Source organism: Paraburkholderia sp. BR10923 (assembly GCF_040948765.1).
GTDB classification, from domain to species: Bacteria; Pseudomonadota; Gammaproteobacteria; order Burkholderiales; family Burkholderiaceae; genus Paraburkholderia; species Paraburkholderia youngii.
Genome location: NZ_JBFPKO010000020.1, coordinates 1 through 57,671, shown reverse-complemented (window position 1 = coordinate 57,671; position 57,671 = coordinate 1). Strand labels below are relative to the sequence as shown.

Sequence of the window (57,671 nt, the reverse complement as noted above, 5' to 3'; positions counted from 1 at the left end):
GACGGCATCGAAACTGCGGTCACGGGCGAAGTGCTGCGTAAGGATGGTTCGCAGATCGAAGGTCTGTACGCAGTGGGCAACGACCGCAAGTCAATGATGGGCGGTGCTTATCCGGGCGCTGGTATTACCCACGGTCCGAACATGACGTTTGGCTACGTCACGGGCAACACGATTGCAGACAAGGTGAATGGGAAGGGCGCATGGTAAATCTCGCAAAGCCGCTAGTCGATCACCGTACGTACACGATCGCACTTCGCAAGATGCCGGAGTTTCTGGAGGTGTTCAATCGATTGGCCATGCCGATTCTGCTCGAAACGCTGGGCCATCCTTTGGGTTTCTGGACCTCGATGGTTGGGCCACAGAATCAGTTCACCCATTTGTGGGGCTATGAGGATCTGGCCGACTACGAGCGCCGTTGTCGAGCCCGTGACACACACCCGGACTTCCCCAGGTATCTGGCGGCGTCGGGCCATCTGATTACCGCGCAAACGACCCAGCTTATTCGCGCTGCATCGATGTCCGGCGTCGCAAAATAACAGCATTGCAGCTGGGGCCTAGTGAAGCGATAAGGTATATGACTTATTAATGGACGAGTCCAGGCTGGGTCCCGGTATAACTTTGGTGAAGTGCAGGTTCCACTGACCGTTATTGACAAAAAACGCTGCCTTATCCGAGCGCCATAAAACCCCGGAGAAAACTCGTCGGTAAGCAGTTGACCTCCGAAGTGTTCGGCGGTGCCAACAGGTGCGAAGCGCGTGGTGTGCACGTTCGATCTGCGGTCGCATAGCGGTGAACATCCTTATAGGTTGGGTGACCGTACACGGAGACGGCAAGGAAAAACGGTGGCGCGTCGCGTTCGTCCCTCGGTGACTTCAATTGCGTTGCGGTTTCCGTTCGGCGTGAATCGATGGACAAACGGTATTCGCAGCCGTTGATGCTCGGGTGCATGAGCGACGCACGCGTGTAATTCCACGTGCATCGGCGAGACACCGGATAGTTTCGATATTGACTTCAATAGCATAAGTGATAATAATATCACTTAGTCAGGTTGGTTTGCGTTGGAAGTGCCCCACCGGCACTCCAGGTGCACGATACAACGGCATCAGTCGAGTGGTCGTTCGAAGCGAATCACGCAACGTCCAGAGCGTGAATCCAGTAGGGTTCGATCAGGCGTCCTATCGTCTTGCCCTCTCATTGCTCCCGACCATTGATCGCATGGTTCACACCGCCGTGTGCCGTGCACCATGATGCGCGGACACCGGTCCCTGAGGCCGCTGCGTGCGATCGTAACAACCATGTGATTGAAGAGCCGAAGGGTGCACCCATGACCAACTACCATCGCCAATCGCTCATTTGGGGAGCCGTCGCCTTGTCGGCCGGCATTCTTCTCTGGAGCCTGCGCGCCGTGCTGACGCCGTTTCTTCTCGGGGCAATGATCGCGTACATCCTGCAGCCAGGCGTCGAATGGCTTGCACGTCATCGCACGCCAAGAGGACTTGCTGCGCTTCTGATGATTTCTCTATTCGCGTTGGTGATCGCGTCGGTCGCTTTGCTTGCATTCCTGGTCATCCAGGAGGAAGTGCCTGAATTCGCAAGACAGGTTCCATCGCTTGCGGCGAAGCTCGAGGTCATTCTCAAACCGCGGCTCGCATGGCTGGGAATCACCTACTCGCTTGATCTGGCGAGTGTCCGTGATTGGGTCGCGGCACATCTGATCGAAAGCGAGCAGGGCGCTGCTCTCACCGTTTGGCGGTACCTTGGCACAAGCGGCAATGTAATGATCACCGTCGTGGGAAATGTAGTGCTGGTGCCACTCGTGCTCTTTTATCTGCTCTACGACAGGCATGAGGCTTTCGCGCGCCTGGAAAGCTTCGTGCCGCGGCGCTGGCTAGGAAGGACGCGCGACTTCGTCGCAGAGATCGATCACATGATGTCACAGTATCTGCGGGGGCAACTGCTTGTCGTCGCGATACTCGCAGCGTTTTACCCGGTTGCACTGTCGCTCGCTGGACTGGCCATCGCGCTGCCCATCGGTCTTTTGACGGCGTTTGCCGTTTTCATCCCCTATGTCGGATTCGCGACGGCGCTGACGATGGCGCTGCTGGCTGCATTGCTGCAATTTCACGACTGGTATGGCCTCGGTGCGGTGATTACCGTGTATGGAGTCGGGCAGATTCTCGAAAGCGCTATTCTTACGCCGCGGCTCGTCGGCGAGCGGATCGGTTTGCATCCGCTGGCGGTCATTTTCTCTTTATTGGCTTTTGGGAAGCTTTTCGGTTTCTTCGGTGTTCTGCTTGCGCTGCCTGCGAGCGCCGTCTTTGCTTCCGCTTTGCGAGAACTGCGTCGCCGTTATCTGACAAGTGCGCATTACCAGGCGTGACCAAGCAGTGGCCACGCGCCCCCTGGACGGCGCGTTTCGGCAAGGCAACCGGAGTGTGGGTGCGCGAGCAGCCTCCCTTATGGACGCGTCCCGACAGAATCGACACATCTAATACGCGCTGCAGGCAGGCGGAACGCCTCGCGGTCGACGCCCGTACTCAATCGGTCCGCTCGTGGCCGGGCACAGCACTATTCCACTTCAGCTGGTTACATCCTCTGCCGCTGCGGGCAGCGGACGCCGGGCGATCTTTTCTGCCTCCAGCCGTTTGAGACCAAACCCCTGCAGGACGATGGCCGCTGTACGTTCGGCAAACCTGTCAACTTTGGACCGTAACACCTTCCGCGGGCGAACCGTCCGCTTCGATGATGCTGACATATCAAGCTCAGCAGCGACTCCTGCGATCACAGTGCCAATTGCGGAAACGACGCAAATCAACTCATCCGCGATCATGAAGCGCTTTTTTGAAATTCCCATCGCCGCATCCCGCAGCAGCCGCTGACCAAGACCCGTGCTTAACGCGCGTGTAGATAGCCCCTCGCGTATCAAGAATTGTCCCCAGACCGGCTCGCGGCAGGCGCGCAGGAGCGTATGGCGCACTGACACGGCTATCACTTCCGCCGGGTCGGCCAATCCGGTGGTGAGTCCGTCAAGCCTGTTCGCGAAGTCTTCGAAGAGCCAGTCCACGAGCGCTGCGAGGATGCCTTCCTTTGATTCGAAGTAGTTGTAGAAAGACCCGAAACCCACGTCGGCGGCATCTGTGATCTCGCCGATCGTGATGCTGTCCATTCCTTTTTCCGTCACTAGTCGGAAGGTGGCGTTCAGCAACCGGACTCGAGTCTCGTGCTTGCGCCGGGCTAAACGGGGCGATTGCCCAAGCACCGGCTCACGACTTGCCATCTGCGCATGGACCGCCGCCGACCGACGGCTTGCATGCTTGTTACGGACATCTGGCACGTTGCCTCCCGATTCTCTGTTCCATCAGATTTTAGATTTACATGTCATAATTGACAATAGTATCAAACATGGGTTTAATGTCACCTGATGCGGCTAACGTCGCAGCAGCGGGACGCAGCGCAATCGTCTTTGATGCGCTTCAGGGCACTGCGATCGCGATTCGTAGGGTCCGGTGCACATAGGGCGCGTGGGCATGAGCCGACGCGACTATCCGGTGCTGCTGTCCCGCTGCCAGGTGCAGCCTGGCGGTCGCGATGACGCGCCACAACGCTTCGGAACGACGTTCAGTAGCGTTGTAAGCGGATCAGTAACGCATCGGATGGCTTTCCGACTTTTGCGCTGGTGACAAGGCGTGCTTCTCACGGACACCCCGGCTCCTGTCAGCGCGGATCGCTTTTTCTTCCTGGATTCATCATCTGCCTTGGAAACATCGTGAAACACTCCGGTCCTGTCGCGCTGAAACGGGCGCGCTCCTCGTTTCCCTCCCTGTTCCGGCCAACGCACCGGATACCCGTTGTCATCATGGTTAGCAGCGCACTTCTCCTTAGCGCATGCCATCAGCGCGAAGCGCTCGTGCCGCAGCCAAAGCCCGTCGTGGCGCGCGTGGTTCATCCCGATGGACGAATGGCCGACGCATCGTTGCCGGCACAGGTGCAGGCGCGGTATTCCACGCCTCTGTCGTTCCGGGTCGGCGGCAAAGTGATCGAACGGCGCGTGCGTATCGGCGACACCGTGAAGGCGGGACAAATCGTTGCGCTCCTCGACCCGACCGATCTGCAAAACAATCTCGTCAACGCGCGCGCGCAACTCGACGCTGCCGAGCATCGTCTCGTGTTCGCGAAGCAGCAGCTTGATCGTGACGAGGCGCAGGCCCGTGCGAACCTGATCGCAACAGCGCAGTTGGAGCAGACCCAGGACGCCTACGCTTCCGCGCTCGCACAGCGCAATTCCGCTCTCGCACAGATGGCACTTGCGACGGATCATCTCCGCTATGCAACGCTCACGGCCGAGCACGACGGGGTCGTCACGTCGGAAGATGCCGATACCGGCCAGAACGTGCAGGCCACCCAAGCCGTGTACCACCTCGCCTGGACGGGCGACGTCGACATCGTCTGCGACGCGTCGGAAAACACGGTGAACGCGCTGAGAGTCGGCAGCAAGGCGCGCGTCTCGTTGTCGGCGCTGCCTGGCAAGTCATTCGATGCGACCGTGCGCGAGGTGTCCGCCGCCGCAGATCCGGAAAGCCGCACGTGGCAGGTCAAGCTGACATTGACCGCACCCACTGCCGAAGTACGTCTCGGCATGACGGCCAACGTTGCGTTCCAGGACGCACGCGAGAGCGCCACTGGTGGGGCCTTTACGCTGCCGGTGACAGCGCTTTTTCACCAGGGTGAAAAGCCTGCCGTGTGGGTGGTCCGTAACGGTAGCGACGCGCTCGAACTGCGCCCGGTCACGATCGCGCAATACGGCGAACGCACGGTGTCGATCGCTGCCGGTCTGCACGATGGCGACCGCGTCGTACTGCAAGGCGTGCATGCGGTGAGTTCGGGCCAACACGTGCAGATGGTGCCTCCGCTACATCCAGAGGACTTTCCGTCATGAACGCGCGTGACCAGCAAAATGCGCGCGATAGCGCGCCCGCAAGCGCCTCGAACGAGACTGACACCAGCGGAACCGGTTTCAATCTTTCAGCATGGGCGTTGCGACACCAGCAGCTCGTGATCTTTCTGATTGGCCTTGCCACGCTGTTTGGCGTGATCGGCTATACGCACCTCGCGCAGTCGGAAGATCCGCCATTCACGTTCCGCACCATGGTCATCAAGACCTACTGGCCCGGCGCGACCGCGCGCGAAGTGCAGGATGAGATCACTGACCGGATCGGCCGTCAATTGCAGGCTGCGCCCTATGTCGACAACATCAAGAGCTACTCGCGGCCCGGCGAGTCGATGATCTTCTTCGCAATGAAAGATTCGGCGCCCGTCAAGGATGTGCCCGAGACGTGGTATCAGGTCCGTAAAAAAATCGGCGACATCGCGGCGACGCTTCCGAAAGGAACAATTGGCCCGTTCTTCAACGACGAGTTCGGCGACGTCTACACGAACATCTACGCGCTCGAAGGCGATGGCTTTTCTCCCGCGCAACTGCACGACTATGCGGACAAACTGCGCACAGTGCTGCTGCGGGTACCCGGTGTGGCGAAGGTCGACTACTTTGGCGACCCCGATCAGCACATCTTTGTCGAGATCTCGAACGCGCAACTGACGCGGCTGTCGATTTCGCCGCAGCAATTGGCTCAGGCCATCGACGCTCAGAATGCCGTTGCCCCCGTCGGTACCGTCACGACGGAGGATGACCGCGTGTTCGTGCGCCCGAGCGGCGCGTTCAAGGACGAACAGGCGCTCGCGGACATGCTGCTAACGGTTAACAAGCGCACATTCCGCCTCGGCGACATCGCGGCCATCAAGCGTGGCTACGATGATCCGCCTGTCACGCAAATGCGTGCCGGCGGCCAGGCGGTGCTCGGCATCGGCGTGACGATGCAAAAGGGCGGTGACGTCATCGACCTCGGCAAGGCGCTCGACGCAAAGACCGCCGAACTGCAGGCGACGCTTCCGGCGGGTCTCAAGCTGGCGCCGGTCTCGAGCATGCCTCACGCGGTCAAGCACTCGGTCAACGAGTTCGTGCGCTCGGTCGGCGAAGCGGTGGCGATCGTGCTGGTCGTCAGCCTCGTTTCGCTGGGACTGAGAACCGGCATGGTCGTCGTGATCACGATTCCGATCGTACTGGCGATGACAGCGTTGTGCATGCATCTGTTCGGCATTGGTCTGGACAAGGTGTCGCTCGGCACGCTCGTGCTGGCGCTCGGGCTGCTCGTCGACGATGCGATCATCGCCGTCGAAATGATGGCGGTGAAGCTCGAACAGGGCTGGAGCCGCATGCGCGCTGCCGCCTTCGCCTATACGAGCACGGCCTTTCCGATGTTGACGGGAACGCTCGTGACGGTCGCCGGCTTTCTGCCGATCGCGCTCGCCAAATCGAGCACGGGCGAGTACACGCGCTCGATCTTCGAGGTGTCGGCGATTGCACTGATCGTCTCGTGGTTCGCGGCGGTCGTGCTCGTGCCGCTGCTCGGCTTCCATATGCTGCCCGAACACAAAGGTCAGGAGGGCGCGGCTCACGGGCACGAGCACGATGTCTACAACACGGGTTTCTACCGGCGCCTGTCGGGCTGGGTCTCGTGGTGTATCGACCGGCGCTGGGTGGTGCTCGGCGTCACCGCCGTGCTGTTTGCAATCGCAATGACGGTGTTCACACGCGTGCCGCAGCAGTTCTTTCCGAACTCGGAGCGCCCCGAACTGCTGGTCGACCTGAGGTTGCCGGAAGGCGCTTCGTTCGAGGCGACGCTACGTGAAGCGAAGCGGCTCGAAAAAGTTCTGGACGGTAAGTCGGAGATCGAGCATTACGTCGATTTCGTGGGGACAGGGGCGCCGCGCTTCTATCTGCCGCTCGATCAACAGCTGCAGCAGCCCAACTTCGCGCAGTTCGTCATCACCGCGAAGGACGTCGAGACGCGTGAGGAGTTGATGCACTGGCTCGACGCGAAACTCGAGAAGGACTTCTCCGGCGTTCGAACGCGTGTCGCACGACTCGAAAACGGTCCGCCCGTGGGCTTCCCGATCAAGTTCCGCGTCAGCGGCGACGACATCGCGACGGTGCGCTCGATCGCGGATACGGTGGCGGAGCAGGTCCGTGCCGACCCGCGCACGCGCAACGTCCAGTTCGACTGGGACGAGCCGGCCGAGCGTTCCATGTCATTCGAGATCGATCAGAACCGGGCGCGCCAGCTTGGCGTCACGTCGCAGGACGTCTCCAGCTTCCTCGCGATGACGCTTTCCGGCTATACGGTCACCCAGTACCGCGAACGCGACAAGCTGATCAACGTCGACCTGCGTGCGCCGAAGAGCGAGCGCGTCGATCCCGCAAAGCTCACGAGCCTTGCGATCCCCACGCCGAATGGCCCGGTGCCGCTCGGCTCGCTCGGACACGTGCGCGACACCTTGGAATACGGGGTGATCTGGGAGCGCGACCGCCAGCCGACCATCACCGTGCAGGCCGACGTGCGCGGCGACGCGCAGGGCATCGACGTGACGCGCGACATCGAGCATGCACTCACCGCGACACGCGCCAGATTACCCGTCGGTTACCGGATCGAGGTAGGCGGCGCGGTGGAAGAGAGCGTCAAGGGCCAGACATCGATCAACGCGGAAATGCCGTTGATGATCATCGCGGTGCTGACGCTGCTGATGATCCAGCTGAAAAACTTCGCACGAACGTTCATCGTCGTGCTGACCGCGCCGCTGGGCTTGATCGGTGTGGTGGCCGCGCTGCTGCTGTTCGGCAAGCCGTTCGGCTTCGTCGCGTTACTGGGCGTGATCGCGATGTTCGGCATCATCATGCGCAACTCCGTGATCCTGGTGGACCAGATCGACCAGGACATCGCAGCAGGGCAGGCGCGCTTCGACGCGATCATCGGCGCAACCGTGCGGCGGTTCCGGCCAATCATGCTGACGGCCGCCGCCGCGGTGCTCGCGCTGATTCCACTGCTTCGCTCGGGCTTCTTCGGCCCCATGGCAACCGCGCTGATGGGCGGCATCACCATCGCCACACTTCTGACGGTGTTCTTCCTGCCGGCGCTCTACGCGACCTGCTTCAGGGTCCGGCGTGACGAGCGCGACGCGCAACCGGTCGTCGTCGAGCATACGGAGGTTTAATCATGAGGTTTACCTGCAAGACATCCGTGGCGGCCGCGGCACTCGCCCTGTCCGCGTGCTCGTTCGGGCCGAGCGGCGAGCCGCCAGCCATGCCGTCGCCCGGGCACTATGGCGCAGAGGCGCAGCCATCGAAAACGGTGGCTGCGGGTGGGATTGCGCAGACATTCGATGTCGGCGCGGCTCCCCTGCCGCAATGGTGGCGGCTTTACCGCTCAGATGCGCTCGACGCCTTCGTGGACGAAGGCTTGCGCAACAGTCCGACACTCGCCGCGACACAGCGCACGCTCGCGTCAGCGCGGGAGGAACTGCGCGCACAGATCGGCGCCTCGACGCTGCCGTCGATCGACGGCGCCGCGCAGGTCGAGCGCGCGCGTACGCCTATCGTTCCGGGGCTTGGACCCGAGCAGGTGCAATACAACTTTTTTGCTGGGCAGATCTTCACCCATTACACGTTCGACCTGTTCGGCCAGACGCGCTACATGAATTCAGCGAGCGCGGCGCGTGTGAACGTGCAGGCGTTCGAACTGGAGGCGTCGCGTCGGGCGCTCGCCGCGAACATCGTCGGTACGGCGATCAATGTGGCGGCGCTCGATCGGCAGATCGCGCTAACCGAGCGGCTGATTGCGGTGTCGAACGATGCTGCAAATGAGGATCAGCAGCGCTACACGCTCGGCTCGGCCTCACGCGCGCAAGCGCTTGAGTCGAAACAGAGCGCGGCTGCGATCGCGGCGACGTTGCCGTCGCTGCGTCAGCAACGCGCATGCGCTATCCACGCGCTGGCCGTGCTGATGGGGCGCACGCCGGATAACGCGCCGAGCGTGCCGGACCTCGATAGCCTGTCGCTGCCGGAGCACGTCCCCGTGGCCGTGCCGTCGGATCTGCTGCGCTCGCGCCCGGACATCGAGGCAGCCGACGCCGCCGTGAAGGCCGCCGCCGCGGATGTCGGCGCCGCGACCGCGCAAATGTTCCCGAGCCTGTCGCTGACGGGCTCGATGGGACGAGGCGGCTTCAGCTGGCCGGCGGTGACCTCGGGCGCGGGGGCACTGTGGGCGATCGGCGCCGGCCTGTCGCAGCCAATCTTCCATGGCGGCGCGCTGTTCGCTCAGCGTCGCGCGTCGATCGACGCCTACGACGCCGCCGTACTGCACTATAAGGCGACGGTGCTGTCCGCTTTCCAGGATGTGGCGAATTCGCTGGCCGCGCTGGATAACGACGCGCAGATGCTCGCTTCGTCGGACGAAGCCGCGGACGCCGCTCGCGCGACATTCGAGGATACGGCGTCGCGCCACCGCATGGGTTCGCTGCCTTCGACGGCACGACAGGCGAGCGAGTCGCGTTACCTGAACGCACAGATCGCCGCCGTGCGCGCAGCCGGTCAGCGCATGAGCGATACGGCGGCGCTGTTCCAGTCGATGGGCGAGTTGCCCGCCACCCCGCAGAGCGCAGCGTCGGCGCAATGACCGGGTGTTCGTGACAGTGGCGAGGACAGTCGGGCCGGACCGGTGCCGAGCAATCGGTTCAAATCTGAGGATGCCTTGCGCGGAGCGGGCAGGACAGCACTGTCCTGTCCGCAATTGCACACTGCGCGAAAAGGGCGGTTACCTGCTTTGAGGAAAACGGCCGGGACACTATCAACTCAGCCCTGATCGACGGCTTCCTCGACGGTGGGCAATGGACGGGTAGCGATCTTTTCCGCCTCCGCGCGCTTCAGTCCAAGCGTTTGCAGCAACATCGCTGCCGTGCGCTCGGGAAAATGCTCGCCGCTAAAGCCCAGTTCTGTCAGCACGCCTGCCGCGCTTGCACCCGGCACGACAAAGTTCAGCTCGGCGGCGATGGCACACAACACCGTGCCGCCCACTGCGAGAAATCCGATAAAGGGGTCCGCCACGACGAACCGTTTCGCAGTAATGCCGCTGCCGATGTCGCGCAGCAGTCGCTGACCGAGCCCGCGGCTCATCGCGCGGGCGGAAAATCCTTCGCGTATCAGGAAACGTCCCCAGACGGGGTCATGCCGTGCGCGGAGGACCGTATGGCGCACAGAGACGGCGACCACTTCGGCGGGGTCGGAAAGGCCTCCCGCAAGCCGATCGAGCATGTTCGCGAACTCTTCAAACACGTTGTCGACGAGCGTCGCATAGATCGCTTCTTTTGATTCGAAGTGGTTGTAGAACGAGCCAAAGCCCACGTCGGCGGCCTCGGTGATCTCGTTGATCGCAACGCCCTCCATGCCTTTTTCCGCCATCAGCCTCAGGGCAGCATCGAGCAGGCGGGCTCGCGTCTCACGCTTGCGGCGCGCACCCCGCGGCTCTCGTTCTTCGGCAACGGGTACGGGGGCGACGGACGTGGTAACGGTGGAACGCTTGCCTGCCCGGCGATTTGTCGTGTTGGTCATCGTGATCCCTGATCTGGACATATAGCGCAGTATAGATTCGAATCTCTATATTGACAAAATCATCATCGATGAGTTTAATGTCATCAAAGGCCTCGACGAGCCGATTCGACCAGAACCGATGGAGTGATCATGGAGACAGCAGCCAGAAGCGGTGCCGCCCCGCGGCGTTGGCGTTGCGCCGCCCGCGCGCCGAAGCGGGCATCCGGACCCGCTTTCGATAGCGCGTCGGCGAAGCATCTATTGCCGTTCGATCCTGCCGCCAATGCGGCAGCTTCCAAAGTCGAATCGGCCATTGCGACGGAGTGAGATTCCGACATGAAACTGACTACTGCACAGCCCGCTCGTCATCCCCATCCGACGGCAAAAGCGACCGCATTGGCCTATCTGGTATTCGAGCGACCGGACCTCGAACAAGCGGAGCATTTTCTCAACGACTTTGGGCTTCAAACGGTATCGCGGGACGAGGCGCTGCTTCTTCTGCGTGGCACGGACGCTTCGCATTTTTGCCATGTGGTGCGTAGGGCGTCGAAAGCGCGGTTTGTGGGGTTCGGCCTGCAAGTCGGCAGCCGCGAGGAGCTTGATGCGCTGGCGAAGCTGCCGGGCGCGTCCGATGTAGAAAACTCCGCGCTACCGGCCGGCGGCTACGTGGTGCGGCTGACAGACCCTTCCGGTTTCGCTATCGATGCGATATGGGGCCAGGCACCCGCGTCAGCGTTGCCGCACCGCCTGCCGTTGCCATTCAATTCAGTCGATGCCACCGTTCGCGTCAACGATACGCAGCGACCGCCCGAGCGCGCTCCAGAGGTCATCCGGCTAGGGCATGTCGTACTCGAGCTCGCCGACTTTCAGGAAACCTGCGGGTGGTACACGCGGCACTTCGGGTTCATCCCTAGCGACGTACAGGTGCTTCCCGACGGCTCGCCGGCGGTCGCATTCATGCGTCTCGATCTTGGCAACAACCCGGCCGATCATCACACGCTAGCGCTTGCTCAGGGATTCGCCGCGACTTACAGCCATAGCGCTTACGAGCTCATCGACGCGGACGCGGTCGGTATGGGCCAGCGCGTTCTGCGCGACGGTGGCTGGACGCACGCGTGGGGGATCGGCCGACATATCCTGGGCAGCCAGATTTTCGACTACTGGCAAGACCCGTGGGGCGACAAGCACGAACACTACTGCGACGGCGACCTGTTCACATCCGATGAGCCGACGGGAATCCATGCCGTGAGTCGCGAGGCAATGGCTCAGTGGGGGCCGACCATGCCGCGCAGCTTCACGAAGCCCAGATTCACGCCCACGAGCGTTGTGGTGCTGTTCAGAAACCTGCGTCGCTGCCCTGACCTGACTCTGAGCAAGCTGCGAACGCTGGCAAAGATTTTCGCCTGACCCCAGGCATCCCTACTGATCCGGAGAATTGAACAATGGCACTTCACGTCCTGCATTATCTTCATCATGGCCGTGCCCAGTGGGGCGTGGTCGCGGAGGGCGCCATCACGCCGATTCCAGGCGAGTACGAGTCGACCGCCGCGTTCATCGAGGCCAATCCGGTGGAGCGGCTCATGATACTCAGCGGTCCATCGATTCCCGAATCGGAAGTGCAGTGGCTGTCACCCGTGACCACCAACCAGCAGTTCATCTGCCAGGGCGCGAATTACCGCCAGCATATGATCGAGTCCGGCATGGACCCGGACGTCAAGAAGTTCAACATGATTTTCACGAAGGCACCGAGCTGCATCGTTGCGGCCGACTCGGCCATCGTGAAACCACGCGCGGTGCGGTTCCTCGACTATGAGATCGAACTCGGTCTCGTGCTCAAACGCGATATCACCTCGGCTGAAACTGTCACCGAGGAAAACCTGCACGAGTACATCGCGGGCGTAGTGATCGTCAACGATTATTCAGCGCGTGATATCCAGATCCCGCAGATGCAGTTTTACAAGGGCAAGAGCTTTCGGACATTTGGCCCTGTCGGCCCTTATCTTTGCCTGCTCGAGAAGCATGACATTCCGAAGCTCAAAGAGCTCGTGCTGACGCTGACGGTCAACGGAACCGTCCGCCAGAACGACACTGCTGCTGGCCTTGTCTATGGCCCGGCAGAGACTCTGACTGAGCTTTCCCGCGTGCACGACCTGCGCACGGGTGACCTCCTTGCAACCGGCACACCATCTGGATGTGCGCTAAGCATTCCTTCACCGGAGAAGCAGCGCGCTGCGGCGCAGTTGTCCGAAGAGGATAAATGGCGGCTTTTCCTGAAGATGCAGGAGGACAGGCCTCAGTATCTTCAGGTGGGAGACGTTGTCGAGGCATGGATTGTCAGCCTCGACCGCTCAATCAACCTGGGCGTGCAGCAAAACGTCGTCGTTGAAGAGGCAGTATGAAAGACGCCGCAAAAGGACAGGATGTTCTCGCTATCGAAGCATCGGGAAAACTGCCGGAGCTTCCGTCGAGCACCTACGAAATGATCTGCAGGGGCGCTGCCATCAATCCATCGGCGCCCGCGCTTTCCTTCTTTCGAACAGCCGATGACTATGCCAGCCCGGAGTGCTGGACGTACAGCGACCTGTTGCGTGATATCACGCGCACCGCAAACATGTTTTCGCGGCTGGGCGTGGAAAGGGACACGGTCATCGCCTATGTGCTGCCGAACCTGCCAGAGACACACTTCGTGATCTGGGGAGGCGAAGCGGTCGGAATTGTCTGCGCGATCAATCCATTGCTTGAAAGCGAAGCCATCGGCGAATTGCTGAAGGCATCGGGTGCCAGCGTACTCGTAACGCTCGCGCCGTTCCCCGGGACTGAACTATGGAAAAAAACGCAAGCGGTGTTGCATCATGTTCCCGCCATAAAAGATCTGGTGCTCATTAATCTGGCCGATCGGATACCGGGAGAAAAAGGATTAGAAGCCCGGATCCTGCAACGCGGCGAAACTGCAAGCCTGCATGGCAAAGGCGGCGTGCGCAGCGCGGTTCCAGCGCAGATCCGGGTCCATGATTTTGGCACCGCAATGGCGAACGAGTCCGGAATATCGCTCGACGACTCGTCCCCGGCGCGGATCGACGATATCTCATCCTGCTTCTGCACGGGCGGCACCACGGGACTGCCGAAGATCGCGATGCGCCGGCACCGTAATGAGGTTGCCAATGCGTGGAACGCCGGTCGGTTTCTCGGCGAAAGCATCGGTCCGGGCAAAACGATATTTTGCGGACTGCCGCTATTTCATGTGAATGCCGTGATGGTGACAGGGCTACTAGCGTTCTCACGCGGCGCTCATGTCGTTCTCGGCACACCGCAAGGTTATCGCGGCGACGGTGTTGTAAAGCGTTTCTGGGAAATCGTTGAACATTACCGCATCAATTTCTTCAGCGGTGTGCCAACGCTCTATGGGTCACTGCTCGAGGTTCCAATTGGCGAGCACGATATCAGCTCGCTTGAGTATGGGCTGTGCGGTGCCGCGCCGATGCCAGTCGAGTTGCTTCGCAATTTCGAGCATCGCACGGGGATCAAAATCCTCGAAGGCTACGGACTCACTGAAGGCGCCTGCGTGAGCAGCGTTAATCCGCCGCGTGGTGAACGCAGGGCGGGCTCGATTGGCCTTTGCCTTCCCGGTCAGGCTATGAAGGTCGTGGTGGCCGATGAGGCCGGCCGGTATATGCGCGATTGCGCGGCAGAGGAAGTCGGCCAGTTGGTGATCTCCGGACCGAATGTGTTCGTCGGGTATTCCAGGCCAGAGCAGAACAGTGGGATCTGGATGGACCTCGGCGACGGCGAACGTTGGCTTAATACTGGCGATCTCGGGCGCCGCGATGCCGACGGGTACTTCTGGCTAACGGGCCGGAAAAAGGAGTTAATCATCCGGGGCGGCCACAACATCGACCCTGCGGCTATCGAAGAAGCCTTGCATCGTCATCAGGCGGTACAGATCGCCGCCGCGGTGGGCCGGCCCGACGCGCATGCGGGCGAGTTGCCGGTTGCCTATGTCCAGCTCAAACCAGGCGTCACGACAACCGAAGCGGAACTAGCCGCATTCCTGCGCGCCAGCATCAGCGAGCGGGCTGCGCTTCCTAAGGCAATCCGTGTCATCGATACGATGCCGCTGACAGGCGTCGGCAAGATCTACAAGCCGGCGCTGAAATGGCGAGAAATGGCGGACGCATTGCGATCCGCACTCGTTGAGGCCGGCGTCAACGATGCAGCGGTGAGTATCGTCGAAGACACCGCTCGCGGGCTGACGGCTCATGTCGAGCTCAACAGCGTCGAGCTCGAAGAACTGGCGCGCGCGACGCTGGCGCGCTTTCCATTCGGCTTTTCGCTGTCCGTCGCGGCGAGCCCGGGCGGTAACGCGGGTCGCGCCTGAACGACAGTGGCATTGGTTGTCGAGCAAGAGCAGTGGCTTTTGGTTGGAGACGAAGATGGGTATTGCATCGGACGCGACGTTGCGATCGCTTGTTGAAAAATGGCTCGGCCCCGTTTCGGCAACGCCGCTGCGGATTACCCGATCGGGTCGCGCGCAGTCGAATCAAGGAGTCTACGTACACATCGAACTGGTTCTGCCGGGGGAAAGGGTTGGCCTGTTCTTCTTTCGGCATTCTGATGGTTCGTGGCGGGTGTTCCCGCCGGAGGCTGCGCGCCCGTCAATGCGCGTTCACTGACATAACCGGTTATCGAGATCGCGTCGGAGTCTCACGCCAGGCATAGACCTGTAACCGGACGCTGTTTCTGGCGGCACGAGGAAGAAGCGCGGTGGAAGGTATCAGAAGAGGCGCGCGAAATCGCGTCATTTCATTTAGTACGACTGCATAAGAAACGGGCCTGATGTCGTTCGATGCAATCGAACGAGAGCCATGCCGACACCAGGCGGTCACGGGCGCCCCATGCAGCGCCCTGACCGGTACGCAACAAAAAAAGTATTCAGCCAATGAGACAGGAGAAGACACTTGATGAAAGACAGGAGAACGGTTCGATCCGCTGGTTTTGCGGTGTGCCTCTGTGCGGCCGCGCTTGCTGGTAATGCGAACGCCCAGACGGCTGGGAGCTTTACCGTGGCGACCGGATGGCTCCACGTCGCGCCACAGAGTAGTGCAACGCCGCTGACCGTGGAAAGCGTGGGTGGGATGACAGTGAACCAGCAACTGCCCGGTACTGGGGCGCACGCGACGTCCACGGACACAATTGGGATCACGACCGAGTACTACGTCACCGACCACATCGGCGTTGCGACGCTCATCGGGCTCCCACTGACGGTGGATCTGGTCGGGGATGGCGCGCTCGCGAAGTATGGCACTCTGGGCTCGACGCGGCCGATTCCGCCCGCGCTTGTCTTTCGATATCACCTGCTTTCCGCCCAGTCAAAGTTCCGTCCTTTCATCGGGCTGGGCGTGAACTATACGTGGTTCACCCAGGTGCGTACGACTAACAGCCAATTTGTCACTGACAGTCTGGGACCGGGTGGCTCGGCGCACGCATCCCTCAGTTCGTCCTGGAATCCGGTATTCGAGATCGGGGCTTATTACGCGATGACGAACCACTGGTCAGTAGGAGCCAGCGTCGGTTACGTTCCCGTAAAGACTCACCTTACGCTGGACGGCACAACGGCTAATGGGACGCAAATCGTTTCGAAATCGACGATCCGTCTCAATCCGGTAAATGTTTTCCTGAATGTCGCTTATACCTTCTAGCCCGCAAGGACAGCATTTCAGACGCCGGACAAGGCGGAATACGTTCAACCAGTTTTGAGGTTCAAATGCACAACAAAACGAGGAAATGCGATCATTCGATACACGCTAATGACGCCCCGATGGACGTAACGCTGCGGCGTACGGTTCCGGTTGCGCGCGTGGGAATAATGGTTGTGCAAGCGCTTTGGCCATCTCCTGCTTCAATGTTTCATCTCGGGTGAAACCATGAAGCGACAAGTGCTCAAATCGATTCTGTTCGCGCTGCCCAAAGTACTCGACCTGACGGCACGCCGCTTTCCCGCCTATCGTCAGCGCCTCAAGGAGCGGGACATCGTCGCCCAGATCGGGCTGATGGACCGGAGCCTCGGCCGCGTCGTCGAAATCAGGAACGGTCGCATCCGATCGCGCGCTTGCACAGGTTGGCAAGCCGACGTGAGCATTCTGTTCAAAGACGTCGGCACGGCCCTGAAATTCCTTTCCCCACGGCAGGACCATGCTGAAATCATTCATGCGGCAAAGAACTTCAAGGTGGTGACGGAAGGCGACGATGAACTGCTGGTGTGGTTCATGCAAACGCTCAGTATGATGCAAACCATTGGACTGCCGATGGGCACGCCAATGCGGGACGGCACACGCCGGTACACGACCTGCACGAACGGTGGCCCATTGTTCGTGTACGTGAAGGATGGTCGCATCATTCGGGTGACGCCCATCGATCTGGACGGCAAGGACGCCGCCAGCTGGGAAATCGAGGCGCGCGGGCGCCGCTTCAGCCCACCACGGCGAGGCCTCGTTGCGCCGCACGCATTGGCGATCAAGTCGCTTGTCTATTCCGACAAACGGATTCTTCGTCCGTTGAAACGCGTTGATTTCGACCCTGAGGGCGAGCGCAATCCGCAGAACCGCGGCAAGTCGGGCTACGTGCCGATCAGCTGGGACGAGGCGCTGGACATCGTCGCGAAAGAAATCAACCGGCAGAAGCGTGTTCACGGTCCCGGCTCGATTACGTTCCCCATGTCGTCGCATCATCAGTGGGGGAACGTCGGCTACTACCTCAGCGCGCTCACCCGCTTTGCCAATCTGATTGGCTTCACTCGGGTTGCCGCGAATCCGGACAGCTGGGAAGGCTGGTACTGGGGTGCGATGCATCACTTCGGCAACTCGATGCGCGTCGGTGTGCCGTCAGGCTATGGCGGCATTGAAGACTGCCTGAAGGAGGCGGAAATGATCGTCTTCTGGTCTTCCGATCCGGAAAGCACTAACGGGGCGTATGCGGGATTCGAGGGTACGCCGCGGCGCCTGTGGGCCAAAGAACTGGGCATCGAGTTCGTCCACATCGACCCACACTGCAATCCGACCTCGCAGTTGCTGGGCGGGCGTTGGATTCCCATTCGACCGCAAACCGATGCGGCTCTCGCGACCGCGATCATGTACGTTTGGGCCGTGGAGGGCTTATACGACGAGGACTACGTTGCCAACCGCACGACCGGCTTCGACGAGTGGCGCGCCTATCTGCTGGGCGATACGGACGGCGTGCCGAAGACGCCCGAATGGCAACAGTCCGAGACCGGCGTGCCCGCCAAGGATGTACGGGCGCTCGCTCGCCTGTGGGGAAAAAAGAAGGTCTATCTCTCTGTCGGCATGACAGGCGCGGGTTTCGGTGGCGCAGGGCGCGGCGCGACCGGGGCGCAATGGGCTCGCTGCATGATCATGATGATGGCGATGCAGGGATGGGGTAAACCGGGCGTCAATTTTGGGTGTCTGCAGTTGGGTGCTCCGCACGACCTCCACTTCTATTTCCCGGGCTACGCGGACGGCGGGATGTCCGGCGACCTCGCGTGGACCGCCAATGCCGTAAACAACTATCAGCGCATGCCGCACATCCTGACCATGAATCCCGTCAAACAGATGGTCCCGCGGCAGCAGCTACCCGATGCCATCATCAACGGCCATGCGACGGGATACCTGTGGGACGGTATGTCTCAGGAAGCGCAGTTCGCGCCGTTCAGCTACCCGATGCCGGGGTATTCACCGATCCACATGATCTATCGCTATGGTGGCTCTTCTTTCAGTACCGTCACGAAGTCCGGACGCTGGGCCGATGCTTATCAGCATTCCAGCATCGAGTTCGTGGTGAACCAGTCGATCTGGATGGAAGGGGAGGCGCAGTTCGCCGACATCATTCTGCCGGCCTGCACGTCGCTCGAGCGATGGGACATCGGCGAGTGGTCGAATTCGGGCGGCTATGCGCATCATGGCTTCAACACCGTCAATCATCGCATGGTGACGATGCAGCACAAATGCATCGAGCCTTTGGGCGAATCCCGCTCGGACTACGATATCTTCGCTGCGATTCTGACCCGTCTTGGCCTGGGCGGCGTGTTCACCGAGGGCTGCGGCGAACTCGATTGGGTCAAGCGGGTATTCGAATCGTCGGATCTGCCGGATCACGTTTCTTGGCGCGAATTCTGCCGCAAGGGCTATTTCGTCGTACCGCCCGAAAAGCCGGAATTGCGCCATCCCGTGGACATGCGCTGGTTCGCGGAAGGTCGTCGCAAGGATCTGCAAGAACCGCATCCCATGCCGTCGCAGTATGCCGAAAAATTCGGCATGGGCCTGCAGACGCCGAGCGGCAAGCTCGAGTTCATACCCGAGTTGCTGAAGCGGCACACCGCCGACAACCCCGAGCGGCCCGCACTGAACCGGTATATCCCGTCGTGGGAAGGTCTGCGCTGCGAGCGGGCCGGGCGCTATCCGCTGCAATTAATCGCAACTCACAGCCGCTACAGTTTTCATACCCATTGCGACGGCAAAAATTCGTCAGTCAACAGCGTCGAGGATCATCGTGCGCTGATCGGCGGGCATCGCTTCTGGCTGCTGAGGCTCGGGTTCGCAGACGCGGCCGCGCGGGGCATTGCTCATCGTGACCTCGTCAAGGTCTACAACGACCGCGGCGCCGTAATCTGTGCGGCTGATGTATCTGCTCTATTGACCCCAGGCGTGGTCAAGTCATACGAGGCGAGCGCGGAATTCCAACTGATCGAAGTGGACGGCGAACGTGTCGAGATCGGCGGCTGCATGAACATGCTCACGCCCGACCGCTCGCAAACGGCAGGCACCAGCAGCATGAGTCCGAACTCATGCCTCGTGCAGGTCGAAAAATGGAAAGGCGCCGATGCGTTCCTGCTCGGTCGTGCAGCGTGAGGAGAAACGCCATGAGCAAGTGGAATCTGGTTATCAAGGTCGGGCGCTGCGAAAACTGCCAGAACTGCGTGATCGCCGCTCGCGACGAGCACGTTGGCAACGAGTTTCCCGGTTACTCGGCACCGGCTTCGGCCGATACCGAAAGCAGCATTCGCATCATGCGCCGCGTACAAGGCGATTCGCACATGGTCGAGACGACGTACCTGCCAGTGATGTGCAACCACTGCGACGACGCACCATGCATGCGTGTAGGCGGCGACGCCATTCGCAAGCGCGCCGATGGCATCGTCATCATTGATCCGGACAAGGCGCGGGGCAGAAAGGACATCGTCAAGGCCTGTCCATACAAGGCGATCGTATGGAATGAAGCATTGCAACTGCCGCAGACATGGATCTTCGACGCCCATCTGCTGGATCAGGGTTGGCAGCACCCGCGATGCGAACAGTCCTGCCCAACGGGCGTTTTCGAAACCGTCAGGCTCGATGACGCCGCGATGGCAGAGAAGGCAAGACGGGAAGGACTCAAGGTTCTGGAACCGAGACTAAAAACCAGTCCGCGCGTCTGGTACAGCGGCCTCGATCGTTGGGAAACCTGCTTTATCGGCGGCAGTGTCAGCGCGCAGGTGGGGCAGGTCGTCGAGTGTGTCGCTGATGCGGCCGTTGCGTTGTACTGGTGCAATCGGAAGGTGGCCGAAACCGTCACCGACGCGTTCGGCGACTTCCGGTTCTCGCGGCTCATCAAGGATAGCGGCCATTATCGGATCGAGATTCGTCATGCGCTGGGCAATGCGTCGCGCGAATGCGTGTTGGGCGAGAGCGTGTATGTCGGCGAGATCGGCCTCGTTCAGTCGACGAATGCGGTTGAGGTCGACTGATGCCGGCGCTGTGTATCCATCCATGAGACTGGTACGCCTGACACGCGCATGCAAAAAAGAGCAGACGCGAGAGCGCCTGCTCGACGCAGCGCGCCGTTCGTTCATCGAGCGGGGCCTGGCAGCGACGAGTGTGGAACACATCGCCGAGGCGGCCGGTTACACGCGTGGCGCCTTCTATTCAAACTTCAGCAGCCAGCTGGAACTGCTACTCGAATTGTTGCAACGCGATGTAGAAAAGACGTGTGCGGACTGGCAGGCGATCATCAAATCGCCTGGCGCGCCGGACCAGGAAAAGGGTCGCGCACTCGCGCGTCTGAGTTGCGCTGAATTCGACAATGATTGCTTCCCGCTGTGGGTCGAAGCGGGCCTCCTTTCATCCCGCGATAGCACGGTTCGGGAGCGGGTCACCGGGCTGCGGCAAAAGAAGCTGGCGAAGCTGGCTGCGTGTCTGTGCGCAGGCGCGCGTCCAGGCGACGGCGGCTGGCCTGCTCAACCTGAAGCGCTCGCGGCGGCCCTCCTCAGCCTCTGCGACGGCATGCGTTTCTTCCGGCTGTGCAATCCGGAAGGAATGACGGACGATTCGATTCGAGCCATTTTGGCGGCCTTGTTTTCCTGCACTTCGTCAGGTCCGGTACTGGAGAATCTTGAGTCGCTGGATGATGCCGGTGCAACGGTCCGCTTCCACGTACGCTCTTAGATCAATACGTTAGGGCGGGTCGTTTACATTGATCTATCGCAAAGCATTAGCGGGCCTGGCGAGGATACTCGTGAGAATCACAAACTCACTGAGGAGCGACTGATGGCTCAATTCATGAAAGCTGCGGTAGTCCATGCCTTCGGCGAGCCGCTGCGGATAGAAGAAGTGGCGGTTCCTGCGCCCGCTGCGGGTCAGATTCTCGTCAACGTGAAGGCGTCCGGGGTCTGCCACACCGATCTTCATGCCGCCGATGGTGACTGGCCGGTCAAGCCTCGCCTGCCGTTCATCCCTGGTCACGAGGGTGTCGGATATGTCGCGGCGATTGGCGCGGGAGTCACGCACGTGAAGGAAGGCGACCGCGTTGGCGTGCCGTGGCTCTATACCGCATGCGGTCACTGCGAATACTGTCAGACGGGCTGGGAGACGCTTTGCCACGAGCAGCAGAATACCGGCTATTCCGTGAACGGCAGCTACGCCGAATATGTGGTCGCCGATCCGGACTACGTAGGTCATCTACCGAACGGGGTCGCGTTTGACGAAATCGCGCCGATCCTCTGCGCCGGGGTCACCGTATACAAAGGCATTCGGGTCACGGACACCCGGCCCGGTCAGTGGATCGCCATCTCGGGCATCGGCGGCCTCGGTCATGTCGCGGTCCAGTACGCCGTCGCGATGGGCCTGCATGTCGTTGCCGTGGATGTCGCGCCCGACAAGCTGGAACTTGCGCGCAAACTCGGTGCGCAAATCACCATCGACGCCTCGACGTCCGATCCTGCCAGCGAGGTCCAGAAACAGATCGGTGGCGCACATGGCGTTCTCGTGACCGCTGTCTCGCGCGGTGCGTTTGCGCAAGCGCTCGGCATGGTGCGTCGCGGCGGTACCGTCGCGCTGAACGGCCTGCCGCCCGGCGACTTTCCGCTGCCGATTTTTTCCACGGTACTGAATGGCATCACGGTTCGCGGTTCCATCGTGGGCACGCGTCGCGACCTGCAGGAATCGCTCGATTTCGCGGCCGACGGAAAAGTGCGCGCACATATCCACCATGAGCGGCTAGAGAACATTAACGAAGTGTTCACCGCATTGCGCGAGGGCAACGTCGACGGCCGCATCGTACTCACTGAACTTTGAATGAGCCACTGCCTGGTGCCGATATCGCGCGCCGTGCGCGTCCAGTTGACGGTTCATCGCTGACCAAATGACCGACGGCATTGATCCACGTCAGCTGGGCTCGGTGCTGCACGAGTAGTCTTCACGAGTTGCACGTCAATCGGTGCGCGCGTGCGAGTCCTCCCGCGAGACAGCCGGGGCGACTGCGCGCGCCCTCAGCCAATGTCGCGCTGAAATGGGCCGCAGACCTTCCCAGGGGCGGAGGGCGACACCCGAAAATATATCTCCCAACCGACACGGCGCAATGCGCGGACCGACCGCCGTTCGCACGGCGTCATCCGGACGTTTGAGATCAGCTCAGCGACAGGAAGCTCGCGCGAACCTCGGGCGAGCACCCTTGTGGATGCTGCGAGGCGGCGAAGTTTCCACCCTGTGGGGAGGCGGTTACGGTGTGAAGGTGGGGCATGAGGCTCTTCTTGCGCCAAGGTGGGACTCAGCCGAACGTGAACGCGTAAGCCAGCACGCCCGGGTCGAGAAACGTGATTTCGAAGGTGCGTTCGCCGCTGCCATGGGCTTGCCGCACGAGCTGGTAGAGACGCTGCCCGGTGACCGTTCCGTTGCCATTCACATCGATGTCCGTGCCGCGGTCGGCACCTGGCGCCTTGCCGTCGATCAGCACGCGAAAGCGCACGGGCTGGCCGTCGCCGCCGGGCCCCAGCACCATATGCAAGTCACGGCCACGGAAGCGATAAACAATGCGTCCGTCAGGGCTGTCAAGCCGCGCAGTTTCGTCGCCCACCAACCAGCGCCCGTCGAGCGACCACTGGTTGACCTTCAGGGTCTGGGCCGCGTGATACGTAGCAGTCGCGTCCTGCGCCACCGGCCCACCGGCGAAGTTCTGTGCGCGTGCGTAGCCCACGTAGGTTTCCGGCGAGCGATTGGCATCGCCCGAGCTGGCGGCGGCCTGTGCGACCTGCGCGACCGGTTGCACGTAGCCGTCAGGCAGGTTCTTCTGGCCGGCCTCGGCGAGCAGCCGGCGGATCACGTCCTCGCTTTGCTTGTAGTCGCCCTCGCCAAAATGGTGGTGACGAATATGCCCCTGCGGGTCGATGAAGTAATGCGCAGGCCAGTACTCATTGCTGAAGGCCTTCCAGATGGTGTAACCGTTGTCGAGTGCGACAGGGTAGTTCACGCCCAGGTCCTTCACGGCGTGGGCGACGTTGCCCGGATCTTTCTCGAACGCGAACTCGGGCGCGTGCACGCCGAGCACCACCAGGCCGTAATCCTTGTACTTGTCAGCCCAGCCCCGCACGTACGGCAGCGAGCGGATGCAGTTGATGCAGGAGTAGGTCCAGAAGTCGACCAGCACCACCTTGCCGCGCAGCGACTGCGCCGTGAGCGGTGGGCTGTTGAGCCACTGGGTGGCGCCATCGAGCGCGGGCAAATCGCCTTCCACTGGCAGCGTATCGCCGGCCTTCACGGCGATCTGCACGAGAGGCGCAGGACGCGCCGCGTCGATCAGCTTCTGTTCGATGCCGCCCGTGCTGGCCAGCGACACGCGTGTCAGCAGCCCGGTATCCAGCCCCAGCGCGATGGTGGCCACACCCGCCAGCACGGGCACGCCAAGGGCGCGGCGCACCCATTCGCCCGCGCCCAGCGAACGCTTCATCAAGGCGAAGACGCGTCCGCCAATCAGCAGCGCCAGCGCGAGCGAGGTCGCCGCGCCCGCCGCGTAGGTGAGCAGCAACAACGTTGTCTGTACGCTGGCGCCTTTGAGGGCCGCACCCGTGAGCAGCAGGCCCAGGATCGGGCCCGCGCAGGGCGCCCACAGCAGCCCCGTGGCCACGCCCAGCCCGGCCGCCGAGAGTACCGAATCGTCCTGGCTCCCGGTGCGCTCGGTGAGCTTGTTGCCAAGCACCACGAACGGACGGGTGATCCATTCGGCGACGCGCTCCGACAGCAAGGTCAGGCCAAGCACGGCGAGCACGGCGAGGGCGACGAAGCGGCCGTACTGGTTGGCGCGCACGGCCCAGCCGCCGCCGACGGCGGCCAGCGTGGCGACCACGGCAAAGGTCAGCGCCATGCCCACTAGCATCGGCAGTCCATTGCGCGCGAACGGGCGGTCTGCTCGCGAAAATACGAAAGGTAGCACCGGCAGGATGCACGGACTCAGAATGGTCAATGCACCGCCGAGGTAGGCAAGGATCAGTAATAGCATGGTGGGGACATCCGTGAAGGGTTGTGGTCATGTGCCAAGCTGAGTGGCATGCACCTGCGATTGACGCGATTTGAGAACCACCGTGGCTATCTGCGATGGGGCGGGCCGACTGGCGACGTTGTCGGCCGTCGGCGCAAAGCCGACAGGTGCCCCATCGAGACGATCACCGGTCAGTTCGTCGACTTCGCCGCAGCCTCAATCACTCGCGCGACCGTGGCTGGCTGAGAGATAAAGACAGCGTGGCTTGCGCTCACCTCGGTCACCTTGGCACCCGAGCGCTGATACATCCAGCGCTGAAGCTGAGGGCTCACCATGTGATCCTGTGTAGTCAGGATGGCGTAGCTGGGCTTGGTTCGCCATGCCGCCACGGAGACCGGCGCGCCCAATGCTTTCTCGGCGAGTTGGTCCTGTGAGTCCGCCAGGAATTGCGCGTCCGAGGGCGAGACGTCCGCTGCGAAGTTCTCACGAAACTTCGCAGGCGGGAGGAAGAAATACTTATCCGGCGTCGCTCGCATCGCATCGTTGGGCGCGGCGAACTTTTGCAAAAGCTGGCCGCTGGCTTCGCCCGCATCGGGTTGCAGTGCGGCCACGTAGACGAGCGAGCTGACCTTCGGGTCCGCACCTGCCTCCGTGATCACGGAGCCGCCGTAGCTGTGACCGACCAGCACCACCGGGCCCTGCTGCTGATCAATGACGCGCCTGGCCGCATCGACGTCCTCGGCGAGGCCCGTGAGCGGTTCTTGCACGATCGCCACATGGTAACCATCCTTGACCAGGAGGTCGTGGACGGCCCGCCACCCGGAACCATCCACCAGTGCGCCGTGGACAATGACAACATCTTTCGAGGCCGCCTTCGCCTCGGCGTGCGCCATCGTGGTGCCCAGGGCAATCAGGGCGGCAATGGCCAGTTTGTTTCGCAGTACAGACATTTGAAGCTCCCAGGTTGTACCTACGTGCCGTCGTTTCGCGCAATCGCGCTTGACGGGCGAGGATTGATCGGTGATGGCTAACCGCGAATCACGGCAGCCTGTTCTTCATAGCCAGAACGTCGATCGGTTCGAGCGACGGAGGGCTCGCAAGCATCTCGTCGACCCGAGCCATCAGGGCACCGGCCATGCTCCCGTGCAGGTGTGCCTGGCGATCCTCTTCGCTCGCAAAGGCGTCGAAGACGCCGAACGTCGTCGGTGACAGTCTGAGGGCGAACCAGATCGGTGTGGTCGCCTCCCGATTCGTGAGTTCGAGGCCAGTGTCGAGGAAGTCTGCGACCGCCTGCTCCTTGCCCGGCTTGGCTTCAAGTCGTACGAATAGCGCTTTCGTGATCATCTTTGCTCTCCAGTTCCGCGTGATCCATTCACCCGGTGAGCCAAACTTTACAAATGGAGCGCCTGGGAGAATACTGTCTCAATCGACAATTTTGGTATCAATCCCGCCATGCGAATATATGTCCTCGCGCTCGAGGGGGTGTTCGACACCGGCCTCACCACGGTGCTCGACGCCTTGACGACGGCCAACGAACTCGCGCGCGCGACGGGGATGGCCACACCGGGCTTCGACATCACCGTTGTAGGGATGCGCCCAGAAGTGCGCACCGCGCTTGGGCTGCAGGTTCCCGTCCGCGATATGAGAGATGCGGCCGCCCCGGACTGGGTCGTCGTACCCGCGCTCAACAGGACGACGACGGACCTGCTCGTGCCTTCGCTCGGCCGGGCCGACGTGATCGAAGCGCTAGGTGCATTGCGCTCGTGGCACCATGCCGGCGCCCATATCGGCGCTGCCTGCACGGGCACCTTCGTGCTGGCCGAAAGCGGCTTGCTCGACGGGGGCGAAGCCACCACCACCTGGTGGCTCTCGCCGGTGTTTCGGCAACGTTACCCGCGCGTGCATCTGGATGTGCATCGCATCGTGGTTCCCAGCGGCGACACAGTGACGGCAGGGGCCGCCCTGAGCCATCTCGACCTGGCGCTCTGGTTGATCCGCAACAACAGCCCGGAGCTTGCGGCGTTGGTGGGCAAGTACCTCGTATTCGATTCGCGACCCTCGCAGTCGGCCTTTGCGATCTCCGATCACCTGGCCCATTCGGACCCGCTCGTCGAGCGTTTCGACCGCTGGGTGCGCGAACACCTCGACACGGCCATCGCCCTTGACGACGTCGCGAACGCATTGGCTACGTCCACGCGAACGTTGACGCGGCGTCTGAATGAAGTGCTCGGTAAAACGCCCGTCGAGTACATACAGGATCTGCGGGTCGAGCGCGCCGTTCATCTGCTGAAAACGAGCAAGGACAGCGTGGATCGCATCGCCGAGCAGGTCGGCTACGCAGACGGCGTCACATTGCGGACGCTACTTCGGCGGCGGATAGGTAAGGGGGTCCGTGAGTTGCGGGGGTCGTGAGTCTTATCGACTATTGGAGTATGCGGTGGCCGTGGGCGCGTCAGTACCAGCAGCCTTTAGGAAACGGCTGATCGGCCGCCAGCCCGCTCACAGCAGCCCCATGGTCGAGCCCTTCAATGTCGCCGCAGCACGCGTGGAGCAGCCGAGCTTGCGAAACACGCTTTCGACATGGGTGCGCACCGTGCTCGGACTCAGCGCCAGTTCGCGAGCGATCTCCTTGTTGCTCGCACCGAGGCTGATCGCACGTAGCACGTCCGTTTCACGCGCCGACAGACTCGCCGCCTGCTGCCGCGAGCGGGTGCCGCCACGTGGCGTAGGCCTGGAAACGATCAACGCATCGACGATATCGCTATCGAATCGTCCCTGGTCCGCTTCCGCGCGTAGCACCTTCTCGGCTTCGTCCGCCGGCATGGCGTCGCGCCAGGGCCGCAGGGCGCGCAGGGCGACCCACGCCACTGACGCGGCGAGAATACGCGCCTCGAGCGTCAACGCTTCGCCGCTCACGCCTCGAAAATACCCTGAGCCGTCGAGCCGTTCGTATGCGTACGATGCAAGCTCGGCGACGTGCGCGAGCGCCCCGGTCTGCTTGCCCGCGCGCGCGGTCCAATACGGGACGAGCCGTACTTTTTCCCACGCGAATACGGATAGACGTCCCGCCGATTGCCACAGCGCATTGGGCACTGCCGCGCGCCCTATGCCGTGAATCAGGCCTGCGCAGTAGAGGCGGTCCTGTGCCGCTGCGTCGAGCGCGAGCCGTGCGCAGCACGTGGCGGCCGTCGCCGCGACTGCGCGCGAGAATCCCGTCATCCACGGCAGCTTGAGATCGATGACGTCGGCGATGAGTTCGGCCGACGTCGTCTGGCGCATCTGCGGCGTCATCAGCTCCTTGTCGGCCCGAGCCACTTCGGTATGCTCCAGAGCATCCAGCCATTGCGACGCCTGCGCGATGACGATCATCGCCAAACCCCGCGGATAGCGCGCGTCGGCCTGGTGGGCGATCGATTTGAGCGCACGCTCGAGTCCGTAGACACGGCTGAATATTTCCAGGTCGCCGGCCAGCCACACCACGAATACGGCATCCGGCACCGCGGCGCCGGGCAACCGGTCTGGCATGCCGCTGCCGTCCCACTTCTCGAAGATGTGCCGCAGGGTGGCCTCGGTCTCGCGCTCAAGTCCCATGATCCGCGCGACTTCGCTGGACACCTCGCAATGGATCTGAGTCAGGGGCGTCAGAGCGACCCTCACCCCGCCGAGCGCTTCAAGCGGTCCTGCCCAGTCGGGTCGCAGCGCCAGCATGGCCTCTCGCCCCGCGACATCGTCGCCGAGCACATCGGTGAATCCCGACGCATTCGCGGTGCAACCGGACCAGCGCAACAGCGAAGCCTCCACCGCCGCGGTGCGGCTGGATTCGTCGAGACCGGACGCGCGGGCCAGCCGGGCCGCGAGCCACGCCGTGCGCGACGAGTGGTCGGTCGGCTGGCCCATGCTGAGGTCGCCGATAAAGGCAAGCGCCTTGACCGCGTCGAAAACACGAATTGCGAAACCGTCGTCGTTCATCTCTGACGATGCCCCTAGGACTCGGGCCTAAATGGCGTCCATCCAGGATGGGCACGATGCCCATCGCCGGCTTGCGGCGGGGTCGGTTATTTGACCGATACCGTCCGGACAGGCTGCTCGCGATACTGGTGGCTCACTCTACACCCTTGAGGAAACGCCCATCATGAACCATCAGTTGAAGAGATATCTCGCTTCGGCGCTATTGATCGGGAGCGCATTTTCGCTGAACGCCGCCCTTGCCGCCCCGCCGCAGGATCTGAAAGGAACGAATATCGTCCTGGTGCACGGCGCTTTCGCCGACGGATCGAGTTGGGACAAGGTGATCCCGTTGCTCGAAGCGCGCGGTCTTCACGTGGTTGCGGTTCAGAACCCGCTCAGCTCGCTTGCGGATGACACGGCAGCCACCCAGCGCGCAATCGACCAGCAAACCGGTCCGGTCGTGCTCGTCGGCCATTCGTGGGGCGGCGCCGTAATCACCCAGGCCGGCAACGACGACAAGGTCAAGGCACTCGTGTACGTCGCCGCTCTCGTCCCGGATAGCGGCGAATCGGTCAACGACTTGTTCAAAGGCAAGCCGGCGACGCCCGGGGCGGGCGAGTTCAAGAAAGACTCCGCGAATTTCCTGACGTTGTCCACCAAAGGCGTGGTGAACGATTTCGCCCAGGACCTGCCGCCGGCGCAAGCGCGCATCCTCGCCGCGACCCAGGGCCCCTGGTTCGCGGGCGCCCTGGACGACAAGGTGGGCACTGCAGCGTGGCACACGAAGCCGTCATGGTACCTGGTCGCCAACCAGGATCGGATGATCGATCCGCACGCCGAGGAAGCGATGGCCAAACAGATCGGCGCAACGACGACGCATGTCAACTCGAGTCACGTCCCGATGTTGAGTCAGCCGAAGGCGGTTGCCGACGCGATCATCGCAGCGGCAAGCAAAGTCCGCTAACAGTGGCATTGGCTCCGACTGACTGCGGGGGCGCTTCGGAAAGTCCGTGGCGCCAGGTCCTCCCGACAAACAATCCAGAGAAAAATTCGCCGGCCTGCCTGGCGTTAAGCGCCTGGGTCAATTGCGTGCATCGTGCCAGGACTGAATACACATCCGTCTAGTCCCTAACGCTTAAATCTGCCGAGTCCGGCACCCGGTGTGCATGAAATGATTTTGCTGTTCACCACAGTGTGATGCTGAAGTTTGTCGATTCAGCAAACCACTTGCCGTTGAGCATGAAGATTTGGACGTCCGTTGGACCTTGGAAGCAGCAGTTGACCTCGCGCTAGCTCGAAAAGCCATTCGCCAGGAAATCCGTATACCGTCAGATGCGCAAACGCGACCTGACGGTATTTTTTCGCTGAGATGCTTACCGGGGGGGCGTAGCACGGGTTTGGCTGACTGACGGTATACGCGAGGCAAGAGTAGCCCACACGCCCGTGCTGGCTGTTTCCGCTAGCGACAAGAGAATCGGTGCAGAAATCAGAAGCTTTTTGATCATGTGCTATCACGACCATTAACAATGGACCGATACACGAGTGGAACGGCCCAGCCGGCCAGCGGCGGGTGCTGGAAGAAGACGCGACTGAAAGCGCCAGCGAGTTACCGCATTGGCGTTAGCGTTAGTGCTTGAACGAGGCGCCCGGCGGCAGTTCGGGCGCGTTGACGGCCATCATCTTGCGGACCTTGGCGACGTCGTCGGCGATGACCGGCGCGCCGGTGTTGCCCCAGTTGAAGCGCACGAAGGTGGCCACATCGGCTACGTCCTGATCGGACAGGCGCCAGCCGAACGCCGGCATCGTGAACGGCGAGGGCGCCGATTTCGTGCCTTCGAGCGTGTTGCCGCTGAGCAGTACATGAATCAACGATGTGGGGTCTTTGCCCTGCACCACCGGATTGCCGCCGAGCGCCGGAAACACGCGCGTGTAGCCGCGCCCGTCGCTGCGGTGGCAGGCCATGCAGTTGTCGCGATAGACGGCTGCGCCGCGTGCGCTCGCGTCGCCGCTTTGCAGCGCGTTCGCGGCGATGGCGTTATAGGCGTAGGGCGTTTCCTTCGGGTCGTTCGAGGGCAGTGTCTTGAGGTACCGAGCCATCGCGAGCAGGTCCGCATCGGTCATGTGCTGCATGCTGTGCTGAACCACGTCGGTCATGCCGCCGAAAGCGGCCGTGTGCAGATTGCGGCCCGAGTTGAGGAACTGCACGATGTCGTCCTCGGACCACGCGCCGATGCCCGTGCGCGCGTTGCCGCGCAGGTTCGACGGCACCCAGCCGTCGATCGGTGCGCCGCCCGCGAGGAAGTCGTCGCCTTCGAGGTCGGTGAGCGCGAGTTCCTGCATCGTGCGCGCCCGCGGTGTGTGGCACGCGCCGCAATGGCCCAGGCCCTGCACGAGATACGCGCCGCGCGCGACGACCGTGTCGCTATAGTGCGAGCCGTCGAACACCTGCACCTTGGGCGCAAATAGCGTGCGCCAGATCGAAAGCGGCCAGCGCATCGAGAGCGGCCAAGGGATGTGCGCGGCGCGGTTCTGCGCGTGTACGGGCGCGACGCCCCGCATGAAGTACGCGTAGAGCGCCCTCGTGTCGTCGTCGGAAAGGCGCGCGTACGACGGGTAGGGCATCGCCGGGTAGAGCGTTTCGCCGTTCGGGCGCACGCCCTGGCGCACGGCTTTCGCGAAATCGTCGTAGCTCCATTTTCCGATGCCGCTCCCGGCGTCGGGCGTAATGTTCGTGGAGTAGATCGCGCCGATGGGCGTATCGAACTTCAGTCCGCCCGCGAAGGGCTTGCCGCCCTGGGCGGTATGGCAAGCGATACAGTCGCCAGCGCGAGCGAGGTACTCGCCGTGCGCGACGAGGTCGGGGTCTGCGGGCTTGGCAGTGGCGTTGGCGGCACGGGCCGTGAGCAGCGCAAACGCCATGGATAACACAGCACAGGCGGCGAGCGTGATCGCCGCCTTCGAAACGGGGTTCAGGCGGCGCAGTGCGCCGCGTGCGCTTTTACGAGCGAATCGCATGGGGACCAGGTTTTTCTTCATGATCGTCATGGGGTTCTCACACGCTCACCAAGGGGCCGGGGTTCTTCAGATACTGGCTGCGAATCGCTTTCGCGGACCAGTAGGCGAGAGCGGCGACGAGGCCGGTGGGGTTGTAGCCGATCCCCTGCGGGAACGCGGATGCGCCCATCACGAACACATTGGGCACGTCCCAGCATTGCAGATAGCGGTTGATGACACTCGTCTTCGGATCGGTGCCCATCACGGCGCCGCCCACGAGGTGAGTGGTCTGATAGCGGCGTGAGTCGAAGTGGGCGCCGAATTCGCGCGTGTAGACGTTGATGGCCTTTGGGTCCATCGCCTCGGCGATCTTCTGCATCTGGCCCGTCACGTACCGCGCCATCTTGATGTCGTTGTCCTTCCAGTCGAAGGTCATGCGCAAGAGCGGTTGACCGTAGGAGTCGCGATAGGTCGGATCGAGGTCGAGGTACACGTCGCGGTACGACATATTGGAGCCGTGCGCGTCCATCGAAATGGTGTGCGCATAGTGGTCCTTCACGGCCTTCTTCCACCCGGTGCCCCAGTTCGGCGTGCCCGCGGGTGTGGCGATGCCGCTGATCGGCTTCACGCCCGCCTGGTTCACCCAGAGCGGCGAGCCGCCGACGAAGCCAAGCGGCCCGTGGTCGAAGTTGTCGGCGTTGAAGTCGTCCACGGCCACGCCGTTGCCGCCCGCGCCGATGAACGGATTCGTCCACGTGTCCTTGTCGAAGAAAGCCGTGATGGTCGAGAGGTTCTGGTATGCGAAGTTGCGGCCCACCACGCCTTCGCCCGAAATCGGGTCATAGGGCTTGCCGATGCCCGAGAGCAGCAAGAGGTGCACGTTGTGATACTGGAACGCGGCGACGATCACGAGATCGGCGGGCTGGAACACTTCCTGGCCCGCGGGATCGACGTAAGTGACGCCCGTGGCGTGTTTTTTCGTGTCGTCGAGCTCGACGCGCAGCACGTGGCACTTTGAGCGGAGCTCGAAATGCTTCTCCTGCTTGAGCGCGGGCAGGATGTTGAGGTTCGGCGAGGCCTTTGAGTACATGTAGCACGCGTAGCCGCTGCAGTAGCCACAGAAGTTGCATGGGCCCATCTGCACGCCATAGGGGTTGGTGTACGGGCCCGAGGTGTTGGCCGAGGGTAGTCGGTAGGGATGCAGGCCGAGCGCTTTCGCTGCGTCGTAAAAGCGCTGCGCGGAATACGTGTTCAATTGCGCGGGCAACGGAAAGTTGTCGCTGCGCGCCGCCTCGAACACATTGCCGTCGCCGACCACGTTGCCCTGCACCTTGTACGCCTGGCCCGAGGTGCCGAACACCTTCTCGGCGAAGTCGAAGTGCGGTTCCAGTTCGTCGTAGCTCACGCCGTAGTCCTGGATCGTCATGCCTGCGGGGATAAACTTCTTGCCGTAGCGCTCCTCATAGTGGCTCTTCATGCGCAGCTCTTCCGGCGTGATGCGGAAATGCACGCCTGACCAGTGCAGGCCCGCGCCGCCCACGCCTTCGCCGGGCAGGAACGCCGCAAGCTGGCGGTAGGGCAGCGCCGTGTCGTTCACGCCGTGGCGGATCGAGACCGTGGTCTTTGAAAGATCCAGGAAGAGCTTCTTGCGGACGTTGTGCGTGAGCTCGTCGATTGTGTTGGGGTATGCGCCGTCCGGGTAGGTGTCGCGGTACTCGCCGCGCTCCAGCGCCACCACCTTCAGGCCCGCCTCGGTCAGTTCCTTTGCGAGGATCGCGCCGGTCCAGCCGAAGCCGACCACCACGGCATCGACATGCGGTTTCTTCTGGGTCATTTACGCACGCTCCCCGTTGATCGAAACCGGGCCGTACGGATAGGGCTTGCCGTTCTGGTTCACGAAATCCATGAAGTCGGCGCGCGCGCCGGGGAAGCCGATCATCTTCCACGCGGCCATGTCGCGGTTGCCGCCGTGGATCGGGTCGCAGAAGTAGCCTTCGCGCGTGTTCTGCAGCAACTGGCCGAAGAACACGGAGGCGGGCACGCCGTCCATGTCGACCTTGCCCGCTTCGAGCGCCGTCAGCACGCTGTCGCGCGTATTGGCGTCGAGCGCGTCGAAGTCCTTGCCGTAGGCCTTCGAGCAGTACGCGTTCACGGCCTTGATGGCGAGCCGGTAGATGTCGCGCGGCACGAGCTTCAACTGATAGCCGAGTTCGGGCACGCCTTGCTGAAACGGCCCCTGCATGTACCAGAGCGCGCCGTGCGCGTAGGGCGTGTCCATCTGCCGATCGATGAATTCGGGCACGCCGGCCGCTAGCGCGCCAGGGCCTTCGGAATCCGCGGGAATCATGCGGTCCACGGCCGCTTGCAGGAACGCCCACTCACGGGCGTCGAAAAAGCGCGGCTTGTAGTCTCCGTGGACTTGATGCGCCACACCCGCGGACTCGGAAGGCTGGCCGCCTTGCTGCGCAGTACCGGGGGAAGCTCGCGAGCCGCGTTCGCAGCCGGCAAGTGCTCCTGCAGGAACGAGTACTGCCGCCGTGCGCAGGAAGCCGCGGCGTGACGTGAGAGGAGAGTCTGACATAGTTGAAATCCGTATCAAAACTGCGCGGCCTGTTTCGACTGAGACGGCAAGCGGAGACTGGCTCATATAAACTGCGTGAAATGCTCAACGCGTGGCGCTGCATCGTGCGCGTGGATGCATGTTGCGTTCGCTGCCGCATGCGTCCTCACACCTGGAACGAGTATTAACAACAGGCGCCTGCCTTGCCTGAGACGCTCGGAAGTGTTCAATTCGTAAACTCTTCTGTTCTTTTCCTCATTCATTTAGGACGTCTTAGACAAAAGGATAATCGGAGATTTCAAGACACACCATTCTCCGATGGTGTAAACGCTCGATGTTCAAGTTCACCAATTGGTGAAGCAGACCACTGATTGCTCCGGTTCTCAGGAAGCGATAGCAACGAGGGTTAGATCGCGGTCACAATCAGCGGTGCGCCGATGAGCACGACCTCGAACCCGATCCGTAGGTCCGGAAGCAACGGAGACGATGCCCATTGCGGCACCCGGTTGCCCACGAATCTCGGTGGTATGTGCATGACGAGCTGGCCGAGGAGATCCAGGCCACCAAGCGGGGAGACACTCAACGCCGCCGCGTCAATGGCTTTAAAGAAAATTAGTCCCTCGGGTTGCGCAGGTCAGCCGCTTTCCTGAAATCCACAAGAAGGCTTTCCGCCTACGAGCCAATCTAGAGTAGGCCACGCGAAGACGCAAATACACTTTGGGTTAGCTATGACATGACGCTACTTCCCATCGACACATAGATGTAGGTAAGCCATTGTGCAGTGGACCGCCACACCGCTTGCATCCTAGAGTTGCTGTCATGTCGCGCTGTTCACTCACGGCATCGAACACATGATTCGCCGTTCAGGGTGAATTGGATGAAGTGTCTCAAACACATGGATACGCGGATGATTGAAACGGGCCGATTTCAGGAGTAGCTAATGATGACGAGAGAGTGCTCTGAAGTAGAAGTAGCGCGTGTCCAGATTGAAGTTCTTGAACAGTTTGAAGATACTCTCATTATCCGGTGGGTGGAGCCAGGGCGATGCCACTATGGCGAGCAACGCTGGCGTCGTCGTTTTGCGAGGACCCCCGGTGTGTGCGTTTTGTCGCAACTTGCAATCCGTCGCGGTGATGCGGTGTTTAGTCCCGCCGAACGCCCTGCTCGGGCGAACGCATCTGCGATGATATCTGTGGATGCGTTTGGGCTATTCAACTTGGCATCCCGAGAATATCAGTGGACGCGCGACCTCCGGCGACTGACTCACCGGCCGTAGCGAGAAGGCTATATTGGCGCTCTGATTTTGTCTGACAAGACGTTGGCTCCGCCGCTGCGGAAGTGTGAACTTGGGCTATACCATAGTGCAATTGAAACGCGTACCGGCTAACGGTTAATCTTCCTTTTGAAAATGAACGATCAGGAGAGTCAAGAGATAGCGAGCAGTGAGGCAGCGCGCAGTGTCGGCTGCAGGCGATTATCCCGCCACGTCCGAGAAGAGCCGCGTGAGCGGATCTCGCGGCGCAAATGCGATCGTGCGACGATGGGATTACTGAATAGTTGAACCGATTTTCCAAAGGTAGGTATCCGTGAAAGTCTCTCATTTCATTCGATGCGCAGCCATCGGAACAACCATCGTATCGAGGGTAATACACGCACACGAGATCGGTGCAAACTTCGATTGCCGTGCTGGTCCGCACACATTCATTGAACAGTTGGTCGAAGGAAAGGAGATCGATCCGCGACCGATGAAAGTGTCGGACAATGCGGTCAACGTGTATCGGGTGAAACCGAATCAGAACTTCACCGCTTTTGGATTCAGGGTGCGGGCCGTTTTTGGCTACGCCCATAACGACGACATGTTCATTCAGAGGCGAGGCGGAGCTGAAGTGCCCCACCAGGTCTATGGGGTCGTCGTGATGGCCGGGAAAGATACGGTCAACAATCGCATCAGTGAAGCCGGAAGCCCGGCGACAGTGAGAGAGGTCATGCCGCTTGTCATGTCGGCCGTCGTTTGTGAGAAATAGCTTGACTTCGACGGCCCGATGGCCTGAAGGAGCCACTCTAATCGTTGGTCAACGAGAAGGTGGTCAGGACCAGCCCCGACAGCCGAGCGCCTCGCGTACTGGCAGAGACGGCAAATACATTCGGCTTGTCCGTGGAGATGACATCTGCTGTAGTGGTGCAGGCAGCCATGCGCAGCCTAAATTCATTCCTGTGCACGTGGCTCCTGGCTAGGCGTCAGTGGCGGTCGATCTTGCAACCATTGGCTGCGCCCCATCTGTGCGATGATTTCGCAAAACCGCGGATAGCGATACAAGCAGGACGCCATGGGAAAGTATCTGGATAATTGCAGGTAATTGGGATCGCGGATTTCGTAGACTTCGCGGGCGTAGCGAATCGCCTCGTCCTCCCTCGCCACCGCGCAAGCCGCGATAGCGAGTACCGTCGGCGTAACATATTCACGACGCGCTCGGGCCTGCATTTCGCCGTAAACCGCGTCGGCCTCAGTGGCTTTGCCCCATTCTGCGAGGGCCACGACAAGCCAGGCCATAGGCCAAGGGTGCCGGCCGGACATCGCCAAAGTCGCTTCTCCCGCCGCGACGGATGTTTCGAACTGACCGTTCACCAGCAGTGCCGCCTGCAGCACTCCATTAGCAAGCCAGCTCTCGGGATCGAGTTGGACGGCGCGCCGGCTGACCTCCACACCTTCCCCGGTCTTGCCTGCGACAATACAAGTCAGAGCGTATATGGCGTGCGCGTAGGCCGATAGCGGGTCCGCTGTCAGTGCTAACCTCGCTTGCTCCATTCCCTCCGCCAGCCGCCCTTCCGAGTACTGGAGATAAAGAATTCCGTACCAGCAGAGTGCCGGGATGTACTTCGGATTCAGCTGTAGTGCGCAAAGAAACTCATGCTCGGCTTCCGCCGTGTTCCAGGCCCCGATCAGGGCGGCGAGAGCCAGGGCGCAGTGTGCTTCGGCAAGCGATGAATCCAGTGCCACCGCGTGTCGAGCGGCCTCTATGCCCTTTGGCATGAAAGACCGAGGATCTACAAACCCGTACCAGCAAAGGGTCGTGTAGCAATCGGCAAGACCGGCCCACGCCAATGCATAGTCTGGATCGAGATCCACTGCCCGCTGGCAACAGGCGAGGGCATGGGCAATAGCGGGCCCCCTCTTGTAGAGCAGAGCGTGACCCTTCAGGTAGGACTCGTAGGCCTCGAGATTCGGGGTTCGAGGGTACACCAGGGTTTTCGTACCCCACGGGAACGTGATCTTCAAGCGCTGCACGATCGCCTGGGCAATCTCCTCCTGAATTGCGAACACATCCTTCATCTCACGGTCATAGTGCTCCGACCAGAGATGATATCCGTCTACCGCAGACACGAGCTGTGCCGTGATACGCAGCCGATTATCTGCTCTGCGCACACTTCCCTCGAGAACGGTGCGCACGTTCAGTTGCTCGCCGACAATGCGCAGGTCGATGTGCTTACCCTTGAACGAGAAGGCGGAACTCCGCGCTACGACGTGAAGCTCCTGGATCTGGGCTAACGCGTCGATGATTTCTTCAGTGATTCCGTCGGCAAAGTATTCGTGCTCCGGATCTGCGCTCATGTTGACGAACGGCAGCACCGCGATGGAATCGTTTATCACACTCTCGGTGGGGGCTGGCGTGGCGCTGCCTGCGGTTACGGGTGCGACCAGCCGGTAGCCTCGTTTCGAAATGGTCTCGATGACGCGTGGATCGCGGGCATCGTCGTCAAAGGCGCGGCGCAACGCGGCGATGCAGCGCTTCAATACATCCTCGGTCACCACGGTCCTGGGCCACACGGCTTGAAAAAGCTGCTCTTTGGAAACCGTGTCCCCTGGGTGCTGGGCCAGGCACACCAGGACTTCCATTACTTTGGGCTCGAGGCGAGTGGTCCTGCCCAGGGAAGAGATGCTGTTGAGGCTCGGGGTGACCACCCAGTTCCCCACTCGGAGGTCGTCCATCGGGTCTCTCCTCCAGCCGGTCGGTTGTCAGAATTATAGCTTTGCTGAATACCGTTCGCACGGGCATTCGCGGACGCAGAGGAGCTGTAGGGCGATCTCGCCGTGGAGCGCGTCTGTCGCGGTGGTTGCAATGCAATTCGCGCTGGTCGATCAGACCGGCGCGCACACCCTAAAGCGGTGTTTGAATGCGTGCTTGCAAGGCGCCTGGATCTCCCCGTGCGCATCTCCCGATGCGCTGATGCGCGGCTACGGAGACGCGCTTGCATAGCTCCCTGGCGAGCTGGGCACTGATCTTCAGGTTGTCGCAAAGGAATCTGCGCCCCTGTTGCAGCGCGACGCGTCTGAAAGTCATCGGTTGCCAGCAGCCGGATCCGGATGCAAGGCAGCCTTGGCATCCCGGATTTCGACGAGCAATACGCCGGCATAGAGCGCCTCGATTGCCGCCAGCGGGCTGGTCGGGGTGCGGCGAGCGGGCACCCTCGAGCGCGTGCTGCGCTTCGAGCAGTTCCCGGAAGAGGTGCGCACACCAAAGGCTGGCGAATGATTCCATCGAACGATGGTACCGTCCTCACCAAAATTCCACCGCGACATTACGGTCTTCTCACGACTTTCGGGCACATCCACACCAATAATGCTCCCGTCGTAACCATATTTTTGAAGGAGATGGTGTAGACGCGGCGGGATGATCAAGACCGGACTGTTGACCATAGTCTCATATTTATCGAAAGGACCATGATGAGCATGTACGCAAGAGATTTGCTTGAACTACGCCGAGATGATCCGGCGTCGATAGAACTACGGAAGATGGCGATGAACATCATCGCCGTCGGCACCCGAGATCAACGTGAAGGCTGCTGACATGAACGCACTCGAACGGTGGCGCTCACGACCGTTGCAGGTCCGTGCCTTGACTCGCTGCGATGAATGCGGCGAGTTGAAGGATGACGCCAAGAAGCGCGTGAACTATTGCTCGAATATGACGGTCGTCTGTTGTGCAAAGTGTACCGCGGAGATGACTGAAGTTCATGAGGCGGAGCGAGTCAGAAAACTGCGATCTCCGATAAATGTCGGAGGCCGGCAGCGAGCGCCGACCGAGCGCCGACTGACGTGATGGAGAACGGACATGTGCAGGATCGGCTTTCTGATTGGCGAGGGTTTTCAGATCATGGATCTCGCGACGCAGTCGGTGTTCGAGCGGGCGAGCATCGTAGCGGATGAACCGTTCTACGCACTTGAAAACTTTTCCGCAGTAGGCGGAGAAGTGCGTTTCGTCACCTGGCCCCCGAGAGTGGGCACACGATCATTGCACGAACGTGCCGACGTGGACACGTGGATCGTCGGCGGGGTCATTGATCCGCTCAGTTCGCCGCCTCCTGACACTATAGTTGCGTTCCTGCGCAAAGCGAGCATCAGCGCGAGGCGCATAGGCGCGATCTGCACCGGCGGATTCATGCTCGCGGAAGCAGGCTTGCTGGCGCGGCGGCGCGCCGCGACGCATTGGGCGTATGGGCGCGCAATGCAGGAACGTTTTCCGGATATCCACGTCGAGGAAGACCAGATCTACATTGTCGATGATCCGATCTGGACGTCCGTGGGCATGACGGCTGCGACCGCATCGGACTGCAGGATCGAATGATTCATCCAGGTGCCTGTGAATGGAGCTTGTAATGACACCCTGCCACGCAGTTGAACGTGAATCCGAATCGTCGTCGCCGCACGACACGCCGGTGGCATTTGTCGTCGACGATGACGTTTCGGTGCGTGAGTCGCTCGAAGCAATGGTTCGCTCTGCCGGCCTCATTCCTGAGATGTTTGCTTGCGCGCAGGACTTTCTTGGGCGCCCGCGTCCGATGGTCCCGAACTGCCTGGTGCTGGACGTCAGTCTTCCCGAACTCGGCGGCCTCGACTTGCAGAAACTGATTGCAACCGAGCGTACCGACATGCCAATCATCTTCATGACCGGCTTCGATGAGGTGCGCACGGCGGTGTGGGCCATGAAAGCCGGGGCGTTTGATATTCTCACCAAGCCCTTTGACGACCGTGTCCTGCTCGATGTCATTCGCCTGGCTATCGAGCGCAGCCGTGCGGCAATGCGCGAGGAGGCCGAGTTGCAGGCGATCCAGGATCGCTACACCGCGCTCAGTCAACGCGAGCGCGAAGTGATGGCGTTGGTGGTGACCGGCCTTCTGAACAAACAGGTGGGGGGCCAATTGGGCATCTGCGAAATCACTGTGAAGATGCACCGCAGGCACGTCATGAGAAAGATGAGCGCCCGCTCGCTCGCCGATCTGATAAACATGGAGTGGAGACTTCATCCTGAACGCGCGCCAGTGGCGGTGCTGCAACGCAGCTTCGTGAGCGATGAGGGATATTGCGCCGTGGCAGCAAGTCCGTTATTCGAATAGAGCAGCCAGTTGCATGACCATCTAAAGAGCCTTGTCAGGTGGAGCAGCGCGCAAAATTGTGCTGCGTGGCTCCTGCGCAACCGTTAGCGGCGGCTGATCGCGCAACCAATCACTGTGCCCCATCCGTGCAATGATTTCGCAAAACTGCGGATAACGATACAACCGGTATGACAAAGGAAAATATCTGGAAAAGTAAAATAAATTGGTGTCGCGGATTTCGTACGCTTCGCGGGCGTAGCGAATCGCCTCATCTTCCCTCGCCGCCGCGCAAGCCGCGATAGCGAGTGACGTCGGCGTAACGTATTCACGACGCGCTCGGGCCTGCATTTCCGCGTAAACCGCGTCGGCCTCAGTGGCTTTACCCAAACTTGCGAGGGCCACGGCAAGCCAGGCCATGGACCAAGGGTGCCGGCCGGACATCGCCAATGCCGATTCTCCCGCCGCGATGGACGCTTCGAACTGACCATTCACCAGCAGTGCCATCTGCAGCACCCAGTTAGCAAGGAAGCTCTCCGGATCGAGTTGGATGGCGCGCCCGCTGAACTCCACACCTTCCCCGGTTTTGCCTGCGACAGTACAAGTCAGCGCGTATAGGGCGTGTGCGTAGGCCGATAGCGGGTCCGATGCCAGCGCTAACTTCGCTTGCTCCATTCCCTCCGCCAGCCGTCCTTCCGAGAACTGGAGATAAGCGCTTCCGTACCATCCGAGTGCAGAGATGTACTTCGGATTCAGCTGTAGTGCGCAAAGAAACTCATGCTCGGCCTCCGCCGTGTTCCAGGCCCAGAGCAGGGAGGCGACACCCAGGACGCAGTGTGCTTCGGCGAGCGATGAATCCAGTGCCACCGCGTGTCGAGCGGCCTCTATGGCCTTTGGCATGAAAGCCTGAGGAGCCGCAAACCCGTAGAAGCAAAGCATCGAGTAGCAATCGGCAAGACCGGCCCACGCCAATGCATAGTCTGGATCGAGATCCACTGCCCGCTGGCAACAGGCGAGGGCACGGGAAATAGCGGGCCCCCTCTTGTAGAGCAGAGCGTGACCCTTCAGGTAGGACTCGTAGGCCTCGAGATTCGGGGTTCCAGGGTTCACCAGGTTTTTCCTACCCCACGGGAACGTGATCTTCAACCGCTGCGCGATCGCCTGGGCAATCTCCTCCTGAATTGTGAACACATCCTTCATCTCACGGTCATAGTGCTCCGACCAGAGATGATATCCGTCTACCGCAGACACGAGCTGTGCCGTGATACGCAGCCGATTACCGGCTCTGCGCACACTTCCCTCGAGAACGGTGCGGACGTTAAGTTGCTCGCCGACAATGCGCAGGTCGATGTGTTTACCCTTGAACGAGAAGGCGGAGCTCCGCGCTACGACGTGAAGCTCCCGGATCTGGGCTAACGCGTCGATGATTTCTTCAGTGATTCCGTCGGCAAAGTATTCGTGCTCCGGATCTGCGCTCATGTTGACGAACGGCAGCACCGCGATGGAATCGTTTATCACACTCTCGGTGGGGGCTGGCGTGGCGCTGCCTGCGGTTACGGGTGCGACCAGCCGGTAGCCTCGTTTCGAAATGGTCTCGATGACGCGTGGATCGCGGGCATCGTCGTCAAAGGCGCGGCGCAACGCAGCGATGCAGCGCTTCAATACATCCTCGGTCACCACGGTCCTGGGCCACACGGCTTGAAAAAGCTGCTCTTTGGAAACCGTGTCGCCCGGGTGCTGGGCCAGGCACACCAGGACTTTCATTACCTTTGGCTCGACGCGAACGGTCCTGCCCAGGGAAGAGATGCTATTGAGGCTGGGGGTGACCACCCAGTTCCCCACTCGGAGGTCGTCCATCGGGTCTCTCCACCAGCCGGTCGGTTGTCGGAATTATAGCTTTGCTGAATACCGTCCGCATGAGCATCCCCCTACGTCGAGGCGCTGTATGGCGAAGGTCGACAACTACCGTCAAGGCTCCATCGAAATTATCAAAGGCAGGCCGGAATACTATGCGATGTCGAACGCGTTCGAAGTTGCGAACTGCGTCGCGCTCGTACGAGAGGATCGTCGTCGGCAAGAACCTCAAGTGCGGGATCGATGGCGAGATCTCCGCGCATTGGATTCGAGTTACGCCACCGGGGGGCTCTGATCGCCGAAAGCCGTCCTCACCAAAACTCCACCTCGACATCACCGCCTCCTCACGACTTCCGTGCACCTTCTCACTAATAATGGTCCCATCGGAACGATTTATTCTGAATGGAATACTTAATATTTTTCGAGCCATAGGCGTGTGCGCCTCTTCGGACGTCCAGAAGCGCAGCACGAGTTCGCCGAACGCCGCCCCGGCTGCTGGTGCCGACCGAGCGCTGTCAGGCCGGCACATCCTGCAGAGAAGAACCGCAATGGAAGATGAGCTCAGTCGAACTGTGGATGCGCTCCCGGGCCTGGTATGGACCGCAGTGCCGGACGGCCGCATTGAATTCGTCAATCGCCCTTGGTGCGAATATACGGGGCTTTCCGTAGAGCACGCGTGCGGCGAGGGCTGGCAGTCGGCGATCCATCCCGAGGACCGAGCCGCACTGCTGGAGGTCTGGCGAGTCGTCGTTGCTTCCGGCGTGCGGGGCGAGGCGGAAGCGCGAATGCGTCGCTTCGATGGCACGTATCGCTGGTTTCTATGCTGTGTCAGCCCAGTCGTCGATGCTGCCGGAAAAGTCGTGAAGTGGTGCGGTATCAACACGGATATCGAGGACCGTAAGCAGGCCGAAGCTGCGCTGCGGGCACACCAGGAGCGCTTTCGGCTAATCGTAGACGGGCTGCCTACGCGTGTGATTCTTTTTACGCCGGAGGGGGAGGTATGTCACGCCAACCGCCATACGCTCAAATATTCTGGCGCGACGGTTGAAGAACTAAAGCAGTGGACTAGCAGAGACTTTACCCACCCGGATGATCGACGCGCGACTGTTGCCCGTTTTTATGCGTCGATCAGAACCGGCGAGCCATACGATTTTGAGTCCCGCCATCGTCGCGACGACGGCGTTTATCGGTGGTTTCGCGTACAGGGCTTTCCGTTGCGGGATAAGGAGGGGCGAATCGCTCTTTGGTACTTCTTGCAGACGGACATCGACGACCGTAAGCGGGCCGAGGCGTTGCTTGCAGGCGAGAAGCGCCTGCTCGAAATGGTCGCCATGGGCCTGCCTCTGCCCACGGTTCTCGATGACTTATGCCTGTTGGTCGAACAGATCGCGAGCGACAGCTTCTGCAGCATCGCGTTGATCGATCCCGGCGAAATGACATTCCAGCGGGTGAACGCGCCAGGCCTCGCTTTGACCTACACCTATCCGTCGAGTGGCGGCCGCGTCCACCTGGACATGGGACCCTGCGGATTAGCAGCATCCCTCGGCGAGCAGATAGTCGTATCAGATATCGCGACCGAGTCACGCTGGCCACGGGCATGGCGCGACCTGACTCTCGCGCACGGTCTGCGCGCGTGTTGGGCGACGCCGATTCTGTCGCGTACAAACGAAGTGCTGGGAACATTCGCGATATTCCGGTCGGAGCCTGGAATCCCCACTCCGTTTCAAACCGATCTCACAGGACGGCTTACACACCTCGCGAGTATCGCGATCGAGCGTGCACGGAGCGAACTCGCACTGAAGCGAAGCGAGGAGCGTTTCCGTGCGATCGTGGACACGACACCGGAAAGCGTGACGGTCCTCGCTAACAACGGTACGGTATTGTGGATCAATTCGGCTGGACGCCGCGCTTTGGGATCGTTGCGTGCGGAAGGCGCGATCGGTGCGTCTTACTTCGATTTCGTTGCTCCTGAACATCGCGCGCGGTATGTCGAGTTCAACAGAAACATTTGCTCGGGAAGGGATGGCGTCCTGGAGTTCGACTTAATCTCGCCACACTGCGAGCGAAGGCACCTCGAAACCCATGCCGCGCCGATGCACGACAGCGACGGCGCGATCGTGCAATTGGGCGTCACACGTGACATCACCGCACGCAAGCAGGCGCAGGAGCAATTGCGCAAGAGCGCGGCGTTGATGGCCAAAGTGGAGCAGCTCACATTGAGCGGAAGCTTTAGCTGGCGCCCAGAGACTGGTTCATTCACCTGGTCGGAACATCTCTATCGAATCTTCGGCCTCGAGCCAGGGGTGACAATCACGCTGGACACGATCGCCGCGCGAGTCCACCCTGGCGATCTTCATCTGCTGCATGAAATGATCGAGCGGGCGCAGGATGGCCAGCACCTGGAATTCGAGCACCGCCTGCTGCTGTCCGACGGCTCAGTCAGATATGTGCGCATACAGGCCCACGCCACGCGTAACGCGCAGGGCCGGCTGGACTACATCGGCGCCGTACATGATGTCACCGAACGCCGCGAGTCCGAAGAAGCGCTCTATGGCCTGCGCGCCGAATTGGCGCACGCAAGCCGGGTCAACAGCCTGGGAGCGCTGACCGCCTCGATTGCGCACGAGATCAACCAGCCGCTGGCCGGCATCATGACCAACGCCAACACAGGCTTGCGCATGCTGAGCGCACAGCCACCGAATGTCGAGGGCGCGCTCGGCACCGTGAAGCGCACGATCCGGGACGGACAGCGTGCCTCGGAGATGATGACACGTCTGCGCGCGCTATTCAGCAAGAGGGCGGTAACAGCGGATGCCGTCGATCTGGTCGAAGCCGCAAACGACGTCATCGAACTGCTGCGCGCAGAGCTTCGCAAGAAGCGGATCGTGCTACGACTGGAGACGGCCGACAACCTGCCGACGGCCACAGGCGACAGGGTCCAGCTCCAGCAGGTGGTGCTGAACCTTCTTCTCAACGCCATGGAGGCGATGAATGGCATCGATGACCGCTCACGGCAGATGCTGGTCAAAATAGAGCGCGACGATGGTGACCACGTACGACTCGCTGTGACTGATTCCGGCGAGGGCATCGCCCCGCAGCATGCGGACAGGCTCTTCGACGCGTTTTTTACGACCAAGAGGGAAGGATTGGGCATCGGGCTGTCCGTAAGCCGCTGCATCATCGAGCGCCACGGTGGTCGCTTGTGGGCCACCTCGAACGAGCGTTTTGGTGCCACCTTTTCATTCTCGATCCCGTGTCGAGCCGAACGCATGGCGGCCGCGGACGGTTCTGCAGACAAGGGCCTGCAGCTGCGCTCGGACATACAGCAGATCGTGAGCGACCCGTGATGATCGAACGCTCGCTTATCGCGGTGGTCGACGACGACGAGTCGGTACGCGAATCTCTACCTGACCTGTTGGGCGAGTTCGGCTTCGCGTCGCGCGCCTTTTCTTCGGCGGAGGCGTTCCTGGCCTCCAGCTGTGTTGGCGAGGCGCGCTGCCTGATCCTCGATATGTGCATGCCCGGTATGTCCGGCTGGGACCTGCAGCGCAAACTGCAGCAGCGCCGCCAAACCGTTCCGATCATCTTCATCACGGCGCATGGCGATGAAGCCCTCCGCCTACGCGTGTTAGAAAAGGGCGCCGTTGAATGTCTCTTCAAGCCATTCAGCGATACCTCTCTACTCGGGGCGATCCGGGCCGCGCTCTACGCCAAATAATTCATCCAGGTGCCTTAGAATGGAGTTCTCAATGACACCAGCATATGTAGTCGAACGTGAATCGGAACTCTCGCTGGCGCAAGCCATGCCGGTCGTCTTCGTCGTCGACGACGATGTCTCGGTACGTGAGGCGCTCGAAGCCATGATCCACTTTGCAGGTCTCAGGGCAGAGACGTACGCCTGCGCACGGGACTTTCTCGAACGTCCACGCGTCCGGGCCCCGAGTTGCCTGGTGCTGGACGTCATGCTTCCCGATCTCAGCGGCCTCGACCTTCAGAATCTCATTGCCGCCGAGCGTACCCACACACCGATCATCTTCATCACTGGCTACGGCGACGTGCCTATGACAGTGCAGGCCATGAAAGCTGGAGCGCTTGAATTTTTCACCAAACCCTTTGACGACCAGGTCATGCTCGATGCTATCCGGCACGCCATCGGGCGCAGCCGCGTGGCATTGAGCGAGGAAGCCGAGATGCAGTCGATCCGGGATCGCCACGCCTCACTCAGTGGGCGCGAGCGCGAGGTCATGGCGTTGGTCGTGACCGGGCTCCTTAACAAGCAGGTGGGAGGCGAGATGGGCATCGCCGAGATCACTGTCAAGATGCACCGCAGGCAGGTCATGCGAAAGATGAACGCACGCTCGCTCGCCGAACTGATCAGCATGGCGCGAAGACTTCATCATGACCGCGCGCCCAACGCCGCGCTGCAAAAAGTCGCGTAAAGCGGTCGGCATATCGCCGGAAGACTACGCGAGCGACCTGACCATGCATCAGGAAGCCGTGTGCGCGCCAGCTCCGGCTGCTCCCGATCGGCTAGCGACGAATCGAGCATCGATCCGGGGGTGTCTAGCACTGATGCTGCGCCGCGTTCGTATGAGCGATTGCACGTAAGCGCCTTGCGTCTGACCCACAAAGGGTCGGCGCTGGCCGCGTGGCGCTCTGATTTGGCCGATACAATGCGGCTCACAAGCTCATGTTTGGTCGTTGGTCGTGCGTTTTCTTACGCTCAAGTGAACGCCAACACTGTCTCCCGCCTACGACGCGATGGCGAATGAAGCAACGCACGCTGCTTTGGCAATGCACTCAATCGTCGAGAAGATTGCGATGGCAACGTAGCGCGTGTACTCAAGGGGTAGCGCTGGTGCCAAGGCGAATACGCTCACTCCACAGATGAACGTAAAGAACTGACGGGCAAAGCGCAGGTTGGCTACGGCAGCCGTGCCAGTGAGGCCGAGCAGTACCTTCGACGCCACCAAGGCAAGCAGCGCGGTTGGATCAAGCGCGCCACCAAGCTCCAAAGGTGTCTCAATCACTGCCCAGATGCATACCGCGATGACGGATGCGCTGAACAGCAGGTCCCATTTTTTCGCTAACTCGACGGGTTCTTTGGGAATACGTTCGGATAAGACGTCCTTGTAGTCCATCGGGTCGATCATGTTGGCTGCTTTCTTGGGATGCACGAGAAATCCTCCTCTGAGCGGGACACGTGTCCTCATGGCGCACCCGCCATGAAGAAAAGTCACGTTCAATGCACTAAGCGGGCGTTGCGGTTAAAGGTTGATAGTTCTGCTGCCACGGCTCTAGCGGCACCGCACGGTTTATACATATCGCGTGCATTTACGAAGAATCTTTCGCCGACTAGGGGATGTCATGCGTGGACGTGCGGCAGACCTGCGTTTGGAGCGTCGGCCTGTGAACGAATTTAGGCCATGCCCTATGTGGCCGCAATGACACTTTGGGTGAGGTGTGAATAGAGATTCACTCGTGTCGATGCGGCGATGTTCCCACACCATTGTGCATTTGAGTTGTGCGCCACCTTGCGCTTAAGCTTTTCTCCATCGAATGAAGTTCCTCTTCCTTCAACCCTTTCCCTGCCGCTTTCAGAGCCGCCATAGAGCAAGGTGCCTGTATGAGAGAAATCTGCCGGAAAGTTCTTCGTCCCGCTGCAATAATCGCGGGGCTGTCAAGCCTCGGTGGCTGCAGCTGGGTCCTGTTCAACACGAAGGGCAGTGTCGGCCTTCAGGAGCGCGACCTCATCATCCTATGCATCGCGTTGATGCTGATCGTGGTCTTGCCGGCCATCGTGCTGACCTTTGTCTTTGCGGGGCAGTACCGGTCGTCGAATCACAACGCCACGTATATGCCCGAGTGGGCACATTCAACGCGGATCGAAGCAGTGGTGTGGGGTATCCCGATCCTGATCATCGTCACACTGGCAATCATCGTGTGGAAATCGACACACGAGCTGGATCCGTACCGGTCGCTCGACGTGCCCGGCCAGCCCATCAACGTCGAAGTCATCGCAACCGACTGGAAGTGGATCTTCATCTATCCAGAGCTGGGAATCGCCACGATCAATCAACTGGTATTTCCGGCACATCGCGAGGTGACGTTCAGCATCACCTCCAACTCAACAATGGGGACCTTCTTCATTCCCCAGCTCGGCGGCCAGATCTATGCGATGGCAGGCATGCGGACCCAGCTGCACCTCATGGCAAACGAGGAGGGGAAATTTCGTGGCATGTCGGGCAATTTCAATGGACCCGGTTTCTCCGACATGAAGTTCATCGCGACCGCCACCAGCGAGGCTGACTTCCAGCACTGGGTGAAGCAGGTCCAGACATCGCCTAACAGGCTCGATTTCAACACCTTCCAGAAAGTGGCAAGGCCCAGCCAGGGTACTGCGATCGTCCAGTTCTCGCAGGTTCAGCCGGGCCTTTTCAAGGCGGTGATCGACCAATATGTTGGCCCGGGAGCGGACGCCGCGGCGCAAGCTGCTCTCGACGTCAGCGCTTCGTCGAAAAGAGAGGAGTAACACATCCATGTTCGGCAAATTGACATGGGCGGACGTGCCGCTGCACGAGCCCATCATCGCGGTCACCCTGGCGGGCATCGTGCTCGGGGGCGTGGCTGTTCTGGGCGCGATCACCTACTTCAGAAAATGGACGGTGCTCTGGAACGACTGGATCACCTCGGTCGACCACAAGCGTATTGGCATCATGTACATCTTCGTGGCGATCGTGATGCTGATCCGCGGCTTCGCCGACGCCATCATGATGCGGACGCAGCTTGCGCTCGCCGGTCCCGGGCACCTGGGCTACCTGCCGCCGCATCACTATGACCAGATCTTCACGGCGCACGGCGTGATCATGATCTTCTTCGCCGCGACGCCGTTCGTCGTGGGCCTGATGAACATCGTCGTGCCGCTTCAGATCGGGGCTCGCGACATGGCGTACCCATACCTGAACGCCTTCAGCTTCTGGCTGTTCGTCGTGGGTGTCGTGCTCGTCATGCTGTCGCTCGGCGTCGGCGAATTCGCGCAGACAGGCTGGGTCGCTTATCCACCATTGTCGGACATAAAGTTCAGTCCCGGAGTGGGGGTGGACTACTACATATGGTCGCTGCAGGCATCGGGTCTCGGAACGCTGTTGACGGGCGTTAACCTCTTCGTGACCATTCTCCGGATGCGCGCGCCGGGCATGACGCTGATGAAGATGCCGATCTTCACGTGGACGGTGTTCGTCACGAGCGTAATCATCATTGCCGCCTTCCCGATCCTGACCGTTGCGCTCGCTGCGCTGGCGCTTGATCGCTACCTGGGCTTCCATTTTTATACGAACGAGTTCGGCGGTAATCCGACGATGTACGTGAACCTCGTATGGGCGTGGGGGCACCCAGAGGTGTACATCCTCGTTCTCCCGTCATTCGGAATCTTTTCCGAGGTTACCTCGACGTTCGCCCGAAAGAAGCTGTTCGGCTACAAGTCGATGGTGGGCGCGACGCTGGCAATCGGTATCCTGTCGTTCCTCGTCTGGCTGCACCACTTCTTCACGATGGGTTCGGGCGCGGACGTCAACAGCTTCTTCGGCATTATGACGATGATCATCGCGGTTCCAACCGGTGTGAAGATCTTCACGTGGTTGTTCACGATATACCGCGGGCGCGTCGAGTTCACGACGCCTATGCTCTGGACGCTGGCGTTCCTCGTGACGTTCACGATTGGCGGCATGACCGGCGTTTTGCTCGCCATTCCGGGGGCTGACTTCCTGCTTCACAACAGCCTGTTTCTCGTCGCCCACTTCCACAATACGGTCATCGCAGGCGGGTTGTTTGGCTATTTCGCCGGCTTGAACTACTGGTTCCCAAAGGTCTTCGGCTTCAAGCTTAACGAGCGTCTCGGCAAATACTCGTTCTGGTGCTGGGTGATTGGCTTCTATCTCGCGTTCATGCCGCTTTACATACTCGGCTTCATGGGCATGACCCGGCGCCTGAATCACTACGACAACCCCGCCTGGACGCCGTATCTCCAGGTCGCGTGGGTGGGCGCGGTCTTCATCCTTGCGGGGATTGGACTCCTCATCGCGCAGATTCTCGTCAGTATCCGCGAGCGCAAGCAGAATCTCGACGTCACAGGCGATCCATGGAATGCACGCACGCTGGAGTGGTCGACGTCGTCGCCGCCGCCGTTCTACAACTTCGCCGTGGTTCCGTGCGTGGATGCCGTCGACGCATTCTACGTGGCGAAGAAACGCGGACTGCCGCCGCGCCCGAAGAAGTACGAGCCGATTCATATGCCGCGCAGCACCGGTGTGCCGTTCATCCTCGGTGTATTCATCCTGCTGCTGTGCTTCGCGCTGATCTGGCACATCTGGTGGCTGGTGGGGGCCAGCTTCGTTGCCACAATCGCGACGGTGATCGTCCGCTCTTATAACGACGATATCGACTATTACGTTCCGGCCGACGAAATCGCACGGATCGAGAAAGCACCCGTTGCTCTCATGAAACGAGATCTGAACCATGTCTACGCAAACACTAATTGAAACAATCGAGACTGAGGATGAGCATGCGCGTGATGGCCACGACACGGGCTCGCGCAAGGTGCTGGGCATGTGGATCTACCTGATGTCCGACTGCATCCTGTTCGGTTCACTGTTCGCGTCGTACGCCGTATTGAGCGGCGCATTTGCAGGTGGCCCCGGCCCGAAGGGCATCTTCGAGCTGCCGTACGTGCTGGCCGAGACGTTCGTGTTGCTGCTCTCCAGCATCACCTGCGGCTACGCGATGCTTGCCGTGCACCGCCGCGATCAGGACACCTTGCTCCGATGGCTGACCCTGACCTTCATTCTGGGCGCCGTCTTCATCGGCATGGAAATACACGAGTTCCATCACCTGATCTCGCTCGGCTTCGGACCGCAGCGCAGCGGGTTCCTGTCTGGCTTCTTCGCGCTCGTCGGCACGCACGGTCTGCATGTCGGGTCCGGCCTGCTCTGGATGGCGGTGCTCCTGCATCAGGTGGCGATCAAAGGACTGACACCCACCAATGTGACACGCCTCTCGTGCCTGAGCCTTTTCTGGCACTTTCTGGATCTGGTCTGGATCTGCGTGTTCACGATTGTCTATCTCATCGGAGCATTCTGACCATGGCAAGCGATGCGACTACCCGCGCCGGCCAAGCCCACGGCAGCGCGAATTCCTACAACACGGGCTTCATCCTCTCGATCGTCCTCACGGCCATCCCGTTCGCGCTGGTGATGCATCCGATGCTGCCGCGTGCGACGACGCTTCTCGTGGCGGTGATATTCGCGGTCTTGCAACTCGTGGCGCACCTCGTGTACTTCCTGCACATGAGTCGTTCCTCGGAGGGCGGCTGGAACCTGATCAGCTTCGTGTTCACGCTGGTGATCCTGTTCATCGTCGTGGCGCTCTCGGTCTGGGTCATCTGGAGCATGCACTTCAACATGATGATCCACTGATGCGCCGCGCACATCCGACGAAGAACACCCCCGGACCATGTATCGACCTTACCTGCAACTGACGAAGCCCGGCATCGTGATCGGCAATCTTATCGCCGTCACGGGCGGTTTTCTGCTGGGTTCGTACGACAGCATCGACTGGCTCCGGGGCGCTCTGGTGGCCGTCGGTGTCATGCTGGTCGTCGCGTCCGGGTGTGTGGTCAACAACGTGATCGACCGGGATATCGATGGCTTGATGGCCCGGACACGCAATCGCCCAATGGTGACCGGCAGCGTATCAGTGCCGTCCGCCTTGCTGTATGGCGTCGTGCTCGTCCTCGCGGGCATGAACGTGCTCTACGCGGGCACGCGGTGCGTCCTGCCCCTCGCGCTGATACTCGTCGGCTACGCCGTGTATGTTGGGCTATATAGCCTGTACATGAAGCGCAATTCGATTTACGGGACGCTAGTCGGCAGCATTGCCGGTGCGATGCCGCCAGTGGCCGGATACTGTGCGGCGAGCACCAGGTTCGACGCCGCCGCCGTCACATTGCTAGTCATGTTCAGTCTCTGGCAGATGCCGCATTCGTATGCGATTGCGATCTTCCGGGCCCAGGATTATCGCGCGGCTTCGATTCCCGTTTTTCCGGTTGTCCGTGGCTTTGCGGCGGCGAAGCGCCACATGTTGGCCTACATTGTCGCCTTTACGGCGGCCACCCTGACGCTCGGCTTCCTCGGCTATGCCGGCAAGATCTATATGCTCGCCGCGCTCGCGGCGGGGTTGTACTGGTTCGGGCTCGGCGTTGCGGGATGCACCGCGGCAAACGAGGGCAGATGGGCACGCAAGATCTTCTTTGCGTCGATCATCATCGTCAGCGTATTGAGCGCCGCGATGTCGGTGGATGGCTCCGCGCCCCAACCGGCAACCCATCTCGCGCTGATTGCGAGGGGTTTCGGCGGGTAGCGCGGCGAGCTTGCTGTACGCGAGCAACTGCGGGTTCGGCAGTGGCATTGATGGGTCGCTCGTGCTTACTGGTGTGCAGACGAACGCATTCGGCGTCCGGCATTTTCCTGGAGCAGAAGTCTCAGGTCGTTCGCACTGTCCTCGGCAGTTTCCTCATATTGCAGCGCGAAGCGCACCACACCCTTCGCGTCGATTACGTAATCGGGTCCGATAAACGTCGGGTCGAAGGCTGCGGTATAGGCCTTAAAAATCGACGGCGTGTCGCGCTCAGGATCGATCGAGATAAAGAGTACCTTCGGCCCCTTACCCTGATCTCCGAGCGACCGTTTGATCTGTGCAGCGCGAGCCAGGGTCGTTGGGCACACGTCTGGACACCGCGTGTATCCGAAGAGAAGCAAGACCACATTGCCCCGGAAGTCCTCCAGCGTTCGCGGATTGCCGCTGGTATCGCGCAGATGGGACGTCCCCGGCAGCTTCATCGAGGACAGGTCGACACCGTGCAGCTTCGATCAGATTCTTTTGCCGCACGCCGCCACGGCGAGCAGGAGCGCAGCACCGAGCAGACGGCGGCGACGTGATGACGGAGCACTTTGGAACGGGCGGCGCTTCATGGTCTCGTACATGCTGAAATTCCATGAGGAGGAGGCAGGGGCGAAGCTGGTCGCGTGCGGAGCACAGCGTGTCGTTAGCGCGACCAACGATACACCTCTATGCGTGCTGGCCGCGGGCGGCATTCCACGGGCAATAGCAGCCGACGGCGACCATCGGAGCAGGTTCGACATGTGCACCTGCGACCAGCTTGTCGAGAATCGGCTCCACGAAACTGTTGTTCGAACTACAGACAAGACCCGCGCTATAGGGTCCCGCGTAGGCGAGCTTGCCATCCGCAGCCCAAATGGCGATAGCGGGACTGGCCGGTATGCGCTCCATTCCTTCGATTCCCGGTAAAGGCTTGAGCTTGCCTCGCAGGAAGGCCGGTAATTGTCCGTGGGTACCGGGCTTGCGCACGCTGTAGAAGTCGATATCCGCGCCTCTGAACATCGTGATCAGATAGTTCAAGTGGGCGTCGGTGTTCTCGTTACAGCTTGCGCAGTCGGGGTCCCAGAAATGCACGACACGAATGCGTCCGGTATTGCCTGCCAGGTCCGGCGGCAGACGCAGGTCGGAGTCTAGGAAGAGAACAGCCTGATTCGAGTAACTGGTCACTCCACCAACGCCGAAGTATCGCCACAGTGCTACGCCGGTCCCGACCAGAATGCATACAGCTGCACAGAGAAACAGGATGACCGGGCGGCGACGCAGCAGGGGAACGGTTGATCGAGGGGGTTCCCCGGTATTGGCTGGAAACATGTGTGGCAGGCGAAGTATCGAGTCTTGTGATCAGCGGCGGAACCGACCATAGACGGTGTGACCGAAGATTCGGTTGCCGCTCGCAAAGTGCAATAGGGTCGTGCGGCTGGTCGAACAAATATTTCCTAAAGGTCACGATCCCGAGGCTGGCGAACGAGGTCGATAGCCTCCCTCAATGTCATGGCGGTTATACCATTCTTCTGCGTTTTGATGCGAGGCCATGTTATGTAGGTGCGGGATATCTCACGGTAATACTCGTCACGGGCCTGCTCACATAACCAGTTGAGTCGTTCGCTGTCCGCATTGCTGGTATGGGCCTCGGCCAGGTGCCTGCGAAGCAGCTCGATCTCGTTGGCGACTTGTCGAAGGGTATCGGCCACCTCACCCGTCATCAATTCCGCCTGTTTCCTTATCTGTTCAAGATCAACGCACATGATCAGGTATTGTAAGTAATGCAATAACGTCGCCGAACAACGTCCTCTTCTCACGCGGAATGAGGCCCTTAACGTAGTCTCTCGCATCGATCGAGCCAGCTGCTTTGATGAAGTCCACAACAAGGCTTCCGTCTACGAATGAATTTAAAGTAAGCCCCGCGCAGTCGCAATAGTACTTTGGGTTACATATGAGATAGCACCTCGTGCCACCCGTACGAAGGTTAGCTAGTCCATTGTGCAATGGAGTGGTGCACCTCCTGCACGTAGAGTTTCGGTCATGTCTCGCTGCCCACTGACGGCATCGGATGTGTGACTTCCGCGGTCATGCTGGTCCGGATTGGCCTGTTGTGCCCGGCGATGTTCGGCGAGAACCTGTACCACCCCCGCGATTTCCGCGGCGGGGTGAACGGCAGGATCCACGCGGGAGGGTACGCGAACCAGTCAAGCGGTTTGAGCGGCGCGAATATCGGCATTGCCGGGCACATCTCCCGGAAAGCGACGAGATCAGTTTGCAGGCGAGGTCACATGCATGTGCACGGTCGCGGGGTCGAGATTACCTGGGTCGCTCGCGAGGTGAAAATACAGCACCGCAGTAAGGATCGCGATGCACATTGCGATTCCCGAATACTTCGCATCGACGCTGTCGATCGCGCGGATCAGAGCACGCCGCCGGCGCGCGGTGGTGTGAAGGCCGGCAGTCATAGGCTTGCTGGCGCAGCGGCGCGCCACGACGCATTGGGCGTATGGGCGCGCAATGCAGGAACGTTTTCCGGATATCCACGTCGAGGAAGACCAGAGCTACATTGTCGATGGTCCGATCTGGACGTCCGCGGGCATGACGGCTGGCCTTGACCTGGCACTCGCGATGGTGGAAAAGGATCTGGGTGCTGAAACGGCCCGTTCAGTCGCGCACAGGCTTGTCATGCCTCAGCGGCGGGCGGGCGGCCAGTCGCAGCATTCCGAAATGCTGAACCTCGCCCCGAAATCCGATCGGATCCAGAATGCCCTGAACTATGCGCGCCAGAATCTGAGGCGTTCGCTGACGGTAGAGGACTTGGCCAAAATCGCTCACCTGAGTCCGCGCCAGTTCAGCCGTGTGTTTACGCTCGAAACGGGAGCGTCTCCGGCCAAGGCTATTGAAAGACTTCGACTGGAGGTAGCGCGGCTGATGATCGAACAGAGCCGGCATCCGCTTGATGTTATCGCGAGAGAGGCCGGTTTTCGCGACTGCGAGCATATGCGGGACGCTTTCATGCGCGGGGTTGGCCGTCCGCCCCAGGCAGTCCGGCGCCACAAACGCATGGGTGTCCGAGGGATTCTGCGGACTGACCCGGTCGATGCAACACCATAGAGGCTGGCGAGCGCAGCGTTTGCAGCTGACGGTCGGCTACAGGCAGAACAATTCGTCAATAGACATTTCTTTTCAGCTACCAGCCTTCACGGCTCCCCAAAAGCTACCGCAAACTCATCCGAATAAATCTCCGCGAGTGCAACGCGCAGCGCCGCCGCTCGTTCCTCGCCATAGATCTCTTCAAAGCGACGCTGCGCTTTTCGCCAAAGGCGATTGACCTCAGCAAGCTTCGCACGGCCGGCGGCTGTCAAATCGACGCGCCGGCTTCTGCCATCGTCCTCGTCGGGCCGCAGCGCGGGATACCCGTCGCGTTCGAGCGGCTTGACGTTCCGTGCAAGCGCCGATCGGTCAAGCACCATTGAGTAGGCGAGTTCGGTCATGGTTGGGCGAAGACTCCATGGAAGACCTTAGTAGACGTCGCAAATTCTTGCAGGCCGGGATCCTCGGTTCTATTGGTTTCATCTTGGGTTCCGCCGGCATACCGAAGGTTTCAGTTGCGGGCGAATCCGGCTTACAGCAACCATTGCTCGATGAGGCTATTGCTGCCCACGGCGGATTGGACAGATGGCGAGAATTGACGCAGTTTTCGGTGCGCATGTCGCTTTATGGACAACTGTTTGATCGAAAGGGTCATGGCGGTGGTGAACTCGCACATCTTGTCTGCCAGGGAACCACCCGCGAACAGTATTTTCGAATGACGGGCTTCCGAGAACCCGACCTGCGCCTGACGTACAGGCCTGACCGCGTAGCTTTGGAGCGGCCAGACGGGACGTTGTTACAGGCGCGCATCAATCCGAGTGACGCATTTGCAGGTCACACCGCCATGTCCCAGTGGGATGATCTGCATCTCGCATATTTCTGCGGATACGCCAATTGGAACTACTTCGTCGTTCCCTTCGTGTTTGCAGATCCGGGTTTCGAATGCGTGGAGGACGGTATCTGGCAGGAAAATGGCGAAACATGGCGTCGACTCCGCGTCACGTACCCGTCCCGATTTGTGACTCATACACGTGTACAGACTTTCTACTTCGACGGTAAAGGCCTTTTGCGACGACTGGACTATGGCCCGACTCTGGCGGGCCCGGGGCACGTCGCCCATTACTGCGATGAGCACAAGATCTTCAACGGCATCGTGATGCCCACGAAGCGCCGCGCTTACCGACTTGAGGCCGACGGCAACGTTGTCAAATCGCTCTTATTGGTAGGCCTTGATATTTCGTCGGCCGAGTTTTCATGATCCGTGAGTAGCGTTCGTCTGCCCCTTGGCGATGATGTGCATCTGCGCGGCTGCCGTGAGTTGAGGACGGGGAAGACGTCAAATCATGCTAACTTGTGATGGATTGCCTCGATACAGCGATGTAGCCACTGCATCAGTCCATTCTCTGCCATGTGGACCTCTGGAGACACTTGCATCAGGGCTTGTCCTTTTCGTTCGCGTGCCTCGAGCTTTGCAGCGAAAGCGTGTGCGACATCGGCATGTTGTTTAAGGAGATTCATCACGGCGTGGTCTGGTAATTCATAGACGATTACATAGGTCCGTGCGACGAACGTAACCATTGAAGCAACACCCGCGATTGGTCCGCTCTCGCCGAAGTATTCTCGAGGACCAAGACGGACGATGTCGTAGTGGCCACCAGAGTCTTCCGTTGCGGATGCCGCGACGACTCCATATCCGACAATTGAAATGGATTGTGAGCACGTTCCTGCGCTAAGCAGCACTTGTCCGGGTGCGCATTCGCGACGAACCAGAGATTTTGCTAGTTGAATCCGTTGGTCTTTAGAAAGCATCCCGAATATACCGATAGCTTCAATTAGTCGATATGCGAGTGTTCCGCCTGGGATGTCGGCGAATTCGTTCCCATGTTCCAGTGGAACGGTAATCGACTCCAGATGGCGGTGAGCTGCGTCATAGAATTTGTTCAGCACCTCTACTTCTGATCGTTCACCCGTTCTGTAAAACGTGACGTCGTACATGACTGTTCTTCGACCGATGGAGGTCGTAGCCACACTCGGCTTAGGGCTACGCTGAACAAGCAGCTGAATTTGCGACGTGTCGGCGATGTAGAGGTGTTCAGGTCGTGAAGCCGACGGTCATCCTTTGGTTTTTGGCCCTTGCGGGCATTGCACGCGGGCGTTTGCCCGCTT

At 60.7% G+C, this 57,671-nt stretch carries 49 protein-coding genes and 1 pseudogene (1 of these 50 running past the window's edge); 31 read left to right on the top strand and 19 right to left on the bottom strand.

Annotated features, from left to right (window positions below; genetic code table 11):
- The 3 genes from AB3X94_RS29495 to AB3X94_RS29485 form a co-directional block, all read left to right on the top strand.
- Positions 1-207, top strand: partial view of an FAD-dependent oxidoreductase gene (locus AB3X94_RS29495; protein ID WP_368613446.1) — the end only. 1,503 nt of this gene lie to the left of the window's left edge; 207 of the gene's 1,710 nt are visible here — the last part of the coding sequence; the start codon falls outside the window, past its left edge; its stop codon occupies positions 205-207.
- Entirely contained in the window at positions 201-536 is a 336-nt protein-coding gene (locus AB3X94_RS29490; RefSeq protein WP_176120329.1) for an NIPSNAP family protein, read from the top strand. Before AB3X94_RS29495 ends, AB3X94_RS29490 begins: the two co-directional genes overlap by 7 nt.
- Positions 537-1,324: 788 nt before the next feature.
- Positions 1,325-2,380 (top strand): AI-2E family transporter, encoded by a 1,056-nt coding sequence (locus AB3X94_RS29485; protein ID WP_368613445.1) that lies wholly within the window; start codon positions 1,325-1,327, stop codon positions 2,378-2,380.
- Positions 2,381-2,578: 198 nt separating this feature from the next.
- On the opposite strand, the gene AB3X94_RS29480 is transcribed toward AB3X94_RS29485, so the two are convergent.
- Positions 2,579-3,277, bottom strand: coding sequence for a TetR/AcrR family transcriptional regulator (locus AB3X94_RS29480; protein ID WP_368613488.1), 699 nt, complete (start codon positions 3,275-3,277; stop codon positions 2,579-2,581).
- Between the two features lie 579 nt (positions 3,278-3,856).
- Between AB3X94_RS29480 and AB3X94_RS29475 the strand changes: the two genes are divergently transcribed.
- The 3 genes from AB3X94_RS29475 to AB3X94_RS29465 are packed head-to-tail and all read left to right on the top strand — an operon-like array spanning position 3,857 to position 9,566.
- Positions 3,857-4,936, top strand: a complete 1,080-nt coding sequence (locus AB3X94_RS29475; protein ID WP_368613444.1) for an efflux RND transporter periplasmic adaptor subunit — start codon at positions 3,857-3,859, stop codon at positions 4,934-4,936.
- A complete protein-coding gene (locus AB3X94_RS29470) occupies positions 4,933-8,106 on the top strand; it encodes an efflux RND transporter permease subunit (RefSeq protein ID WP_368613443.1) in 3,174 nt (1,057 codons plus the stop codon). Before AB3X94_RS29475 ends, AB3X94_RS29470 begins: the two co-directional genes overlap by 4 nt.
- 2 nt (positions 8,107-8,108) lie before the next feature.
- A complete protein-coding gene (locus tag AB3X94_RS29465) occupies positions 8,109-9,566 on the top strand; it encodes an efflux transporter outer membrane subunit (RefSeq protein ID WP_368613442.1) in 1,458 nt (485 codons plus the stop codon).
- A 176-nt stretch (positions 9,567-9,742) separates the two neighbouring features.
- Here AB3X94_RS29465 and AB3X94_RS29460 read toward each other — a convergent pair whose 3' ends face one another.
- Positions 9,743-10,498, bottom strand: a complete 756-nt coding sequence (locus AB3X94_RS29460) for a TetR/AcrR family transcriptional regulator (protein ID WP_368613441.1) — start codon at positions 10,496-10,498, stop codon at positions 9,743-9,745.
- 315 nt (positions 10,499-10,813) lie between these two features.
- Between AB3X94_RS29460 and AB3X94_RS29455 the strand changes: the two genes are divergently transcribed.
- The 9 genes from AB3X94_RS29455 to adhP all read left to right on the top strand — a co-directional run bounded on the left by AB3X94_RS29455 (position 10,814) and on the right by adhP (position 22,077).
- Entirely contained in the window at positions 10,814-11,884 is a 1,071-nt protein-coding gene (locus AB3X94_RS29455) for a VOC family protein (protein WP_368613440.1), read from the top strand.
- Between the two features lie 35 nt (positions 11,885-11,919).
- Positions 11,920-12,876 carry a fumarylacetoacetate hydrolase family protein gene (locus AB3X94_RS29450; protein WP_368613439.1) on the top strand — a complete coding sequence of 319 codons (957 nt, stop codon included), beginning with the start codon at positions 11,920-11,922 and terminating at the stop codon, positions 12,874-12,876.
- On the top strand, positions 12,873-14,852 hold the full coding sequence (locus tag AB3X94_RS29445; RefSeq protein WP_368613438.1) for an acyl-CoA synthetase: 1,980 nt from the start codon (positions 12,873-12,875) through the stop codon (positions 14,850-14,852). Before AB3X94_RS29450 ends, AB3X94_RS29445 begins: the two co-directional genes overlap by 4 nt.
- 55 nt (positions 14,853-14,907) lie before the next feature.
- Positions 14,908-15,147 (top strand): hypothetical protein, encoded by a 240-nt coding sequence (locus AB3X94_RS29440; protein WP_368613437.1) that lies wholly within the window; start codon positions 14,908-14,910, stop codon positions 15,145-15,147.
- Between the two features lie 288 nt (positions 15,148-15,435).
- Positions 15,436-16,173, top strand: a complete 738-nt coding sequence (locus tag AB3X94_RS29435) for an OmpW family protein (RefSeq protein WP_176110430.1) — start codon at positions 15,436-15,438, stop codon at positions 16,171-16,173.
- Positions 16,174-16,398: 225 nt separating this feature from the next.
- A complete protein-coding gene (locus tag AB3X94_RS29430; RefSeq protein WP_368613436.1) occupies positions 16,399-19,377 on the top strand; it encodes a molybdopterin-dependent oxidoreductase in 2,979 nt (992 codons plus the stop codon).
- An 11-nt stretch (positions 19,378-19,388) separates the two neighbouring features.
- A complete protein-coding gene (locus tag AB3X94_RS29425) occupies positions 19,389-20,252 on the top strand; it encodes a 4Fe-4S dicluster domain-containing protein (protein ID WP_176106307.1) in 864 nt (287 codons plus the stop codon).
- Between the two features lie 22 nt (positions 20,253-20,274).
- Complete coding sequence (locus AB3X94_RS29420; RefSeq protein ID WP_368613435.1) at positions 20,275-20,949, top strand: TetR/AcrR family transcriptional regulator; 675 nt, start codon at positions 20,275-20,277, stop codon at positions 20,947-20,949.
- Positions 20,950-21,051: 102 nt separating this feature from the next.
- Positions 21,052-22,077 carry an alcohol dehydrogenase AdhP gene (gene adhP / locus AB3X94_RS29415; protein ID WP_176106305.1) on the top strand — a complete coding sequence of 342 codons (1,026 nt, stop codon included), beginning with the start codon at positions 21,052-21,054 and terminating at the stop codon, positions 22,075-22,077.
- A 472-nt stretch (positions 22,078-22,549) separates the two neighbouring features.
- Here the strand turns inward: adhP and AB3X94_RS29410 are convergent, their stop codons facing one another.
- The 3 genes from AB3X94_RS29410 to AB3X94_RS29400 all read right to left on the bottom strand — a co-directional run bounded on the left by AB3X94_RS29410 (position 22,550) and on the right by AB3X94_RS29400 (position 25,597).
- Positions 22,550-24,274 carry a cytochrome c biogenesis protein DipZ gene (locus AB3X94_RS29410; protein WP_176106304.1) on the bottom strand — a complete coding sequence of 575 codons (1,725 nt, stop codon included), beginning with the start codon at positions 24,272-24,274 and terminating at the stop codon, positions 22,550-22,552.
- Between the two features lie 170 nt (positions 24,275-24,444).
- Positions 24,445-25,203, bottom strand: a complete 759-nt coding sequence (locus AB3X94_RS29405; protein ID WP_368613434.1) for an alpha/beta fold hydrolase — start codon at positions 25,201-25,203, stop codon at positions 24,445-24,447.
- Positions 25,204-25,291: 88 nt separating this feature from the next.
- Positions 25,292-25,597 carry a putative quinol monooxygenase gene (locus AB3X94_RS29400; protein WP_176106302.1) on the bottom strand — a complete coding sequence of 102 codons (306 nt, stop codon included), beginning with the start codon at positions 25,595-25,597 and terminating at the stop codon, positions 25,292-25,294.
- Between the two features lie 108 nt (positions 25,598-25,705).
- On the opposite strand from AB3X94_RS29400, the gene AB3X94_RS29395 reads away from it, so the two are divergent.
- Complete coding sequence (locus AB3X94_RS29395; RefSeq protein WP_368613433.1) at positions 25,706-26,665, top strand: GlxA family transcriptional regulator; 960 nt, start codon at positions 25,706-25,708, stop codon at positions 26,663-26,665.
- 87 nt (positions 26,666-26,752) lie between these two features.
- Here the strand turns inward: AB3X94_RS29395 and AB3X94_RS29390 are convergent, their stop codons facing one another.
- Positions 26,753-28,222, bottom strand: coding sequence for an HD domain-containing phosphohydrolase (locus tag AB3X94_RS29390; RefSeq protein WP_368613432.1), 1,470 nt, complete (start codon positions 28,220-28,222; stop codon positions 26,753-26,755).
- Between the two features lie 163 nt (positions 28,223-28,385).
- Between AB3X94_RS29390 and AB3X94_RS29385 the strand changes: the two genes are divergently transcribed.
- On the top strand, positions 28,386-29,165 hold the full coding sequence (locus tag AB3X94_RS29385; protein WP_176106299.1) for an alpha/beta fold hydrolase: 780 nt from the start codon (positions 28,386-28,388) through the stop codon (positions 29,163-29,165).
- Positions 29,166-29,827: 662 nt separating this feature from the next.
- Here the strand turns inward: AB3X94_RS29385 and AB3X94_RS29380 are convergent.
- The 3 genes from AB3X94_RS29380 to AB3X94_RS29370 are packed head-to-tail and all read right to left on the bottom strand — an operon-like array spanning position 29,828 to position 33,785.
- Positions 29,828-31,216, bottom strand: a complete 1,389-nt coding sequence (locus tag AB3X94_RS29380; protein ID WP_368613431.1) for a c-type cytochrome — start codon at positions 31,214-31,216, stop codon at positions 29,828-29,830.
- Between the two features lie 37 nt (positions 31,217-31,253).
- The gene (locus AB3X94_RS29375) at positions 31,254-33,029 is read right to left on the bottom strand and encodes a GMC family oxidoreductase (RefSeq protein ID WP_368613430.1); all 1,776 of its coding nucleotides are present in this window, start codon (positions 33,027-33,029) and stop codon (positions 31,254-31,256) included.
- Complete coding sequence (locus tag AB3X94_RS29370) at positions 33,030-33,785, bottom strand: gluconate 2-dehydrogenase subunit 3 family protein (RefSeq protein WP_176110428.1); 756 nt, start codon at positions 33,783-33,785, stop codon at positions 33,030-33,032.
- A 910-nt stretch (positions 33,786-34,695) separates the two neighbouring features.
- Here AB3X94_RS29370 and AB3X94_RS29365 point away from each other — a divergent pair.
- Together AB3X94_RS29365 and AB3X94_RS29360 are read left to right on the top strand one after the other, a co-directional pair.
- Positions 34,696-35,031, top strand: coding sequence for a DUF3331 domain-containing protein (locus AB3X94_RS29365; protein ID WP_368613429.1), 336 nt, complete (start codon positions 34,696-34,698; stop codon positions 35,029-35,031).
- Between the two features lie 310 nt (positions 35,032-35,341).
- Entirely contained in the window at positions 35,342-35,779 is a 438-nt protein-coding gene (locus tag AB3X94_RS29360) for a hypothetical protein (protein WP_312883540.1), read from the top strand.
- Between the two features lie 182 nt (positions 35,780-35,961).
- Here the strand turns inward: AB3X94_RS29360 and AB3X94_RS29355 are convergent, their stop codons facing one another.
- Both AB3X94_RS29355 and AB3X94_RS29350 read right to left on the bottom strand, forming a co-directional pair.
- Positions 35,962-37,743: a winged helix-turn-helix domain-containing protein gene (locus tag AB3X94_RS29355; protein ID WP_368613428.1), complete on the bottom strand. Its 1,782-nt coding sequence runs from the start codon at positions 37,741-37,743 to the stop codon at positions 35,962-35,964.
- 348 nt (positions 37,744-38,091) lie between these two features.
- The gene (locus tag AB3X94_RS29350) at positions 38,092-38,451 is read right to left on the bottom strand and encodes a hypothetical protein (protein ID WP_368613427.1); all 360 of its coding nucleotides are present in this window, start codon (positions 38,449-38,451) and stop codon (positions 38,092-38,094) included.
- Positions 38,452-38,866: 415 nt separating this feature from the next.
- On the opposite strand from AB3X94_RS29350, the gene AB3X94_RS29345 reads away from it, so the two are divergent.
- Entirely contained in the window at positions 38,867-39,379 is a 513-nt protein-coding gene (locus AB3X94_RS29345) for a DJ-1/PfpI family protein (RefSeq protein WP_368613426.1), read from the top strand.
- Positions 39,380-39,410: 31 nt separating this feature from the next.
- Positions 39,411-40,148: a response regulator transcription factor gene (locus AB3X94_RS29340; RefSeq protein ID WP_368613425.1), complete on the top strand. Its 738-nt coding sequence runs from the start codon at positions 39,411-39,413 to the stop codon at positions 40,146-40,148.
- 21 nt (positions 40,149-40,169) lie between these two features.
- Here the strand turns inward: AB3X94_RS29340 and AB3X94_RS29335 are convergent, their stop codons facing one another.
- Positions 40,170-41,981 (bottom strand): winged helix-turn-helix domain-containing tetratricopeptide repeat protein, encoded by a 1,812-nt coding sequence (locus tag AB3X94_RS29335; protein ID WP_368613424.1) that lies wholly within the window; start codon positions 41,979-41,981, stop codon positions 40,170-40,172.
- 545 nt (positions 41,982-42,526) lie between these two features.
- On the opposite strand from AB3X94_RS29335, the gene AB3X94_RS29330 reads away from it, so the two are divergent.
- The 3 genes from AB3X94_RS29330 to AB3X94_RS29320 are packed head-to-tail and all read left to right on the top strand — an operon-like array spanning position 42,527 to position 46,417.
- The gene (locus AB3X94_RS29330; RefSeq protein ID WP_368613423.1) at positions 42,527-45,325 is read left to right on the top strand and encodes a PAS domain S-box protein; all 2,799 of its coding nucleotides are present in this window, start codon (positions 42,527-42,529) and stop codon (positions 45,323-45,325) included.
- The gene (locus AB3X94_RS29325; RefSeq protein ID WP_176110423.1) at positions 45,325-45,696 is read left to right on the top strand and encodes a response regulator; all 372 of its coding nucleotides are present in this window, start codon (positions 45,325-45,327) and stop codon (positions 45,694-45,696) included. The genes AB3X94_RS29330 and AB3X94_RS29325 overlap by 1 nt, the downstream gene beginning before the upstream one ends.
- Before the next feature lie 31 nt (positions 45,697-45,727).
- Complete coding sequence (locus AB3X94_RS29320; protein WP_176106288.1) at positions 45,728-46,417, top strand: response regulator transcription factor; 690 nt, start codon at positions 45,728-45,730, stop codon at positions 46,415-46,417.
- Between the two features lie 312 nt (positions 46,418-46,729).
- Here AB3X94_RS29320 and AB3X94_RS29315 read toward each other — a convergent pair whose 3' ends face one another.
- Positions 46,730-47,155 carry a hypothetical protein gene (locus AB3X94_RS29315; protein WP_368613422.1) on the bottom strand — a complete coding sequence of 142 codons (426 nt, stop codon included), beginning with the start codon at positions 47,153-47,155 and terminating at the stop codon, positions 46,730-46,732.
- A gap of 449 nt (positions 47,156-47,604) precedes the next feature.
- On the opposite strand from AB3X94_RS29315, the gene cyoA reads away from it, so the two are divergent.
- Genes cyoA through cyoE form a run of 5 tightly spaced genes read left to right on the top strand, consistent with a single transcriptional unit; the run spans position 47,605 to position 52,391 of the window.
- The gene (gene cyoA, locus AB3X94_RS29310; RefSeq protein WP_368613421.1) at positions 47,605-48,510 is read left to right on the top strand and encodes a ubiquinol oxidase subunit II; all 906 of its coding nucleotides are present in this window, start codon (positions 47,605-47,607) and stop codon (positions 48,508-48,510) included.
- A gap of 7 nt (positions 48,511-48,517) precedes the next feature.
- The gene (gene cyoB / locus AB3X94_RS29305) at positions 48,518-50,515 is read left to right on the top strand and encodes a cytochrome o ubiquinol oxidase subunit I (RefSeq protein ID WP_368613420.1); all 1,998 of its coding nucleotides are present in this window, start codon (positions 48,518-48,520) and stop codon (positions 50,513-50,515) included.
- Positions 50,493-51,113: a cytochrome o ubiquinol oxidase subunit III gene (gene cyoC / locus AB3X94_RS29300; protein WP_368613419.1), complete on the top strand. Its 621-nt coding sequence runs from the start codon at positions 50,493-50,495 to the stop codon at positions 51,111-51,113. The genes cyoB and cyoC overlap by 23 nt, the downstream gene beginning before the upstream one ends.
- Before the next feature lie 2 nt (positions 51,114-51,115).
- Positions 51,116-51,448 (top strand): cytochrome o ubiquinol oxidase subunit IV, encoded by a 333-nt coding sequence (gene cyoD / locus AB3X94_RS29295; RefSeq protein ID WP_368613418.1) that lies wholly within the window; start codon positions 51,116-51,118, stop codon positions 51,446-51,448.
- 37 nt (positions 51,449-51,485) lie between these two features.
- Positions 51,486-52,391, top strand: coding sequence for a heme o synthase (gene cyoE / locus AB3X94_RS29290; RefSeq protein ID WP_368613417.1), 906 nt, complete (start codon positions 51,486-51,488; stop codon positions 52,389-52,391).
- 65 nt (positions 52,392-52,456) lie between these two features.
- Here the strand turns inward: cyoE and AB3X94_RS29285 are convergent, their stop codons facing one another.
- The 4 genes from AB3X94_RS29285 to AB3X94_RS29270 all read right to left on the bottom strand — a co-directional run bounded on the left by AB3X94_RS29285 (position 52,457) and on the right by AB3X94_RS29270 (position 54,877).
- On the bottom strand, positions 52,457-52,870 hold the full coding sequence (locus AB3X94_RS29285) for an SCO family protein (RefSeq protein ID WP_368613416.1): 414 nt from the start codon (positions 52,868-52,870) through the stop codon (positions 52,457-52,459).
- Positions 52,871-53,099: 229 nt separating this feature from the next.
- Positions 53,100-53,597, bottom strand: a complete 498-nt coding sequence (locus AB3X94_RS29280; RefSeq protein WP_368591110.1) for a DUF6436 domain-containing protein — start codon at positions 53,595-53,597, stop codon at positions 53,100-53,102.
- A 269-nt stretch (positions 53,598-53,866) separates the two neighbouring features.
- The gene (locus AB3X94_RS29275) at positions 53,867-54,199 is read right to left on the bottom strand and encodes a hypothetical protein (protein ID WP_368613415.1); all 333 of its coding nucleotides are present in this window, start codon (positions 54,197-54,199) and stop codon (positions 53,867-53,869) included.
- A gap of 480 nt (positions 54,200-54,679) precedes the next feature.
- Positions 54,680-54,877: a hypothetical protein gene (locus AB3X94_RS29270; RefSeq protein WP_368613414.1), complete on the bottom strand. Its 198-nt coding sequence runs from the start codon at positions 54,875-54,877 to the stop codon at positions 54,680-54,682.
- 1 nt (position 54,878) lies between these two features.
- On the opposite strand from AB3X94_RS29270, the pseudogene AB3X94_RS29265 reads away from it, so the two are divergent.
- A pseudogene (locus tag AB3X94_RS29265) lies at positions 54,879-55,526 on the top strand (GlxA family transcriptional regulator); the annotation flags it as partial.
- An 86-nt stretch (positions 55,527-55,612) separates the two neighbouring features.
- Here the strand turns inward: AB3X94_RS29265 and AB3X94_RS29260 are convergent.
- Positions 55,613-55,906 carry a MarR family winged helix-turn-helix transcriptional regulator gene (locus tag AB3X94_RS29260; protein ID WP_368613413.1) on the bottom strand — a complete coding sequence of 98 codons (294 nt, stop codon included), beginning with the start codon at positions 55,904-55,906 and terminating at the stop codon, positions 55,613-55,615.
- Positions 55,907-55,923: 17 nt separating this feature from the next.
- Here AB3X94_RS29260 and AB3X94_RS29255 point away from each other — a divergent pair, with 17 nt between their 5' ends.
- Positions 55,924-56,763 carry a hypothetical protein gene (locus tag AB3X94_RS29255; protein ID WP_368613412.1) on the top strand — a complete coding sequence of 280 codons (840 nt, stop codon included), beginning with the start codon at positions 55,924-55,926 and terminating at the stop codon, positions 56,761-56,763.
- A gap of 83 nt (positions 56,764-56,846) precedes the next feature.
- On the opposite strand, the gene AB3X94_RS29250 is transcribed toward AB3X94_RS29255, so the two are convergent.
- Positions 56,847-57,500 carry a cyclic nucleotide-binding domain-containing protein gene (locus AB3X94_RS29250; RefSeq protein WP_368613411.1) on the bottom strand — a complete coding sequence of 218 codons (654 nt, stop codon included), beginning with the start codon at positions 57,498-57,500 and terminating at the stop codon, positions 56,847-56,849.
- Positions 57,501-57,671 lie beyond the last annotated feature (171 nt).

Bases quoted from the DNA above. Each gene is read 5' to 3' on its own strand.
- AB3X94_RS29490 (WP_176120329.1), top strand. From the start codon at position 201: ATGGTAAATCTCGCAAAGCCGCTAGTCGATCACCGTACGTACACGATC.
- AB3X94_RS29485 (WP_368613445.1), top strand. From the start codon at position 1,325: ATGACCAACTACCATCGCCAATCGCTCATTTGGGGAGCCGTCGCCTTG.
- AB3X94_RS29480 (WP_368613488.1), bottom strand. From the start codon at position 3,277: ATGGCAAGTCGTGAGCCGGTGCTTGGGCAATCGCCCCGTTTAGCCCGG.
- AB3X94_RS29475 (WP_368613444.1), top strand. From the start codon at position 3,857: ATGGTTAGCAGCGCACTTCTCCTTAGCGCATGCCATCAGCGCGAAGCG.
- AB3X94_RS29470 (WP_368613443.1), top strand. From the start codon at position 4,933: ATGAACGCGCGTGACCAGCAAAATGCGCGCGATAGCGCGCCCGCAAGC.
- AB3X94_RS29465 (WP_368613442.1), top strand. From the start codon at position 8,109: ATGAGGTTTACCTGCAAGACATCCGTGGCGGCCGCGGCACTCGCCCTG.
- AB3X94_RS29460 (WP_368613441.1), bottom strand. From the start codon at position 10,498: ATGACCAACACGACAAATCGCCGGGCAGGCAAGCGTTCCACCGTTACC.
- AB3X94_RS29455 (WP_368613440.1), top strand. From the start codon at position 10,814: ATGAAACTGACTACTGCACAGCCCGCTCGTCATCCCCATCCGACGGCA.
- AB3X94_RS29450 (WP_368613439.1), top strand. From the start codon at position 11,920: ATGGCACTTCACGTCCTGCATTATCTTCATCATGGCCGTGCCCAGTGG.
- AB3X94_RS29445 (WP_368613438.1), top strand. From the start codon at position 12,873: ATGAAAGACGCCGCAAAAGGACAGGATGTTCTCGCTATCGAAGCATCG.
- AB3X94_RS29440 (WP_368613437.1), top strand. From the start codon at position 14,908: ATGGGTATTGCATCGGACGCGACGTTGCGATCGCTTGTTGAAAAATGG.
- AB3X94_RS29435 (WP_176110430.1), top strand. From the start codon at position 15,436: ATGAAAGACAGGAGAACGGTTCGATCCGCTGGTTTTGCGGTGTGCCTC.
- AB3X94_RS29430 (WP_368613436.1), top strand. From the start codon at position 16,399: ATGAAGCGACAAGTGCTCAAATCGATTCTGTTCGCGCTGCCCAAAGTA.
- AB3X94_RS29425 (WP_176106307.1), top strand. From the start codon at position 19,389: ATGAGCAAGTGGAATCTGGTTATCAAGGTCGGGCGCTGCGAAAACTGC.
- AB3X94_RS29420 (WP_368613435.1), top strand. From the start codon at position 20,275: ATGAGACTGGTACGCCTGACACGCGCATGCAAAAAAGAGCAGACGCGA.
- adhP (WP_176106305.1), top strand. From the start codon at position 21,052: ATGGCTCAATTCATGAAAGCTGCGGTAGTCCATGCCTTCGGCGAGCCG.
- AB3X94_RS29410 (WP_176106304.1), bottom strand. From the start codon at position 24,274: ATGCTATTACTGATCCTTGCCTACCTCGGCGGTGCATTGACCATTCTG.
- AB3X94_RS29405 (WP_368613434.1), bottom strand. From the start codon at position 25,203: ATGTCTGTACTGCGAAACAAACTGGCCATTGCCGCCCTGATTGCCCTG.
- AB3X94_RS29400 (WP_176106302.1), bottom strand. From the start codon at position 25,597: ATGATCACGAAAGCGCTATTCGTACGACTTGAAGCCAAGCCGGGCAAG.
- AB3X94_RS29395 (WP_368613433.1), top strand. From the start codon at position 25,706: ATGCGAATATATGTCCTCGCGCTCGAGGGGGTGTTCGACACCGGCCTC.
- AB3X94_RS29390 (WP_368613432.1), bottom strand. From the start codon at position 28,222: ATGAACGACGACGGTTTCGCAATTCGTGTTTTCGACGCGGTCAAGGCG.
- AB3X94_RS29385 (WP_176106299.1), top strand. From the start codon at position 28,386: ATGAACCATCAGTTGAAGAGATATCTCGCTTCGGCGCTATTGATCGGG.
- AB3X94_RS29380 (WP_368613431.1), bottom strand. From the start codon at position 31,216: ATGCGATTCGCTCGTAAAAGCGCACGCGGCGCACTGCGCCGCCTGAAC.
- AB3X94_RS29375 (WP_368613430.1), bottom strand. From the start codon at position 33,029: ATGACCCAGAAGAAACCGCATGTCGATGCCGTGGTGGTCGGCTTCGGC.
- AB3X94_RS29365 (WP_368613429.1), top strand. From the start codon at position 34,696: ATGATGACGAGAGAGTGCTCTGAAGTAGAAGTAGCGCGTGTCCAGATT.
- AB3X94_RS29355 (WP_368613428.1), bottom strand. From the start codon at position 37,743: ATGGACGACCTCCGAGTGGGGAACTGGGTGGTCACCCCGAGCCTCAAC.
- AB3X94_RS29350 (WP_368613427.1), bottom strand. From the start codon at position 38,451: ATGGTCAACAGTCCGGTCTTGATCATCCCGCCGCGTCTACACCATCTC.
- AB3X94_RS29345 (WP_368613426.1), top strand. From the start codon at position 38,867: ATGTGCAGGATCGGCTTTCTGATTGGCGAGGGTTTTCAGATCATGGAT.
- AB3X94_RS29340 (WP_368613425.1), top strand. From the start codon at position 39,411: ATGACACCCTGCCACGCAGTTGAACGTGAATCCGAATCGTCGTCGCCG.
- AB3X94_RS29335 (WP_368613424.1), bottom strand. From the start codon at position 41,981: ATGGACGACCTCCGAGTGGGGAACTGGGTGGTCACCCCCAGCCTCAAT.
- AB3X94_RS29330 (WP_368613423.1), top strand. From the start codon at position 42,527: ATGGAAGATGAGCTCAGTCGAACTGTGGATGCGCTCCCGGGCCTGGTA.
- AB3X94_RS29325 (WP_176110423.1), top strand. From the start codon at position 45,325: ATGATCGAACGCTCGCTTATCGCGGTGGTCGACGACGACGAGTCGGTA.
- AB3X94_RS29320 (WP_176106288.1), top strand. From the start codon at position 45,728: ATGACACCAGCATATGTAGTCGAACGTGAATCGGAACTCTCGCTGGCG.
- cyoA (WP_368613421.1), top strand. From the start codon at position 47,605: ATGAGAGAAATCTGCCGGAAAGTTCTTCGTCCCGCTGCAATAATCGCG.
- cyoB (WP_368613420.1), top strand. From the start codon at position 48,518: ATGTTCGGCAAATTGACATGGGCGGACGTGCCGCTGCACGAGCCCATC.
- cyoC (WP_368613419.1), top strand. From the start codon at position 50,493: ATGTCTACGCAAACACTAATTGAAACAATCGAGACTGAGGATGAGCAT.
- cyoD (WP_368613418.1), top strand. From the start codon at position 51,116: ATGGCAAGCGATGCGACTACCCGCGCCGGCCAAGCCCACGGCAGCGCG.
- cyoE (WP_368613417.1), top strand. From the start codon at position 51,486: ATGTATCGACCTTACCTGCAACTGACGAAGCCCGGCATCGTGATCGGC.
- AB3X94_RS29285 (WP_368613416.1), bottom strand. From the start codon at position 52,870: ATGAAGCTGCCGGGGACGTCCCATCTGCGCGATACCAGCGGCAATCCG.
- AB3X94_RS29270 (WP_368613414.1), bottom strand. From the start codon at position 54,877: ATGACTGCCGGCCTTCACACCACCGCGCGCCGGCGGCGTGCTCTGATC.
- AB3X94_RS29260 (WP_368613413.1), bottom strand. From the start codon at position 55,906: ATGACCGAACTCGCCTACTCAATGGTGCTTGACCGATCGGCGCTTGCA.
- AB3X94_RS29255 (WP_368613412.1), top strand. From the start codon at position 55,924: ATGGAAGACCTTAGTAGACGTCGCAAATTCTTGCAGGCCGGGATCCTC.
- AB3X94_RS29250 (WP_368613411.1), bottom strand. From the start codon at position 57,500: ATGTACGACGTCACGTTTTACAGAACGGGTGAACGATCAGAAGTAGAG.